This is a genomic window from Planococcus lenghuensis (genome assembly GCF_001999905.1).
GTDB classification, from domain to species: domain Bacteria; phylum Bacillota; class Bacilli; order Bacillales_A; family Planococcaceae; genus Indiicoccus; species Indiicoccus lenghuensis.
On record NZ_CP019640.1, the window covers coordinates 152,501 to 208,586 of the forward strand.

Sequence of the window (56,086 nt, forward strand, 5' to 3'; positions counted from 1 at the left end):
AGAAGGACGGCACTAACACCGATATGCTTCGGGGAGCTGTACGTAAGCGACGATCCGGAGATTTCCGAATGGGGAAACCCCCCGCCTGTAATGGGGCGGGATCCATGCGTGAATTCATAGCGCATGAGAAGGCAGACCCGGGGAACTGAAACATCTAAGTACCCGGAGGAAGAGAAAGCAAATGCGATTCCCCAAGTAGCGGCGAGCGAAACGGGAACAGCCCAAACCAAGAGGCTTGCCTCTTGGGGTTGTAGGACACTCAACAGTGGAGTGATAAAAGAAGCGCATAGCTGAAGCGGCCTGGAACGGCCCGCGATACGCGGTAACAGCCCCGTAGGCGAAATGCGCTTCTCTCCCGAGTGGATCCTGAGTACGGCGGAACACGTGGAATTCCGTCGGAATCCGGGAGGACCATCTCCCAAGGCTAAATACTCCCTAGTGACCGATAGTGTACCAGTACCGTGAGGGAAAGGTGAAAAGCACCCCGGAAGGGGAGTGAAACAGATCCTGAAACCGTGTGCCTACAAGTAGTCAGAGCCCGTTAATGGGTGATGGCGTGCCTTTTGTAGAATGAACCGGCGAGTTGCGATTCCTTGCAAGGTTAAGCCGAGAAGGCGGAGCCGCAGCGAAAGCGAGTCTGAATAGGGCGAATGAGTAAGGGGTCGCAGACCCGAAACCAGGTGATCTACCCATGTCCAGGGTGAAGGTGAGGTAACACTCACTGGAGGCCCGAACCCACGCACGTTGAAAAGTGCGGGGATGAGGTGTGGGTAGCGGAGAAATTCCAATCGAACCTGGAGATAGCTGGTTCTCTCCGAAATAGCTTTAGGGCTAGCCTCAAGCGAAAGAGTCCTGGAGGTAGAGCACTGTTTGGATGAGGGGCCCATCCCGGGTTACCGAGTTCAGACAAACTCCGAATGCCAGTGACTTGTGCTTGGGAGTCAGACGGCGAGTGATAAGATCCGTCGTCAAGAGGGAAACAGCCCAGACCGCCAGCTAAGGTCCCCAAATATCCGTTAAGTGGAAAAGGATGTGGCGTTGCTTAGACAACCAGGATGTTGGCTTAGAAGCAGCCATCATTTAAAGAGTGCGTAATAGCTCACTGGTCGAGTGACACTGCGCCGAAAATGTACCGGGGCTAAACGGATTACCGAAGCTGCGGACTGTTCGTATGAACAGTGGTAGGAGAGCGTTCTAAGCCGCGTTGAAGCCGGACCGGAAGGACCGGTGGAGTGCTTAGAAGTGAGAATGCCGGTATGAGTAGCGAAAGAAGGGTGAGAATCCCTTCCACCGAATGCCTAAGGTTTCCTGAGGAAGGCTCGTCCGCTCAGGGTTAGTCGGGACCTAAGTCGAGGCCGAACGGCGTAGACGATGGACAACAGGTTGATATTCCTGTACCACCTCCCCGCCATTTGAGCAATGGGGGGACGCAGGAGGATAGGGTGAGCGTGCCGTTGGTTGCGCACGTCCAAGCAGTGAGGTGGGGAACGAGGCAAATCCCGTTCCCACAACCACCAGGCTGTGATGGCGAGGGGAAGTATTCCCCGGAGTCCCTGATTTCACACTGCCAAGAAAAGCCTCTAGCGAGGCGGGAGGTGCCCGTACCGCAAACCGACACAGGTAGGCGAGGAGAGAATCCTAAGGTGTGCGAGAGAACTCTCGTTAAGGAACTCGGCAAAATGACCCCGTAACTTCGGGAGAAGGGGTGCTCTTTTGGGTGAACAGCCCGAGAGAGCCGCAGTGAATAGGCCCAGGCGACTGTTTAGCAAAAACACAGGTCTCTGCAAAACCGTAAGGTGACGTATAGGGGCTGACGCCTGCCCGGTGCTGGAAGGTTAAGGGGAGCGCTTAGCGCAAGCGAAGGTGCGAACCGAAGCCCCAGTAAACGGCGGCCGTAACTATAACGGTCCTAAGGTAGCGAAATTCCTTGTCGGGTAAGTTCCGACCCGCACGAAAGGCGTAACGATCTGGGCACTGTCTCAACGAGAGACTCGGTGAAATTATAGTACCTGTGAAGATGCAGGTTACCCGCGACAGGACGGAAAGACCCCGTGGAGCTTTACTGCAGCCTGCTATTGAAGTTGGATACAGCCTGTACAGGATAGGTAGGAGCCGAAGAAGCGTGAGCGCCAGCTTACGCAGAGGCAATGGTGGGATACTACCCTGGCTGTATTGGACTTCTAACCCGCCGGCCTTATCGGCCGGGGAGACAGTGGCAGGCAGGCAGTTTGACTGGGGCGGTCGCCTCCTAAAGAGTAACGGAGGCGCCCAACGGTTCCCTCAGAATGGTTGGAAATCATTCGTAGAGTGCAAAGGCAGAAGGGAGCTTGACTGCGAGACAGACACGTCGAGCAGGGTCGAAAGACGGGCTTAGTGATCCGGTGGTTCCGCATGGAAGGGCCATCGCTCAACGGATAAAAGCTACCCCGGGGATAACAGGCTTATCTCCCCCAAGAGTTCACATCGACGGGGAGGTTTGGCACCTCGATGTCGGCTCATCGCATCCTGGGGCTGTAGTCGGTCCCAAGGGTTGGGCTGTTCGCCCATTAAAGCGGTACGCGAGCTGGGTTCAGAACGTCGTGAGACAGTTCGGTCCCTATCCGTCGCGGGCGCAGGAAATTTGAGAGGCGCTGTCCTTAGTACGAGAGGACCGGGATGGACACACCGCTGGTGTACCAGTTGTCTTGCCAAAGGCATCGCTGGGTAGCTATGTGTGGCCGGGATAAGTGCTGAAAGCATCTAAGCATGAAGCCCCCCTCAAGATGAGATTTCCCATTACGTTTACGTAAGTAAGATCCCTCAAAGACGATGAGGTGGATAGGTTCGGGGTGGACGCATGGCGACATGTGGAGCTGACGAATACTAATCGATCGAGGACTTAACCAAAGAAAAGCGCAGGTGGCCACGCAAGGCCCGACCGGCGTAGAGACGGCCCATGGCGGAAATCCTGATTTCCAGAATGGGACGGCTTACGACCCGAGGGCCTGGCCACCGAGCTAGACACCACAGCATTTCAATGTCGGTTATCCAGTTTTGAGTGAACAAGCACTCAACCAAATAAGTCCAGTGATGATGGCAGAGAGGCCACACCCGTTCCCATCCCGAACACGGCAGTTAAGCTCTCTTGCGCCGATGGTAGTTGGGGGCTTCCCCCTGTGAGAGTAGGACGTCGCTGGGCAATTTTCTATTATTGTATTTGTTTTCACTTTTACCTTGCTTCCATAGCTCAGCAGGTAGAGCACTTCCATGGTAAGGAAGAGGTCATCGGTTCGAATCCGATTGGGAGCTCTGCTGTTTTTTGAGGAAATTTGCATGAAGTATGTTTTGTTTATAGAGATTGGCCCCTTGGTCAAGCGGTTAAGACACCGCCCTTTCACGGCGGTAACACGGGTTCGAATCCCGTAGGGGTCACCATTTTGGAGGATTAGCTCAGCTGGGAGAGCATCTGCCTTACAAGCAGAGGGTCGGCGGTTCGATCCCGTCATCCTCCACCATTTATATTCTATGCGGAGGGGTAGCGAAGTGGCTAAACGCGGCGGACTGTAAATCCGCTCCTTCGGGTTCGGCAGTTCGAATCTGCCCCCCTCCACCAGTTTTATAGAAGCGTTGGGGCATAGCCAAGCGGTAAGGCAACGGGTTTTGGTCTCGTGATGCCTAGGTTCGAATCCTAGTGCCCCAGCTTTTTTTAATTGGAGCCATTAGCTCAGTTGGTAGAGCATCTGACTTTTAATCAGAGGGTCGAAGGTTCGAATCCTTCATGGCTCACCATTTATGTTTGCGGATGTGGCGGAATTGGCAGACGCGCTAGAATCAGGCTCTAGTGTCCTTTACCGGACGTGGGGGTTCGACTCCCTTCATCCGCATCATTGTATCATTGCTATTTATCAAGGGGCCTTAGCTCAGCTGGGAGAGCGCGTCGCTGGCAGCGACGAGGTCAGGGGTTCGAGCCCCCTAGGCTCCATACAAATACGAAGATGCAAAACTAGAACGGCAGCGATGCCGTTTTTTTGTTTGTCCAAAAATTGTATCCGTGACTGCTCTGGAATTACCTGTTGAGAGCAGGAAAGATATGGTACATTAATGAAAAGAAAATTCTGCTGTCAAAAGGATGTCCTATGTATACTTATAGCTTGCTTGAAAAAATTTTGTTTTTGCCTGCAGCTTTAAATACAAACCGTCTTCAAAAATCTTTATGCAATAAGACCATATTGATCACCGGCGCCAGTTCAGGCATTGGAAAATCGATTGCTTACCGACTGAGTGAAACCGGTGCACATTTGATTTTAGTGGCGAGGAGGGAACACCTCCTCCAAGCTATCCGGAAAGATCTTGAAAAAAGCAATGTAGAGGTGAGCATCGTTCAGGCTGATTTGCGCAAACCGGACGAGCTGCAGCGTTTACTGACATTTATTCATCAGCTTCCGAATGGGCTGGACATCGTTGTCAGTAACGCCGGGCTTTCTATCAGGCGGCCTATCCGTCAGTCATTGGACCGGGTTCATGACTTCACCAGAACAATGGCCATCAATTATGAAGCACCTGTTCAACTGCTACTGTCTGTCATTCCGCTTCTTGCTAAAAAGCAAGGTCATATTGTTAATATTTCAACGATCAATGCGTTGTTACTGCCTGTCCCTTACTGGACGGCTTATCAGGCTTCCAAAACTGCATTCGATGTGTGGCTTCGTTCTGCAGAGGCAGAATTGCGGATGATGGGTATTACTGTGACTTCCGTATATTTGCCGTTAGTGCGCACACCGATGATTCTGCCGACGGCGGCTTACCGGAAGATGCCTGCAATGGACCCGGATCACACAGCAGTGATTGTCTGCCGGTCGATGTATACAAAAAAACGCGTATATCGGCCATGGTGGTTGATTTATGGTCAAGTGGCTTCTGTGTTATTCAGGAGAATAGGGGAGACGATTATGGCAGGTGCAGTCAAGCGAAAGGAAGACAAGTAATGAAACTGCTGAAACTTGTCATTGTACTATATCGAATGCAATTGCTTTCCTTCCGCGGATTGACGGCAGTTCTTTCTACTGTCCAAAAACACGGTGTTAACCTTATGACACTCCTCGAGATCAGAGAGAAGTATAATGGACAAGACACAGCACTAGTCGATGACAATGGAAGTGTCAGTTACAGCGAGCTTCTTGCACAATCTAGCTGCTGGGCAACAAGTCTTCGGGAGACATACGGCCTCAGAGCTGGACAAAAGGCAGGTGTTCTTTGCCGAAATCATATTCCACTGGTCGGTTCACTGATTGCTGTTTCCCGGCTGGGAGCAGATTGTTACTTACTGAATCCGGAAATTGGCCGCGAACAATTCAGCAGCCTGACAAGCATTCATGATTTTGATCTTCTGATATGCGATGCTGATTTAACAGGCTTGGTAGAAGGAAGTGAAAGTGGATTAAGAAAGGTATGCATACTCCACCCGGACAAGCCGGTCACCAGCCGGCAAAAAGCGACGTCGCTAGGGAAAGAATGGCAAGTGTCCCGGTCTTCTGCCGGCAGGCTTATCCTGCTGACAGGCGGGACTACCGGAGCGCCAAAAGAAGCCCCGCATAAACCTTCTCTTTTCAAATTTTTGAATCCTTTTCTTGCGGTGCTTATCCGTCTTAATTTCTTGAATCTGAAGACCATCCATATCGCGACACCGCTTTATCATGGCTACGGATTAGCGATTCTGCTCGTATGTCTGGCATTGGGGAAAAAGGCGGTTCTGAGCAGCAGATTCGATGCCCACCGGACCTGTTCTCTTATTCGGAAACACCACGTTGAGGCTGTAACGGTGGTCCCGCTCATGCTGCAAAAGATGCTGCGGGCAAACACGGATGATCTGCAATCTCTATGCTGCATCGCTTCCGGAGGTGCAGCACTCAGTCCGCAGCTGGTTCTTGAAACTGAACACGCATTGGGTCCGGTGCTTTATAATTTATACGGCACTTCTGAAGCAGGACTGAACCTGATTGCAACACCGGAAGATTTAAAGGCAGCACCTGCGACCAATGGCAGGCAGATAACCGGCATGCAGCTGAAAATTATTGATGCTAACAAGAAACCTGTGCCTGATGGAATGATCGGTCATATTTGTGTGAAGAGTGGCTGGTCGATGAATAACCGGAAGCGGGATTGGATTGAAACTGGAGATCTTGGCTACCGGAGTAAAGAAGGATACTATTTTCTGTGCGGCCGGATCGATGACATGATTGTTTCAGGCGGTGAAAACGTCTATCCTGTTGAAGTGGAAAGGGTATTGTCTCAGCATCCACTAATTGAAGACGTGGCTGTTATCGGTGTAGATGACGATAGATTCGGTCAGCGGCTGAGGGCTTTTGTGCAGACTGCTGAAGGAACTGAATTGACTGAAGAGGTGTTGGCCGATTGGCTGGGCGAGCGGATAGCCCGCTACCAGATGCCCCGGGAAATCCGGTTTGTGAAGAGATTGCCATATACATCTTTAGGCAAACTGAATAAAAAGCGCCTCCAATCTTAATATACAGCTCCTGGTCAATTCGACAGGAGCTTTTATTCTGCTGTTTTGTAACCCTTTAGCCGGGTATAACACACTATATGAATAAATAAACGAATCAGCAGGAGACAGAAAGGGGGATCGAATCATGTGGAATTGGTTCTTGTCATTGTCACCGGTATTGCAGGCGTTATTAGCAGGACTCTTTACTTGGGGACTGACGGCACTCGGAGCAGCTGCTGTGTTTGCAGTCAAGGAAGTAAAAGTGAAGCTGATGGATTTTATGCTGGGATTTGCAGGCGGGGTAATGATTGCTGCGAGTTTCTGGTCCTTGCTGTCACCGGCGATTGACATGGCGCAGGATAGCAGTTTTCTGCCGCCATGGGCAGTAGCGGCAATTGGCTTCCTTTTGGGCGGTTTATTCATCTTTCTTATCAATCGTTATGTTCCTCACCGACATGCCTCCGATAAATCACAACAAAAAGTAAGCAATCGAAACTTTTTGCTGCTTATGGCTATAACTCTCCATAATATTCCAGAAGGCTTGGCAGTAGGTGTAGCATTCGGTGCTGTCGCTGCCGGCTATGAATCTGCATCGCTTGCTGGCGCAGTGGCCCTTGCACTTGGAATCGGACTGCAGAATTTTCCTGAAGGCGTTGCTGTAGCGATGCCATTGAGAAGAGAAGGTGTAACGAGAACGAAAAGTTTTTTATACGGCCAAGGCTCTGCAATTGTAGAACCGATCGCAGCAGTTATTGGTGCATTGGCAGTCGGTCTTATTCAACCGATCCTTCCTTATGCATTGAGTTTTGCCGCGGGCGCGATGATTTTTGTGGTTGCAGAGGAAGTCATCCCTGAATCACAGGAAAATGGCAATAAATCACTGGCTGCCAATAGTTTGCTGGTCGGCTTTGCTGTTATGATGGTACTTGACGTGGCTCTCGGTTAAAAGCAAACCAGAGAATAGAATGGACAAAACACTGGCAGCACAATCTATAGGATATGCGTGTGGTATTTTACCACATCGTATATCCTTTTTTGTTCCTGTAATTAATATAGATAGCAGTATTTGCAGCAGGGAATACTGGATCTGTCCAAGCAATTTTAACGTAATTTATACTTCTATATTTAATAGCAGAACGAGGAGTCAGCTTTTGCATGCTTTCTACATAACTCTCTGACAGCAATTGATCAGTAGTTGAATACATAGTTGTAAATTGCAGGTCTTGTAACGCCGATAAAAGGATCGTGAGAATAGAGATCATGCAATAACAATGAAATCGATAGCCAAGTTATTAATATTATTGTGAAATCGCTTTTTTTTATTTTTTTAACTGTATAATAGTTAAAAGCATAATTAATAATAAATTGGATAAATTTTCTTGAAAAAATCAAGAAAAAGTGTAAATACCGCTTTTTATATTAGATTATTACTAATAATGAGTTTCTTTTGCATGGAATTAGTCTTGTTCCTCAAAAAAAGAGACAACTTTATTTTATTTTTAATTGACAGAAAAGTACAAAATATAAAAAACTCTTGTATTAAATTGACTTGCCTAGTATACTCGAAAAGAGATTTTTCTGAAACTTACTTTTTAAAATAATCACTCAATAAAATAAAAAGGGGATTGACATATGGTACAGCAAAGGGAGACTCTCCTGGAAGTCAAGAATCTCCATAGCGGTTTTACGATCGATGGGGACTTTTATAATGCAGTCCAAGATGTCTCGTTTGATATTAAAGAAAAAGAAGTGGTGTGTGTGGTCGGGGAGTCCGGATGCGGTAAAAGTGTCATGTCCCTTTCACTGATGCAGCTTCTACCGAAAGAAAATGCCAAAATCGCGTCTGGTGAAGTCCTGTTAAACGGCATGGATATTGTACCCAAAAGCCAGGCTGAAATGAATAAAATACGCGGGAAAGATATGGCGATGATTTTCCAAGAGCCAATGACTGCCCTGAATCCTGTACTGACAATTGGTTTTCAACTGAATGAAGTACTGTATAACCATACCGGTATCAAAAAGCGGGAAGCGACACAAAAGTCCGTCGAACTTCTGAAGCAGGTCGGTATTTCACGGCCTGAGAGTATCATGGACGAGTACCCGCACCAGCTGTCCGGCGGTATGCGCCAGCGAATCATGATTGCGATGGCGATTGCAATGGAACCGAAACTGCTCATTGCTGATGAGCCGACAACTGCGCTGGATGTTACCATCCAAGCACAGATCCTTGAACTGCTGAAGGACATCCAGGAACGGAAAAATATGTCGATTCTGTTGATTACCCACGACTTGGGGGTGGTCGCCGAACTGGCGGACCGAGTGGTTGTCATGTATGCCGGTGAAGTGATCGAGCAATCAGATGTAGATAGTCTGTTTTATGATCCGAAGCATCCTTACACGGAAGCGCTGTTATCCAGCATTCCGCGCCTTGAAGAAAAAGTCGAAACTCTGAATACGATTGGCGGCGTGGTGCCCTCACTTAAGAATATGCCGGAAGTCGGCTGCCGTTTTGCGGACAGGTGCCCGAAAGCGTCCGACCACTGTACAGAAATCACACCGAAACTCGCCGATGTGGGCGGCGGACATTATGCGAAATGTCTGCTCTATGAGGAATGCTACCCGACAGAGAGTGAGGGAGTGAGAAGATGACGGCGAAACACACAGAAGAACGGGAAATCCTATTGGAAGTCAAAAACTTAAAAAAATACTATCCGGTCCATGCCGGGTTCTTTAGACGGAAAATCGCAGATGTTAAAGCGGTGGACGATATTTCCTTTACATTGAGAAGAGGAGAGACATTCGGACTGGTCGGTGAATCGGGCTGCGGCAAGTCAACTGCTGGCCGGACGATTACCCGGCTGACCGATGCCACTGATGGTGTCGTCAATTTCAACGGCGAAAATCTGGCGAACGTCAACAGCAAAAAGCTATGGGAAATCCGGAAAGATTTGCAGATGGTGTTTCAGGATCCTTATGCTTCCCTTAACCCCAAGATGATGGTCGGACACTTGGTGGATGAACCGCTCCGCAATTACACTCGGAAATCCCATAAAAAACTGCAGGCTGAAGTGATGAATCTGCTGACGAAAGTCGGGCTCCGAGAAGAGGATTATTACAGATACCCACATGAATTTTCAGGCGGCCAGCGCCAACGGATCGGGATTGCCCGGGCATTGGCATTGCAGCCGAAGCTGATCATCGCCGATGAGCCGGTGAGTGCGCTTGATGTATCCATCCAGTCACAAGTGCTGAACCTATTAAAAGAATTGCAGGATGAGTTCCACTTAACTTATTTGTTCATCGCACATGATTTAAGTGTCGTCAAACATATGAGCGACCGGATTGGTGTCATGTATCTCGGCAATATGATGGAAATCGGCGGAAGCGATTCCTTATACGAAGAACCGCTGCATCCGTACACCCAATCGTTGATCTCTGCAATTCCTCAGCCGGATCCGAGAAGAAAACGCGAACGGATCGTGCTCCAGGGAGATGTGCCGAATCCTCAGAACCCGCCGAGCGGCTGTGTATTCCATACGCGCTGTCCATTTGCAATGGATGCCTGCAAAGTCATTGTCCCGGAACTTAAGGAGGTGAGGCCAGACCATCGAGTGGCTTGTTTGCTTTACGACGAAGAAGTAATGAAAGATAAAAAATAAGGGGGAAACATTTTGAAGCAAAACAAATCATGGCTGTTACTGATGCTGATGGTGCTGGCGGTAGGATTATTTTTGGCAGCCTGCAGTTCAGACGGCGAAGAAGCAGTAGAACCGGAAGAAGGCGGAGTCGAAGGTGAAACAGAAGAAGCAGTGGCAGTTGGAGACCCGGTAGCGGGCGGAACAGTCACTTACGGTTATACAGCGCCTTTCCAAGGTCTGCTGGAACGCGGGTTTTATGAAGGCGAAGATGATGACCTGATCCTGAACTTCATGATGGATCCACTTGTTGCAACAGGAGACGATCTCCTGCCGGTGCCGGAAATGGCCGAGTATGAAATTGATGAAGAAGCAAAAACAATCACATTCTCTATTAAAGATGGCATTGAATGGCATGATGGCGAGCCACTGACGGCTGAAGATATGGCGTTCGCTTACGAAGTTATCGCACATCCTGATTACACAGGTCCGCGCTACGCGAACGTGGAAATGATCGAAGGTGCCGCGGAAAAGCATGACGGCACAGCAGAAACAATTTCCGGTCTGGAAGTTGTCAGCGATCAGATTCTGAAAGTGAAACTGACTGAACTCCAGCCGAATACTATGTCCAACCTCTGGGTATACCCGATGCCGAAGCATTATTATGAAGGCATTCCGGTAGCTGAACTTGCAGAATCTGATGCGGTCCGTAAAGCACCGATCGGAACAGGTCCATTTAAAGTGGCAAATATCGTTCCTGGCGAACTCGTTGAGCTGGAGCGTTTTGAAGATTACTGGCAGGGAACTCCTTACCTTGAAGGCGTAAACTACCAAGTAGTGGATGCTTCACTTGCTACAGGATTGCTTGAAAATGGCGAAATCGATATCATGGCGATTCCTGCCAGCCAGTACGAAGAAATCAAAGAACTTGAAAATGTACAGCTGTTTGAAGAAGCTTCATTGGGCTACAGCTATATTGGCTTTAAATTGGGCCATTGGGACGCTGAAAACGAAGTGAACGTAATGGATAACCCGAAATTCCAGGATAAGCAGCTCCGCCAGGCAATGGCTTACGCACTTGACCGTCAAGGCATGCTCGATGCATTCTCAAGCGGTTTGGGTGAATTGATCGAAGCGCCAATGCCGCCAGTAAGCTGGGCAAAAGCAGACGACGCTGAACTGACACAGTATACGTATGACCCGGAAAAAGCGAAAGCACTTCTCGATGAAGCCGGTTATGTCGATGTAGATGGTGATGGTTTCCGTGAAGATCCGAATGGCGATCCGTTCACAATCAATTTTGATGCAATGTCTGGTTCTGAGATCGCTGAGCCACGTGCCCAGTACATCATCCAGAACTGGCAGGATGTCGGTCTGAACGTTTCTCTGAACGGCGGATCGCTGAAAGAATTCAATTTGTTCTATGACATGGTCGAATCTGATGATCCATCTGTTGAAGTATTCATGGGTGCATGGGGCTTGGCAAGTGACCCGGATCCGACTGGTCTCTGGAAATCAGATGACTTCTGGAACTTCCCGCGCTGGGTGAATGAAGAGTCGGATGCATTGATCGAAGAAGGCCTCAGTGCTGAAGCATTCGATCAGGAATACCGGAAAGAAGTTTATGTTGAATGGCAGAAACTTGTGAATGAAGAATTGCCGAACATCTTCCTAAACGCACCGGTTGATGTCTATGCAGCGAACGAACGTCTGCAGAACGTGCACACAAATTCCTTCACTTCACAGGTTGATCCACATCTCTGGTGGGTAACTGACGCTGCTGAAGCAGAATAAAACAGATATAAAAACGTAAGATGAGGGAGAATGACATGCTCGTATACACATTGCGAAGAATTGCTATGGCGATCCCGATTCTCTTCCTAGTTTCCGTAGTGGTATTCTTCCTGGCAACGCTTATGCCAGGAGATGCCCTCTCCGGAAAGATTGATCCGCTGAACTCAGATCCTGAATATATCGCAGAGATGAGAGCTGAGCTCGGGCTGGATGATCCGGTCCATGTGCAGTACCTCCGCTGGGCAGGTGGAATTCTCCAAGGAGACTTTGGTGATTCTTTCGTCCATAAAATGCCTGTATCAGAGCTGATTTTTTCTAAATTGCTCAATACGGTTGTACTTGCGCTCAGTGCGATGCTCATCACCTATTCTGTATCATTTCTTATGGGAAGATATGCGGGACGCCATCCATACACAATAGGGGATTACACGGTGCAGGTTTTCAACTACATTATGCTTGCAATGCCGAGCTTCGTTGCGGCGCTGCTCCTGATTTATCTTTTCGCATTCCAGCTTAATTGGCTGCCGGCAAGTGGCAGTATCAGCGCTGGAGTAGAGACAGGCACATTTGCGTACTACATCAGTAAAATCGAACATGCCATTTTACCGGCAGTTTGTCTGGGTCTGTTGCCGATTGCCAGCTATACGCAATTCTTGCGGAATGATTCCATTGAGAACGGACGGAAAGATTTTGTGCGTACAGCAAGAGCGAAAGGTACTGCAGAAAAAACGATTTACAACAAACATATTTTAAGAAATTCGATCATCCCGATTGTCACATTGTTGGGCTTTGATATTGCCGGAATTCTTGGCGGTTCGGTAATTATTGAAACGATTTTCACGTATCCGGGGATCGGCCAGCTGTTCATCGATTCGATTTCCAACCGTGACTTTTCAGTAGTGATGGGAATCGCATTACTGCTAGCTGCGTTCACGCTGATCGGCAACCTCATTGCTGACTTACTGTATGCCGCGGTAGATCCGCGCATCCGGCTACATTAAAAGGAGGGGAAAGAGTTGAGCGCCATTAATAACGAAACTGCCGTACCCTCCGCTCACTTGAAAAAAGTGAAGAAGAACAGCCTGTCACAATGGGGGATTGCACGCCGGCGATTTTTGAGAAACATTCCAGCAATGATCAGTATGGTCTTCCTGTTTATCATGGTGGTCCTATCGTTCCTGGCGCCAGTACTGACGGATATTGACCCATCCCGGGTTAATCCGATGCTGATCGAAGCAGAACCTTCTGCAGAACATTGGCTCGGAGCAGACTCTGCCGGTCGAGATGTGTTAACGATGCTGCTGTACGGCGGCCGGACATCCTTGCTGATCGGATTCTCGGCTACCGCTATCATCATTACAATCGCAACGGTCCTCGGGCTGATCGCAGGTTTCTATGGCGGGATTGTCGACAGCATCCTGATGCGCTTTGTTGATTTTATGATGAATTTTCCGTTCATCATCTTCGTTATCGTCTTATCAACCATTTTCCAGGATACCGGCGTCTTCGCCTTGATTCTGGCACTCGGCTTGCTTGGCTGGCAGGGAGCGACCCGTGTTGTTCGCAGTAAAGTCATGTCCGAGCGGGAAAATGAATATATCTTAAGTGCCATTTCAATCGGCACAAGACCGATTACCGTAATGCTGAAGCATTTGCTGCCAAATGTGCTGTCCACGGTTATTGTACAAGCCTCGTTGTTATTGGCTGTCATGATTGTGGCGGAAACCGGTCTAAGTTTCATCGGCTTTGGTGTGCCGCTCGGAACACCAAGCTGGGGGAATTTGCTCCAGGCAGCACGGGATCCGGGCATTTTGAGCGATAAACCATGGATTTGGGTGCCGGCCGGCCTGGCCATCACTTTTACTATCCTGGCGATTAATTTTATTGGTGAAGGATTGAAAGATGCATTTAATCCAAAATCACTGAGATAACAGAAAGTCTGTCATAATTTTATGACAGACTTTCCGTTTTTCAGTTTGAAAAGGAGTAGATCAAAATGAAATCGTATGAAAAAACGTGGGACTTAGATTCGATTTTCGAAGGTGGAAGCAAGTCAGCGGAATTGCGTACATATATTGCTCAATTTGAGCAAAACCTGACAGAGCTGGAAAAGCGGACGGATGAATATGAGCCGGCTGGTTCTAATGACGCTGAGGCATTATCCGCCGTGCTGGCACTGCTGGACAGGACATTCAAGCAAGTGCGGGAAATTGGCGCATTTGTAAGCTGTTTGACCGCCCAGGACGTCAGCGATCAGGAAGCGAAAGGGCTGGGAAGCAAACGGAACGAATTAGGTGCCCGGCATGCTTCCGTACTGGCAAAACTTGACCAGAAACTGGCCAGAATTGATGACGGCAGATGGAGCGGATTGCTGGAACAACCCGCTTTCGCCCAGCTCGCTTTTGTGCTGAGTGAGCGCCGCACCCAGGCGAAAGAAAAACTCTCCCTGGAACAGGAAGTGTTGATCAATGATTTGGCGATCGATGGTTATCAGGCGTGGGGAGAGATTTACAACACCATTGTTGGAAAGATAAGTATTGAAGTTACAGAAGACGGCGAACCGAAACAATTATCAGTAGGGCAAGCCGCGAACAGAATGAGCAAACCCGACCGCAGCATCCGTCAGGAAGTGTTCGGAAAACTGAGCGAAGCCTGGACAGAGCAGTCTGACCTGTTTGGAGAAACGCTTAACCATCTGGCTGGTTTCCGCCTGCAAACTTATAAGCACCGAGGGTGGAAGAGTCCGCTGAAAGAGCCGTTGGAATTGAACCGCATGAGCGAAGAAACTCTGAATGCCATGTGGGGCGCCATTACGAAGCATAAAGCGCCGTTCGTTTCGTTCCTGCAACGCAAAGCCCAGCTGCTTGGACTGGAAAAGCTCGACTGGTTTGATTTGTCTGCACCGATTGCGGATGCCGATCAGTCGGTCAGTTACGATGAGGGAGCGGCATTTATCCTGGAACAGTTCAGCCGCTTCAGCCCAAAAATGGCTGATTTCGCTCAGCATGCCTTTGAGAGCCGGTGGATTGAAGCGGAAGACCGGGCAGGCAAGCGGCCGGGTGGCTTCTGTACAAGCTTTCCGGACAGTGAACAGACCCGGATTTTTATGACGTATTCCGGCTCGGCCAGCAATGTTTCTACGTTGGCGCATGAATTGGGTCATGCTTACCACCAGCACGTGATGAATGATATCGAATCCCTGAACCAGCGCTATGCGATGAATGTGGCGGAAACAGCCTCTACCTTTGCAGAAATGATTGTTGCGGATGCGGCTGTCAAAAATGCGGCATCCGATGAAGAGAAAATTGCGCTTCTGGAAGATAAGATCAAGCGCAGTGTGGCATTCTTCATGAACATCCATGCCCGGTTCCTGTTCGAAACCCGATTCTACGAGGAACGGAAACAGGGAGTGGTTTCCGTTGAACGGCTGAACGAGCTAATGACAGATGCACAGAAAGAAGCATACGGCAATGAACTGGCCGGCTATAACCCCACCTTCTGGGCATCCACGCTGCATTTCCACATCACCGGCGTGCCGTTCTATAATTTTCCGTATACATTCGGTTACCTGTTCAGCCTCGGGATTTACGCAAAAGCGCTGGAATCAGGCGGGGATTTTGAAGAATCTTATAATGCGCTCCTTCGCGATACCGGCCGCATGACAGCCGAACAACTGGCAGAAAAGCACTTGAACGTGGATCTGACGCAAGAAAGTTTCTGGGAAAGTGCCATCGCCCTCTGTGAACAAGATGTTGAGGAATTCCTGTCTTTAACGGAATCAAAAGTGGCGGCCCGCTGATATGATTAACGGGACACTTCCTGTGTCAGCTGGAAATTATACAAAAAGCAGCTATGCAATCAAGATTGCGTAGCTGCTTTTTCAATTGTTCAGGAACCGATGTATTCGGACTGCGGCCGGAAGATGACGTTATCTTCCAGCTGCTCCAATGCATGAGCACACCAGCCGACCGACCGGGCAGCACTGAATACCGGCGTGAACAGTTCCGGCGGCAGCTGAATCGCCCGCATAACTGCAGCTGCATAGAACTCTACATTCGTGTGAAGCTGGCGTCCGGGCTTATGTTCAGCAAGTAATTCCGTTATTTCTTCCTCAGCCTGCACTGCTAAATCCAGCCAGGGATCATGCGCTTGGAGTTCCAGGCATTTTTCCCGAAGCAGAACCGAGCGGGGATCGGCAGTGCGGTAAATCCGGTGACCGAAGCCCATGATTTTTGCACCCTGCTGCAGTTTATTCAGTACAACGGACCGGATATGATCTGGTACTGCAATTTCCTCCAGTAGATCGATAACACCTGAAGGCGCCCCGCCATGGAGAGGCCCTTTCATCGTGCCCAATGCAGAAGTGACGGCAGCGGTAAGATCGGACTCGGTTGAAATGGTCACTCGGGCAGCGAACGTTGACGCATTCATGCCATGTTCCATGGTCAGCTTCAAATATGTTCCCAAAGCATCAATATGCACCTGTTTTGGCAGGATTCCCGTAAGGAGCCAGAGAAAATTCGCCGTGTGTCCGAGATCGGTATTGGAGGGAATAGGCCTCAGCCCATGCTTTTGCCGGTACAGCGAAGCGATTATGGCCGGCATGGCTGCTGTCAGTGCGATCGCTTGTTCACGGCCCGGCAATCGGTTAAATATGTCGGTCGAGTATGCGGAAATGGTTGTCCGCAACCCATCCATCAGGGGAAGTTCCGCCGGAAGCAAACGAATGAGCTGCTGAATATGTTCCGGCAATTCCCGGTGATAATTAAATTGACCGGTAAACTGCTCAAGTTCATCGCGTGCAAGAAATCGCCCTTCCCACATGAAAAACGCTAATTCTTCAAACGATCGGCTATGGATTGCCTGGGCAACAGGAACGCCGCGATACTGTAGGGTGCCACTGTCTCCATCCACTGAAGCGATATGAGTCTGTACAGCTACAATATTTTTCAAACCTTTCTGGAACATCTTGAATTCCTCCTTTTCTTTACTGTACCTCCATTCATTGATTATAAAAATTAATTATTTATAATAAAATTGATAAATAAAATTAATCGAAGAGGTGCAACCATGGAATTGAGTTGGCTCCGAACCTTTACTGATGCCGCTGAAACGCTGAATTTCCGTAAAACATCTGAACGGCTGCTGATGTCTCAGCCGAATGTAACCGTCCATATCCGGCTACTTGAAGAACATCTCGGTGTGAAGTTGTTCCGCCGGGAGAAAAACCGGGTACTGTTAACGGAAGAAGGCCGGCTCTTTCAACAGGAAGCGCAAGCCATTCTCGATCGATTCGATGCAGGGATCACACGTCTCCGGTCTTACGCACAAGGCTATCGTCGGAAATGGACCTTGGCCATTACACCGCTGATGGCGGAAACTGTTCTTCCTTATCTACTGCGTTCGTTCATGACTGACCATGCCGATGTGGAACTCGCCATTCGGGTGGAAGAATCCATTCGGATTGAAGAGTTAGTGGTGAAAGGGGAAGTGTCAGCCGGCATTTCCGCACGACCAGCGGTGTCCCGGCAAATCGAAACCCGTCTTCTTTATACCGATCCGCTCCTCTTCATCGTACCGAGAGATGCATACGATGACGAGAGCGGCCCGCCGATCCAAGCACACGAAATGTTCAATAAATATTCTCTGTTCACAGGTCACCATCCGACATTCTGGGAAGAATTGCTGCTGCAATTGCGGAACCGGCTGCCGAACGTCCGGACAATGGAAGTCACACAGGCACATATTGCCAAGCGATTCATCCAGGAAGGGCTGGGTGTATCGTTTCTGCCAAAATCCACTGTTCGGCGAGAGTTGATCGAGGGACGAATAATCGAAGGGGATTTTGAGTTGTTTCCATTGCCGACTGTTGGCACTTATTTACTGACAGGCAAGGTGGATACGTTGGAATTGGAGCTTGCAGAGCGGATTCAGGCGATTTATTTCGGGTGAAGGGGAAAGAAATGGAAATGGAAATGGAATTAGCGACAGTCCGAATCCGGCACTTGTGCGCAGCGGGATTTTTGCAAGCTTTGGCAGTTGGTGTCACCGGCTGTGTTCGAGCGAACGCAGCCGTTCCACCGGAAGCCGCGGAATGCGTTTTTGTTTTCCATCACCAGCCCGGAATGGCCAACGATCCAGTTCCGATCGCACTTGCTTTTGAATAATTATACTAATTTATGTTGAGTTGAGCCATCTGACAGCACGCGATACAATAAATTCAAATGGAAGGAGAGGTATAAAATTATGAATAAATTAAATATCTCGATTATTGGTGTACCAATGGATTTGGGGCAGAACCGACGGGGAGTCGATATGGGACCAAGCGCCATCCGGTATGCCGGCGTAACAGAGCGACTTGAAAGTATTGGGCACACGGTTACGGACGAAGGGGACATCCAGGTCAGCAAGCGTACAGGAGAAACCTCTGAAGGTACAAATCTCCGGAACTTGAAAGCGGTTACGGAAGCGAGCACTGCACTTGGTGATAAAGTAAGCAGTGTAGCGGAAGCCGGCAGTTTCCCGCTTGTACTGGGCGGCGACCACAGCATCGCAATCGGCACATTGGCAGGAATCGGGAATCGACATAAGAATCTTGGTGTTATTTGGTATGATGCACATGCAGACATGAACACAAGTGATACATCGCCATCCGGAAACATTCATGGAATGCCGCTTGCGGTCAGTATGGGAATCGGCCATGAAGAGCTGGTAAACCTGCGCGGCTATGCCCCGAAAATAGATCCGAAGAATGTCGTCATTATCGGTGCCCGGTCAATCGATCCAGGCGAACGCAAACTGATCAAAGAAAAAGGTGTCCGGGTGTACACGATGCATGAAATCGATAAGCTCGGCATGAATGCGGTAATGGAAGAAGCCATTCAGTACCTGACGGAGGAGCGGAAGACGGATGCCGTCCATCTGTCACTTGATCTGGATGGGATCGATCCGATTTATACACCAGGCGTCGGCACACCGGTTCCAGGTGGGATCAGCTACCGGGAAAGCCACCTGGCTATGGAAATGCTGTATGACGCCGGAGTCATCACCTCCGTGGAATTTGTGGAAGTGAATCCGATTCTAGATGAAAAGAGTCGGACTGCCGATGTGGCCGTAGCGCTGATCGGTTCACTATTTGGCGAAAAATTGTTATAAAGAAAAGCGGACATAAGAGTCCGCTTCTTTTTTTTTTTTTGCACCAATTTTTGCTAAATTATCAAGAATTGAATAGTTTCCCGACCCGCTCTTTTGTTACGATAAGAAAAGAAAAAGTGAAACTTCTGATCTTTTGGACCGTATATAAATGATAGCCGCATAGGCGGAGGGAAATGAGCGCATGGATGCATTAGTCAAAAAAAGGGTGGAGAAAGTCAGAAAAGGGGATCGGAATGCATTTGGCGATCTGGTCGAAATTTATCAGCACCAGCTGTATCAGATTTGTTTTCGCATGCTCGGCAATCGGCAGGAGGCGGAAGATGCAGCGCAAGAGGCATTTACACGGGCCTATGTGAACATCCACACGTTTGATGTGAACCGGAAATTCTCTACCTGGCTATTCCGCATTGCGACCAATCTGTGCATTGACCGGATCCGAAAGAAGAAACCGGATTACCATTTGGATGCAGAGGTCAAAGGGACGGAAGGATTGACGCTGTATTCACAGATTCCAAACAAGGACAAATTGCCGGAAGAGGAAGTCCTCACGATGGAAGTGCAGGACCGTGTACAATATGAAATCAGCCGCTTACCCGACAAGTACCGGGCAGCGATCGTATTAAAATACATGGAGGAGCTTTCTCTGGCGGAGATCAGTGAAATTCTGGATTTACCGATCGCCACTGTAAAAACCCGGATTCACCGGGGAAGAGAAGCACTTCGACAGCAATTGAGCAATTTGTAGGAGGCGAGCCGCATGGCTGTATGTCCCGATCGGATTATAGACCTGATGCACGATTATTTGGATGGCGATATTAATTCACGAGAGGAACAAACGTTAAAACAACATTTGCAGACATGCGAAAAGTGTCAGCAGCATTACCATGAGTTAACGAAGACAGCGGCGTTGATTCAAAGTACTTCTCATCTTCAAGCGCCTCCGGATTTTGTCGCCCGGACACTCAGCGGACTGCCGAAGGAAAAAACCCGGGTGAAATCAAGACGCTGGCTGCAGGCTCACCCATTTCTGGTTTCAGCTGCTGTGTTCCTGCTGCTGATGAGTACGCTCTTATTCTCGAATTTCAATAACGAGCAACATTTCTCGTTCACAAAACAGCCGAACGTAATCGTTGAAGGCGAGATGGTCATCGTGCCGGAAGGGGAAGTGGTCACTGGCAATCTGACTGTACGTAATGGTGATCTGCGGATTGAAGGGGAAGTGCAGGGGGATGTGACGGTGATAAACGGTTCTGCTTATATGGCTTCTACAGGCATAATCACCGGCAGCAGTGAAGAAATCGATCAGGCATTTGAGTGGCTCTGGTACACGATTAAGACCGAAATCCGGGGTATGATGTCAATTTTTGAAGAAGAAGGTATACCGGCGGGCGAATAAGCCGTTCCCATTGGGGGAATCGGCTTTTTTGCTGCCGCAATAACCCTGATAGTATGCTATACTGAAAAGCAAGTGAGGGAAAAAGCGAGGGTTGTCAGATGCCGCTTCTGGAAGACTTAGCAAATCAGACGCCACTCGAGCTTGTCATCAACGTAGCTGATGTGCTGCTTGTGTGGTTTGTCATATATAAATTAATTGCAATTGTAAAAGGAACGAAAGCCGTCCAATTATTAAAAGGTATTTTCGTCATCATTATTGCCCAGTTCATCACGCAGGCACTCGGCCTCGATACGCTGCAATGGCTCATTCAGCAAGTGCTTGAATGGGGTGTCCTGGCGATCATCATCATTTTCCAGCCGGAACTTCGCCGGGCACTTGAACAGATCGGCCGGGGCAAGCTGTTCGCGAGCAGCACACTGCAGGAAGAGTCAGAGCGCAACCGCCTGATTGAAGCGATGAATAAATCTGTCAGCTATATGGCGAAGCGGCGAATCGGGGCATTGATTTCCATAGAACGGGAAACGGGTTTAAGCGATTATATTGAAACCGGAATTCCGATGAATTCTGATTTGACGTCAGAGCTGATGATCAATATCTTTATTCCAAATACACCGCTGCATGATGGAGCCGTTGTAGTTCAGAAAAACCGGGTAGCCGCGGCAGCATGTTATTTGCCGCTGTCAGAAAGCCCATTCATTTCAAAAGAACTCGGAACGCGCCACCGTGCCGCTCTGGGAATCAGTGAAGTGACTGACGCCATTACGATTGTGGTTTCTGAAGAAACGGGTGCTATCAGCCTGACGGCAAATGGCGATCTCCATCGGAACCTGTCAATCGAGGACTTTGAAGTGAAACTGCGCCAGCTTTGGTTTGGTGAAGGCGAGGAGCAGCAAAATTCATCCTGGTGGTCCCGGGGAGGGAAGCGCAATGGATAAAATGATGGATAATCCTTGGTTTCTGCGCATTGTTGCACTTCTGCTGGCCATCCTCATGTTCTTCACGGTGAAGAATGCCGAGGAAGCGGCCGGGCTAAATGCGCGGGTGACGGAAGTGCTGACGGATGTGCCGATTGAAGTCTATTATGATAATGAAAGTGCGGTCGTTACAGGCGTGCCGCCTGTTGCAGACGTGCAGATCGCAGGACCGGCGAATCTTGTCCAGACGACAGAGAAATTAATGGATTTTACATTATTCGTTGATTTACGCGAGTTATCGTATGGCGAGCACCAAGTGATGATTCAGACCGAAAACCTGCCGGAAGAACTTCAGGTCCGGGTGAATCCGGTAGTACTGGATATAATAATTGAAGAGCGGGTCACAAAAGAATTCCCGATTGATCCCGAGATCAATGAACAGATTCTGGCTGAGGGCTACTACATCGAAAGCACAGCGACAGAGCCGGATACAGTGCTTGTAACAGGTGCGGAAAGTGCAGTGGAATCGATTGATGTCGTAAAAGCTATTTTAAGCACCGAAGCGGAAGATATTGATGAGTCGTTTACTGCAAAAGCGCAGATTCGGGTGTTGGATGCTGCGCTGAAACAGCCGGCAGTATCCATTGAGCCTGAGACCACTGAAGTGAGAGTGAATGTGGCGGAGTACAGCCGCGAAGTACCGGTCACCATCCGGGAGTCGGGTGAGGCACCTGAGGGACTTATCGTGCAGGAGCTCCTTCCTTCACAGGAAACAGTTCAGATTTTCGGACCCAAAAGTACAGTGGATGCCATCAAGGAATATATCGTCAGCGTGAATACCGGCGTGCTGACTGCTTCAGACCGGACGATAGAAGTAGCCCTGTCTCCGCCGCAGGGAACACGGTCGGTTGCTCCGACAGAATTGACTGTCAGTGCGAACATTGCAGCAGAATCCGGTACAGCTGCAGGTGATTTAGGACTCCAGGCTACTGAAGTGCTGATGACTGATACCGGCGAGAGCCGGCGGATTTTCGCGAATGTACCGGTTGAAGTAAAAGGGCTCGGCAAGGGATATACTGTTTCATTTCCCGAACCGGAGAATGGCCGCCTTTCACTGGCAGTCACCGGTGACCCGGCAGCACTGGCCGCGCTGACGGCGGCTGATTTTTCGATATACGTGGAAGCGGAAGAACGCAGCGGCAGGCAGCGGCTATCCGTGAAATTCAAAGGCCCGGGAGCGATTGCCTCATGGCTTGTAGCTCCGGGACATGTGACGGTTGAAATTGTGAAGAAAGTGTAGCTGGCATAGCGGATGACAAGGGTTGAAGGAGAGAAAAGTATGGGTAAATATTTTGGGACGGATGGCGTACGCGGAGTAGCGAATACCGAATTGACGCCGGAACTTGCATTCAGACTGGGCCGGATCGGCGGACATGTCCTGACAAAAGAAGCAAAAGACAAACCGAAAGTGCTGATCGGTCTGGATACACGAATTTCGGGGCAAATGCTCGAAAGTGCACTGATGGCAGGTCTGCTGTCAGTAGGAGCTGAAGTAATGCGGCTTGGTGTAATCAGCACCCCGGGCGTTGCTTACCTGACTCGTGCTGTCGGTGCGGATGCAGGTGTTATGATCTCTGCTTCGCATAATCCGGTGGCGGACAATGGTATTAAGTTCTTTGGACCAGACGGTTTTAAGTTATCAGATACACAGGAAGCGGAGATTGAAGAACTGCTGGATGCCGAAACGGATAATCTTCCGCGGCCGATTGCAGGCGATCTTGGAAATATCACACAATATTTTGAGGGCGGTCAGAAATATCTTCAGTATTTGAAACAGACGGTAGATGAAGAGTTTGATGGAATTCATGTGGCACTTGACTGTGCACATGGAGCAACTTCACAGCTCGCTACGCATGTGTTCGCTGATCTTGATGCGGATATCACTTCCATGGGCGCTTCACCGAATGGCCTGAATATTAATAATGGAGTCGGTTCGACACATCCTGAAGCATTGGCATCCCTTGTAACAGAAAAAGGCGCGGATATCGGCCTTGCATTTGATGGAGACGGGGATCGGCTGATTGCAGTGGACGAACAGGGCCGTATCATTGATGGGGACCGGATTCTGTACATATGCGGAAAATACCTGAACCTGGAAGGCCGGCTGAAAAACCGGACAGTTGTGACGACCGTCATGAGCAATATGGGGTTGTATAAAGCACTGGAAGACAATGGAATACAAAGTGTCCAGACAGCAGTAGGTGACCGCTACGTTGTGGAAGAAATGAGAACGAACGGTTATAGCCTTGGAGGCGAACAATCCGGTCATATTGTCTTTCTCGATTACAATACAACTGGCGATGGTCTCCTGACCGGTATGCAGCTTGTGAATATCATGAAAAGCACAGGTAAGAAACTGTCTGAACTGGCGAATGAAGTTGAAATCTTCCCGCAGCAACTTGTCAATATCCGAGTTACGAACAAGCATGCAGTGACCGATAATGCAAAAGTCGCTGCGGTCATAAAAGAAGTGGAAAAGGAAATGGCCGGAAATGGCCGTGTTCTCGTCCGTCCTTCCGGCACTGAGCCGCTCGTTCGGGTCATGGTGGAAGCGGCATCAGCTGACGACTGCGAACGGTATGTTGAACAAATCGCAGCAGTGGTCCGTGAAGAAATGGGATTAAAAGAATAGCAGACAGCTGGTTAATAAATATACGATATAGCTGCAGACAGCCCGTAGTATTCAAGGGATTGTCTGCAGCTTTTTTCATGATGTATGCCTGTTTCGAGCTTAATGATACTTCCTGCTCCATACTATAAGAATAAACACGTATACCAAAAATGGAAATGCTGGCATAAAACGTATCCTGGAGTTTTTTGGATATAAAACAGCCGCGGCAGCAACTCAGACAGCTCCGATTGATGGTTTGGTTCAAAAGTGATTTTGTTGTTGTTGAATTGACGGGATAAAAAGAAACAGGTTATGATGAACTGGTAGTTTGTACACCGTTAAAGGAGGGAAAAGTATACAGGTAAATCGGAAAACAATCACAAGCGCCTGTGCTGGGGAAATCGGACGGAATCAGCTTCCCAGCAGACGAGGAGGAGGAGTATCGAATTTTCGGCGGATACCTCCCGGCCGTGGCCCGGTCGTTATGGTCAGCTGTAAAACAGCAGAGCAATCTGCTGCACAAAACGGCGGATCAGGTCCATGAGTGATACGAAAGCGGCTGTATAACAACAGCGCTTCTTTCACATACCTATTTTATATATTGGAGGAACATCTACATGTGCGGAATTGTTGGCTACATTGGCGAAAGCGATGCAAAAGAAATTTTATTGAAGGGGCTTGAACGCCTTGAATACCGCGGTTATGATTCAGCGGGAATTGCTGTGCGCAACACTGACGGTGTGACAGTATTTAAAGAAAAAGGGCGGATAGCGGACCTGCGGGCAGAAGTGGATCTGAACGTGGAAGCGGTCACCGGAATCGGCCATACTCGCTGGGCCACACACGGTGTGCCGAATCACGTGAACGCTCACCCGCATCAGAGCACGACCGAACGTTTCACTCTCGTGCATAACGGCGTCATTGAAAATTATCATCATCTGCAACGCGACTACCTGGAAGGCGTGGAAATGCAGTCGGATACAGATACGGAAATCATTGTGCAGCTGATTGAGAGATTCTCGAAACAGGGGCTGTCGACGAGAGAAGCATTCACGAAAACACTGGAGCTGTTGAAGGGTTCTTATGCGCTGGCATTGCTTGACGCAGAAGAAGCACAGACGATCTATGTAGCAAAAAACAAAAGCCCGCTGCTTGTTGGTCTTGGCGAAGAGTTCAATGTCGTGGCATCGGATGCCATGGCTATGCTGCAAGTGACGGATCAGTTTGTTGAATTGATGGACAAGGAAATCGTCATTGTGAATAAAGAAAGTGTGGAGATCTATACACTGGAAGGTGAACGCATCCATCGTCAGCCATTTACTGCAGAAATTGATATGAATGATATTGAAAAAGGCACATACCCGCATTATATGCTGAAAGAGATCGATGAACAGCCGGCAGTTGTGCGCCGCATCATTCAGAACTACCAGGATGAAAACGATGAACTGACAATTGAGCAGGACGTTCTGGAGGCACTCAAGCAAGCTGACCGCCTGTATATCATTGCAGCCGGTACAAGCTACCATGCGGGATTGATCGGGAAAGAATACATTGAAAAAATGGCTCAGATTCCGGTTGAAGTTCATATTGCGAGCGAATTCGGTTATAATATGCCACTTCTGTCCGAGAAACCGTTGTTCATCTTCATTTCACAGTCAGGTGAAACTGCCGACAGCCGCCAAGTGCTCGTGAAAGTGAAAGAACTCGGCCATCCGGCTCTGACCATTACGAACGTTGCAGGATCTACACTGTCGCGTGAAGCGGATTATACGCTCCTGCTGCATGCCGGACCGGAAATCGCTGTTGCGTCTACAAAGGCCTATACAGCACAACTCGCTGTCATGGCGATCCTTTCGTCGGTTACTGCAAAAGCGAAGGGAATCGACATCGGATTCGATCTTGAGCAGGAGCTGAGCATCGCTGCAAACGCGATCCAGACACAGGTGGATGACAAAGAGAACATGGAAGACATTGCCCGCGAGTACTTGGCAGTGACCCGCAATTGCTTCTTCATCGGCCGCAATGTGGATTATTATGTAGGTCTTGAAGGCGCATTGAAACTGAAAGAGATCTCTTATATCCAGGCAGAAGGCTTTGCCGGCGGTGAATTAAAGCATGGTACGATTGCCCTCATCGAAGAAGGAACACCGGTGATAGCGCTGGCAACACAGGAAGCTGTTAACTTGAACATCCGCGGAAATGTGAAAGAAGTTGCCGCGCGAGGCGCCTATCCATGCATCATTTCCATGGAGGGCCTTGCAGAAGAAGGCGACCGCTTAGTGCTGCCGCGTGTCCATGAGCTGCTGACACCGATCGTGTCCGTTATCCCGCTTCAGCTGATCAGCTATTATGCGGCCTTGCATCGTGATTGTGATGTGGATAAGCCGCGTAACCTCGCGAAATCAGTAACAGTGGAATAAGTACGTCATTTTGAATCGTAAGCTTTTTACAGAAAAAATATAGTGAGAGATTCGCATTTTATCCGCTTGCTTAAGTACTTAGGCAGGCGGATTTTTCTGTGAAAAAAGAAGGGAGTTCTTCCAGTAAGTAGTGAAAAATCGGTGACTCGATTTTATATAATTAGGCTCTGTTAAAGAACAATGTTGTCTTTCACTGCACAGAATATGGAGCAAACAGCGGAAACTCCTGGAAAGTGGAGCTGGTTTGCGGAGTATCAACAGAGACATTTAACATGACTTATAACTAAAAGAAAAGCACCCGGACAGGGTGCTTTACTCTACTACATATTCTGTTTCGACTTCATACGCTGGTCCGTCTTCCGGTGTCAGCCATGCTTTGATCGTGTAGGTGTCCGGTTCAAGATCAAGCTGTGGCAGATCAAATTCATAGCTGAGTTCTTCACCTGGAGCAATCGTTTCTTCACTGAGTGCCTGGATGTATGTGCTGACTGAAGAAAGAAGATAGAGCTGTTCGCCGGCTTTGTTGAGGAGAGCGAAATCAAAACGCTGTCCACTTGTAAAGTTAAAGGTCACAGCTTCTTCTTTCTGATTTTTGAGGATATAGCGGTACGTGTCATCATCCACGGGTTCGATCATCGGTTCCACCTCACCTGCAACAATTCCACCAGTCGTCTCTCCATCGTTTTCTGTTTCCTCCTCTAAGACTTCTTCTTGAACTTCTTCTTCTGTTACTTCTTCTGTCACTTCAGGGGCAACTTCTTCTGTACCGCAAGCTGCTAAAACCAGTATAAACAACAGCGCCAGAAGAGGCCCGGCCCAATTTCTTTTCTCCATCATGAAGCCCTCCTTTTACCGATTAGACCGTTTCACCCGGCTCCTCGTTTCACTTATTTTTCAATTCTTCAGAAAGTGTTTGAAGAAGCGGATGAATTTACTTTAAATAGAGGTATAATATAAAAGGTCTGGGGAGGGATTTTTATCATGCGAAAAAATGCGTTACTGTACGGTGGAATTGTATTGATCATCGTGGCATTCGCCGGCCTGTACTTCGGGTATAGCCTGCAAGGCACGACGGCAAAAGGGGAAGGGCCGGACTTGAAATGGCTTTGGACGACATTTGCTCTTCAATTGCTGGCTGGAATCTGTTTCGTTTGGCAGCATGCCGTGCAAAATCGTGATAAAAAAAGTGGAAGTAAATGAATTACTCATCAAATAAAATAACAAGATAGAACGCCATGGTGACCAGTTGGTCACCATGGCGTTCTGTCTTTTAAAGTTCATAAAAAGCAGCGATTTGTTTAACGAACGGCTGAAACTCCGGAATGGAAGTGAAGTTTGATAGCATCCCCTGAATAACGGGCATGCGGGGGTTATCCCGTTCTGATTCTTCTTCAAGCACATCCAGGGAGATGGCCAGTTCCTCATGACGGTCAAGTCCTTCACTGACCCGCCGCATTTCCTTCAAGACTTTCTTTATATCCACTTCGTTCAGTAAATATTCCGATTTGGCAAGGACTTTCTCCAGCTGTTCCCTGTCCAGAAATGGTTCGTCTGCACGGAAGCCGGTGCCTTAACTTCCTTTCGGAACAGGGGGTACCGGTTTTTTTGTGTCGAAATTGGGAACCCGGGCAAGAATTTGAAGTCCTGTACTAAAGAAATCCGATTAACCCTTACTTTCTCAGGGAAAAGCGATTATGATGGAATTTGGGTGTTGGAAAATCTATATAGTATAGGAGTTATTTAATAAATGAGTATTTGGGAGTTTTTTGTTGCACTGATTTTGGGTGCTGTGGAAGGATTAACGGAGTTTGCACCTGTTTCCTCCACAGGCCATATGATTATCGTGGATGACCTATGGCTGCAATCTAAGGAGTTTTTAAATCCTTACGTAGCGAACACATTTAAAATTATGATTCAGCTCGGTTCGATTCTGGCGGTTGTTGTCGTATTCTGGAGACGGTTTGTGGACCTTCTTGGGCTTGATAAGCTGTTCGGTAAGGAAACGATCCGTACAGAGGGACAGTCACACCTCAAGCTATCACAGGTTATTGTCGGACTTCTGCCGGCCGGCGTACTCGGCGTGCTGTTCGAAGATTACGTTGATGAATACTTATTTTCAGTAGAAACAGTGATGATCGGTCTGGCAGCGGGAGCCGTTCTTATGCTCATAGCTGACTGGGTCAGCAAAAAATATGGAGAGCCGACTGTGAAAACAGTGGACCAGATTACATACAAGCAGGCGCTGATTGTCGGCCTGTTCCAGTGTATTGCCCTCTGGCCGGGATTTTCCCGATCCGGTTCCACCATATCGGGCGGGGTCATTCTCGGCATGAGTCACCGGACAGCCGCTGATTTCACATTCATTATGGCTGTACCGATTATGTTTGGAGCAAGCGCCTTATCGCTCGTCAAGAACCTGGAGTTCTTCACGCTAGATGCAGTGCCGTTTTTCCTTGTCGGGTTCATCTTCGCATTTTTATTTGCCCTTGTTACCATCCGTTTCTTCCTGAAGCTGATTGATAAAATCAAACTCGTGCCATTCGCCATTTACCGGCTTGTGTTGGTAGCTATCATTTACGTTCTGTATTTCTGAATTAGTGGAGTGTGAATTGCCATGATACTGGAGACGGATAAAGCGACAATCAGTTATGAAGTGATCGGTGAGGGTATGCCTGTCCTGATTCTTCATGGTCTCGGGCTGGACCGAATGGTTATGAAGCAATTCATGGAACCGGTCTTTGAGCCGTTGGCAGGATTTAGACGCGTTTATGCGGATTTACCGGGAATGGGAGAGTCCATGGTCAAGTCCGGCTTAAAGGGGACGGACGAGATGCTTGAAGCCATACTTGCGTTGGTCAGTTTTGTAATACCAGGAGAGCAATTTCTCGTAGCCGGCCATTCCTATGGCGGTTATCTGGCGCGCGGGATTGCAGCCCGTCTTCCGGGCAGCGTGAATGGCCTGTTCCAGCTATGTCCGATGATTTTTCCGTATACACATGAGCGGCAATTGGAGGCACGGATGATCTGCGAACAGGATGAGCGCTTCATTGCCGATCTGTCGGAAGCTGATAAACAAGAATTCATGACAGATATGGTCATTCAGATACCAGCCATTTACGAGCGGTATACCCGGGAAGTGACACCTGGGCGTCTGGCTCGGGACCGGCACTTTCTGGAAGGACCGTTCAGGACGACTCACTACGGGTTCTCATTTGATCCCGACGAGCATGCAGCGCGTTTCGATGCACCTGTACTGATAATCACGGGCCGCCAGGATGCTGTTGTCGGTTATAGGGATGCCCAGCGGCTGGCCAATCGCTACTTACACGCGACATTCGCCGTACTGGATGAAGCCGGACATTATGCGCAGATTGAACAGGCGTCTGTAACAGAGATGCTGACAGCGGAATGGCTGCGTCGCTGCAAAAGTAATCGGCGTAATTAAGGGAAAGGCTGCAGGGAAATTAATCCTGCAGCCTTTTTTGTGTTTATTTTTCTCTATGATCGCCAGAAGAAGGCTGGTGAAAGAAATTCGGTGTTTTGATGGCGTTATCATAGCGCTTATGGAAAATGGAAGTGGCAGCAGGAGACACAGGCGGAATGAGCCATACCCAGTTACCGGTGACATCCCGGTGTGCTGCTGCTTCGTTTTGTTCAAAGGTCTGAAACTGTTTCGCTGCTGTATGATGATCGACGATCGTCACGCCGGCTTTTTTAAAGGAGTACAAAACAGCTGCATTCAGCTCGATGAGTGCTCGGTCTTTCCAAAGGGACGAGAGCCGGCGTGTATCGAGACCCATGTATTGAGCCACAGCAGGCAACAGATTATACCGATCTTCATCCGCTAAGTTCCGTGCACCGATTTCCGTGCCCATATACCAGCCATTGAACGGTGCAGCTTCGTACGCAATGCCGCCGATTTCGAGTTTCATATCTGAAATGACCGGAACAGCATACCACTTCAGATTCAAATCGTTGAACTCTGCATACTCCGGATGTTCAATGGTCACTTCAGGGCGGGCATGTTCAGGCACTTCCTGCCAGGCAGGCGGTTGATCACCGATCTGCACGACCCACGGCAGCAGATCGAAGTCTGTGCCGGCGCCTTTCCAGCCAAGGCGCTGACAGTAGGCGGTAAAACTTTTTGAATGCGCATCACCAGCTGTCTCGTACCCTGCATACCGGAGGAGCTGGTGATTCCGGATCCGGATGCCGGATGGTCGGAAGACGGTGATCAGCGGACGGATTTTGCCATTATTATAGGCGGAAACCACATGACGTTCCAGTGCTGCAAACACATCTTCGGCGGACTGCGCTTCCCGTTCATCGCTGACTTGCAGCGTTTGCCAAAAGAGCCGGCCGATGCACCGGTTACTGTTTCGCCAGGCGACTCGTGCTCCGTATGTCAGTTCTTCTGCTGTGTGCCGGTAGGTTCCGGTCCGCTGAATTTCTTCTTTCACTGTATCAAGCCGAACCGTCATTCGGTCTGCGGGCAAGTCATTTTCGTGGTAATAAAGTTCGATGAATGTCTGTGCATGCTGCCATAAATTCGTATCCATGATGACCTCCTCGATTGTACTGTCAGTATATCAGCCAATGAGGCATCGAATGTTGACGATTTCTTGTCAGAACCGAATGGTGCCTGATAATGCCATTGAATTCCCCGTCAAATTCGTACGTATGGTGTTCTGAGATATCAGCTGTCCCATCTTCATTCACGTTACTTCCGTGATTGAAAAATCTTCTGCAGATGCCATGGAAGGGACTGCAACTAACCCGGTCGGCAGTAATATGGAAATGATTTTTTTCCAATCCATCACGATCACCTCTTCCTTTACTTTGCGCAGCGGCAGTCAGAAAGTTCCGCCGGATCACTGAATAATTGATCTCCATCAAGTTTTTAGCAGCCGCCGAATGGTAGTATGGCATTAACAGCTGAAAGACATGGCTGATACCGGGAGAAGGCAGCAAGGGGAAGCTTTCACTCTGCTATGCGGTTCAGCCGGCCGTTCAGTGACGCACTGATGATTGTTCCGGTATGAGACTGCAGAAAAGAGCCGATGGACCACTATAACCGGAGAGGAGTCGATCGAAATGACAAAGCGGTTGGTTGAAGTATTTTCCGCCGGATGCTATGCCTGTGAAGATGCGGTGAAACAAGTGAAGGATTTGACTTGTGAATGTGAGGTGGCCATCTATGATTTATCCGACAAAGCCCGGAAAGGCGAATACGAAACGAAGGCGAAAGCGTATGGCATTCAGTCAGTCCCGTCAGTAGTGATAAATGGTAAACTGCTCGATTGCTGCAACAGCAAGGGATTTACGATCGGTATGCTACAGACCGAGGGGATCTGACGGCGGGAGGCCTCAATATATCTGATTTCGCATTAAAAAAGGGCCAATATCGGCTCTTTTTTACTGTTTTCTGCAGATCCGGCCCTACTTCCTTCTTCATGAAAATCGCAGTAGACTTAATGCCTATTACTGCTAAAATGAGAAAAAGGAAAAAGAAGCAGGAGTTGTAAGGGTGGATCCGGTGTTTATATTTTTCTGGGGGAATATGGCGCTTATTATCGCATTGATGTATTTAGCATTGAAGAGCAGGGAGTATTTGCTGGTTAAACGGGTTGTAATCGGTGAAGCCGATGCCGCATTGTATCTGTCCAAAAAACGGGGCAGGAACCAGGCATCTGTTCATGAAACGGAACCGGCTGCCGGACTCCAGGTAAAATGAACGGAAAATGGAAGATCAGAGGCAGCTTAACTGCCTCTGATCTTCTTTCATTATAAAGCGTGGAAAGGGCTGGCAGAAAGATAGTGAAAGGATTAAGGGACCGCCATGGCATGTGCGTGTTATCATGGTGAAATACTGGAACTTTCTGTATGACGCTCTATATGAAGAGGTTCGGTAAGGAGGGGACATTTGAAAGAAAAACTTCTGTTTGCGGTGCTCATCGTTACGACGACGAGTTTAATGGGCTCTTCATTTGCTGTTGGAAAAATCGGACTGCTGTATGTGTCACCGCTGCTGCTCGTCGGACTGCGCTTCACATTGGCTGGCGCAGTCATGGCAATCGCCGTAAAGCTGTTGAAAAAGCCGCATCCGGATCAGCCGGCCGGTTGGCTGCGCATCCTCGTAATCGGTTTTTTCCAGACGGCAGCAGTCATGGGATGTATCTTTTTAAGCCTGCGGACAATTTCAGCAGGGGAATCAGCTATTCTGACATTTACCAATCCGCTTTTGGTCGTCATTTTCGGTGCATTAACACTTAGCATGAAATTTCGGTTTATCCAGTGGATGGGCGTGATTGTAGGATTTACCGGCGTCGTCATCACGCTCGGTGGTCAGCTGCAGCTGGAGATCGGAACCGTTCTCGGCTTCGCCAGTGCTGTTGCGTGGGCTACTGCGACACTCCTGGTGAAACGTTGGGGTCAAGGGTTGGATACGTGGGTATTGACGGCTTATCAGATGCTTTTTGGCGGTTTGCTGCTCCTTGCAGGCAGTGCACTGCTGGAGAATCCGCATTTTTCGGTGACCGCTGTGTCTGTTGGGATTGTTCTCTGGTTGGCGATCATGGCTTCAATCGTTCAGTTTGCTGTATGGTTCTACCTGCTTCAGAAAGGAAACCCGGGCAAAGTCAGTGCGTTTTTGTTTCTGGCTCCATTCTTTGGTGTGCTGACGGGCTGGCTGTTGCTGGATGAGCAGCTTGGCTTTTCACTTCTTATTGGCGGCGCACTCATTTTTACGGGGATTTTTCTTGTGAACTGGCCAGGCAAGCCGGCTCCGCAATAAGCTGGCTGTGAAAGAAATTATACGTTGGACAGGTAGCCGGATCGGCTAGGAGAGAAGGTATGGGTGCCTATTAATCCACTTTGCCTTATGGTATGATGAACCAATTACACCAGACAGGCAGCAGCATTGCAGATGACTGAAACGGACATCCATGGATCGAACAACGCAATCCGCTGAGCGGAACACTGGATTACCGATAGAGAGGCTGATGAAATGATTGCAGTCGGAATGGAACAAACGACGCTGATGACAATTGATATTTTGGACGAGCGCGGAATCGCAGAAGCCCGCAGGATGGGAAGGGAGTTTTTAAAACAGCTCGCTTTCCGGCTGATCGACCAGTCGCGGATCATTACGGCGATTTCGGAGCTCGCACGCAATATCTTTAATTATGCATTACCCGGAAAAATTTTTCTGGAAGTGATCAGCAGAGGCCGGAAAACCGGTTTAAAACTGACCGCAGCCGATGAAGGACCGGGCATTGAAGATGTATCGAAGGCGCTGGAGTGCGGATTTACAACATCGGGCGGATTAGGGGCCGGTCTTCCGGGCGTCCGGAGCCTGATGGATGAATTCTCCTGTACTTCCCGAGCCGGCATCGGCACGACAATCACTGCAATAAAATGGCTGAAATAAGCTGATGATCTCCTGCCGGGTGCAGGAGATTTTTATTTGGGCAGCTGACTGCTGAAGCACGGATCCTGTTCTAAAATGTGGTAAAATAATTAAAGATGGGATTGTATATTTCAGGTGAAAGAGAGTGGAAATAGATGGGGCGCAAATGGAATAATATCAAAGAGAAAAAAGCGGCAAAAGATAAAAATACAAGTCGGATCTATGCGAAATTCGGCCGGGAGATTTATGTCGCTGCCAAGCAAGGAGAACCGGATCCGGAATCGAACCAGGCTTTGAAGATGGTGTTGGAGCGAGCCAAGACGTACAATGTGCCAAAAGCGATTGTAGACCGGGCCATTGAAAAAGCGAAGGGCGGCAGTGAAGAAAATTATGATGAACTCCGCTACGAAGGCTTCGGCCCGAACGGCTCCATGGTGATTGTGGATGCATTGACGAATAATGTGAACCGGACCGCTTCAGATGTCCGGGCGGCGTTCGGTAAAAATGGCGGCAATATGGGTGTCAGCGGTTCAGTTGCTTACATGTTCGATTCAACGGCTGTTTTCGGTGTGGAAGGCAAGACGGAAGAGGATGTACTTGAGCTGTTGCTGGAAGCTGACGTGGATGTCCGGGATATCCAAGGGGAAGAAGACGGCGTAATCGTCTATGCCGAGCCTGATCAATTCCATGCAGTACAGGAAGCGTTCCGGGCAGCAGGCGTGGAGGATTTCACTGTAGCTGAACTGACCATGCTCGCCCAGAATGATATCGAGCTTCCCGAGGATGCTCAGGAGCAGTTCGAAAAGATGATTGATGCCATTGAAGATCTCGAAGATGTCCAGCAGGTTTATCACAATGTGGAGTTTGGCTGAAAAATTATCCAATAAGGTAAGGCGCTGGCCCTGAAAAGGAGCCGGCGTTTTTACTGCAGTGAAGAAAATAGGGAAATCCTGTTTAAGAAGAGGACTATTTGAATCTTTTCCGGACTTTCAGCGTATAGATATAGCAGAGTGTACATTTTTCACTAACAGGAGGACTGAAAAAGTTGGAAGCACATTATTCAGCAGTAAAAAGTGCAGGGGCAGGCGGGAGCCTGCGGAAAGTGCTATCGTTTTTAACCATTCTATGGACAATTTCAGGCATCGGTGTCATTGTGGGGCAGTTCGTGCCTCCGGCTTTCATCCTGCCGCTGATCGTCGTTGAACTCGGTCTGATTGTGGCAATGCTTTTTGCCCGCAGAGCAGAAAAGATGGGACGCTTGCTGGCACTGTCATTTGCGCTCATTTCAGGCGTTACGCTGTATCCGGTTTTGTATAATTATGTGGGTCTTCTCGGCGGTGAAGTAGTGCTTGGCGTGTTCGTCTCCACTGCAGCGGTTTTCGCCATTTACGGCACGGTCGGATATAGCCTGACGAAAAATTTATCCGCGATGGGCAAATACTTATTCATTGCGCTGATTGCGATTGTGGTCGTTTCCCTGTTTGGCTTCTTTGTGCCATTCTCAAGCGGCCTGTCCCTGCTTATCTCGGCGGCGGGCGTACTGCTGTTTTCGCTGTATACCATTTATGACTTCAATCAGATCCGCCATCAGCACATTACGGATGCAATGATTCCGCTGATTGCAGTCAATCTCTATTTGGATTTCATCAACCTGTTCCTTCACCTGCTGCGGATCGTCGCTGCCTTTACACGGGACTGATTCAAAAAAGGGGCAATGACGGGGGCTGTATCCCTTGCCTGGTGTTTGTAAAATGACAGGCAGGAGGCTACCATAGATGTAATCGTATTTCTGTCAGGCTGAATGGCAGCCTGACAGAAGGAGAGAGCAGAAAGGAGCAGAAATGAATGGAACCATTTATCAGGAATGACCAGTATAATTTTATCCGGCGACAGGTTCAGCGGCTGGTCAATGGTCACTCGACAGTTGCGGATCAGTCAGTGCTCCAGGCACTTGAGTCACTTGTAGAGGAAAAAGTGCTGGGGCGGTTCGGGCAACTGACAGATGAACAGCGGTGGCTGCTTGACCCTCTCTCGCACATTCAGGATAAAGAAGAGGCCGAGCGCTTTCTGGCGCACTTGAAGCCTTACTTGATTCCGTTTAATGACGTCAATGAACAGACCGTGAAAAAACTGTTTCCGAAAGCGAAAAAACTGAAGGTGCCGGCGCTGGTGAAAACCGATTTACGGGAATTCTCCTATGTCGGCTGGGATGACATCGGGTCACAGCGGCGGTATTTGATCCTGCAGCAGGACGGCAAGCTTGTCGGTGTATCAGGCAGTTTCAACAGCAGCATGAAAAAAGGCATTTGCGCATTCTGCAATAATCACACGGAGACCGGTCTGTTCCTGTCTGAAACAAAGGGATCGACGCAGGATACCTTTGTGAAAAAAGGAAATTATATTTGCCGCGACAGCCGTACATGTAACCGGAATCTGACTTCACTGGAGCGCATCGAAGAATTCGTTGACCGGCTCCAGAGCTGAGGAGGCATCAGCACAATGGCGAAAATCACCACATTTTTTATGTTCAACGGACAGGCGGAGGAAGCCATCCGCTTCTATGTCTCGCTTTTTGATGACTCGGAAATTTTGGATATCATGTACAATGAAGACGGCTCTGTGCTGCAGGCCGTTTTTGCGATCCAGGGCCAGACATTCATGGCGATTGATAGTACAGTCGAACATGATTTTGCATTCACTCCATCAGTTTCACTGTACGTTACGTGCGAATCAGATGGAGAAATTGACCAGGCATATAATAAGCTGAAAAGCGGAGGAGCGATCCTCATGCCGCTGGATACCTATCCGTTCAGCAAGAAGTTCGGCTGGGTACAGGACCGGTTTGGCGTTTCCTGGCAGCTCAATCTGCCGGAACCTGAGCAGCCGCTTAATTGAACAATTACTAAAAACCCCCCTTGCCGTTTTAAAACGGCAAGGGGGGTTTTTGGTCAGCGCAGATATTGCTCATAGCGCCGCTCCAAGTGATTCTGCAACACTGTCATAATAGAACAAATGCCCCAGTAAATAAGTGAAGCAACGATCAACAGTGTCAGCAGATCATATTCACGTGCACCGACAATCCGGGCTTTGTTGAAGATTTCCGGCACGGTGATCATCGCAGCGAGTGATGAAGCCTTGATCAGATCGAGCAGGACATTCGACAGCGGCGGGATTGCAATGCGGATGGATTGCGGCAGGATAATGCGCCGCATGATCTGCCAGTACGACAGGCCAAGCGCCTGAGCGGATTCCCATTGGCCTTTATCGACCGACGCAAGCGCTGCCCGGAGGATTTCCGCCATATAGGCGGCGCTGTTGACGCTGAAGCCGATCAACGCAGCCTGCAATGCCGTAAATTCCACACCAATGACCGGAAATCCGAAATAGAGCAGAAACAGGATGACGAGAATCGGCACACCCCGCATAAAAGAAATATAGGACCGGGCAAACCATTGCAGCGGAGCGATCCGTGAAGTGCGCGCAAGCGCCAGGAAAAAACCGATGATCAGTCCGATGACCATACTCACGACTGAAATCAACAGCGTATACCAGATACCGCTCAGCACATAAGGAAAGGATTCAATTGCCAGCTGCGGATCAAACAGAAGGCCCCATTCAATATCGTTCATTTGAAGACCTCCCTAGCCTCATCTACTCGACATCAGGTTCTTGTGAAACATCTTCGCCACCAAAGAATGCTTTGGAGAGTTCCGTGATTGTTCCGTCTTCAAGCATTTCAGCCAGGACGCGATTTACATTTTCGACAAGCTCCGTATTCTCTTCATTCATAACCAATCCAACTGAAGAAGGATTGAATTTGATATCCGGATGGATAGTAATATTCAAATCCGGAAATGCAGAGACGCCAAAGAGCGACAGGTAGTAATCATTTAAGATAACATCTGTACGTCCAATGGAAACATCACGCAGATATACTTCGTTTGATGCATTATCGTAAGTGACCGGTTCTGCTCCCAATTCCCGGGCAATATCCATATAGATGGAAGTAGCCGCTCCAGCTGCTTTCTTTCCTTCCACATCTTCCAAGGTTTCAATGCCGGATAAATCATCCTCACGAACAACAGCGACGCCGTAAGAATATTTTATTGGAGTTGAAAAAGCGAACTCTTCCTGTCGTTCCTCTGTAATTTCGATGTCATTAGCTGCCATGTCAAGTTGGCCCGTATTAACACTCGTCAGCATTTCATCAAAACCAAGCTCTGTGAATTCAGCTTCTAATCCGAGCCGGTCAGCAACTTCACGTGCGACTTCAACTTCAAAGCCTGTTAGTTCATCTGTTTCTTCATCATGGAATGAAGTGGCAAGAAGAGTACCGGATGTTCCAATTTCCAATACGCCTTCCTCCTGGATTTCATCCCAAGCGGATGTGGTTTCTTCTGCAGCTTCCTCGGTATCACTGCAACCGGTTAAAAGCGAAAAGGATAAGACCCCTGTCAGCAGGGCCCAGCCTTGTTTTTTATCTAAAGCCATCATTATAAAACCCCCTATAACTTCTTTAGTACTTTAACAAGATAGCACTTCATAGCAGGCAGGGCAACAGCTTGCGCTTTACCTGTATTTTTACGAAAAATTCTATTAATTTAATATTGACCACATTGGTCAGGGAGCGTATATTGGAATTGACCAGGCTGGTCAAAAGGAGATGGGTAAAATTCTTGATAAATTTGAGAGTCTGGAACCGGATAAGCAACAACGAATATTGGCAGCGGCACTTGCGGAATTTGCAGAGAATGGATTTGCGCAGGCATCGACCAATCGGATTGTAAAAGCCGCGGAAGTTGGAAAGGGTATTCTCTTCTACTACTTCCAGAGCAAAAAAGGACTGTATGAGTACTTGGTGAACTACAGTCTGGATGTCATGCTCGAGCATTATTTAAAGCGGATTGATGAAACAGAACCTGACTTTATTGAACGGCTCAGGCAGGCGGCTCAGGCAAAAATGGAGACATACATTAAATATCGGCATGTATTCAGCTTTATGGCAACTGTCATGCTGCAGAAGGATTCAGCATTGCCGGCTCATCTTGAAACCCGGCTTGGGGAAATGACCGCGCTGGCATACGAGAAACTCTATAGCGGAATCGACCGGAACCGTTTCCGTGCCGGCATCGATGTTGAGAAAGCGTTTCAGCTGATCCGCTGGTCGATCGAGGGTTATCAAAATGATTTAACAAAGCAGCTGGAAGGAAAAAAACTGTCTGAGATTGATTTGAACCCGTACTGGGAAGAGTTCTATGGCTACCTGGATGTCCTGAAAGAAAGCTTTTATGAAAAAGGGGATAGAACGTAATGGAAGTTCTCCAGACACAAAACCTGACTAAAAAGTTCGGCAGTGTTACCGCATTGAACAACGTGAGCATTCAGATGAATGAAGGGGAAGTGTACGGATTTATCGGTCCAAACGGTGCAGGGAAATCGACGACCATCCGGATTCTGCTGGGCATGCTGAGAGCGACGGATGGAAACGCAAAAATTTTCGGCAAGGATGTCTGGAAAGACGCGGTGAATATTCATAAACGGATCGCTTATGTGCCGGGCGATGTGAATCTGTGGCCGAATCTGACGGGTGGAGAAGTCATTGACTTATTTCTGAAACTGCGTGGAGCGAGCGGTGCCGGTCGACAGGAAGAACTGATTCAGCGGTTTAACCTGGATCCGACGAAGAAATGCGGAACGTATTCAAAAGGGAACCGGCAAAAGATTGCACTGATCGCCGCTTTCTCATCCGATGCGGATTTGTTCATCCTGGATGAACCGACTTCCGGCTTGGATCCGCTCATGGAACGGATTTTCCAGGAGTATATAGTAGAAGCAAGGGACAGAGGCAAGAGTGTGCTGCTCTCCAGTCACATTCTATCTGAAGTCGAGAAATTATGTGACCGGATCGGCATCATCCGGCAAGGTGAAATCATCGAAACCGGTTCACTGAAAGAATTACGTCACTTGACCAGAACCAATTTGCTCATTGAGACGAAGAAAGCCATCCCTTCCTTGGGGAGTATCAAGGGAATCCATGCTTTGAAGCGGAACGGCCAATCGGTATCCTTCCAGGTGGATATGGAAGAACTGGATGAAGTGCTGCTATACGTGAGCCGATACGGGATTACGAAACTGGAGAGTGCACCTCCGACGCTTGAAGACTTGTTCATGCGGCATTATGACAACACGGGAGAACCGGTGCGGGTTGGAGGTGGCTTCTGATGAACCAGTTAACAGCGGGAACAGGCAGACTTACAGGCATGGCGCTCCGCCGGGTCCGGCTGCCGGTCTGGCTTATCGCCATCGCTGGTTTTACGTGGATGATTGTGTGGGCATTGACGGGACTCTATGGAGATGATGCGGAGCGGCAGGCAATAGCGGCGACGATGCATAACCCGGCCATGGTTGCGATGGTCGGACCGGGATATGGACTTGATAATTACACGCTTGGCGCATTAGTGGCCCATCAGCTTTTGTTATTTACCGCCATCGCTGTCGGTATTATGGCGATTCTGCTGACAGCAAGCCACACGCGGGCCGAAGAAGAGGATGGCCGTACTGAGCTGGTCCGTGCACTTCCCGTGGGTCGGCTGTCGAGTCTGGCAGCAACTGCAATAGTGCTGACAGCAGCCAATGTCCTTCTGGCCCTGCTGGTGGGGCTGAGTCTGTATGCGCTGGGAATTGTAAGCATCGATTTAGAAGGTTCATTGCTCTATGGTGCAGCTTTAGGTGTGACCGGACTTTTTTTTACCGCGCTCACTGCACTGTTCGCTCAGCTGGCCGAAAGTGCGCGCGGCACAGTCGGGCTGTCTCTTACTGTTCTGATTTTTGCATACCTGATTCGGGCAGTTGGTGACGTGAGCAACGAGACCTTGTCATACCTGTCGCCATTCGGTTGGGTGTTGCGGACGGAAGTATATGTGAACAATTACTGGTTGCCGGTTTTCATTGTAACGCTAGCAGCAGCGGCCCTGTTTTTACTGGCATTCTTTCTGGATGGCATCCGGGACTTAGAAGCCGGTTTTCTGCCATCGCGCAGAGGTAAAAAGAAAGCTTCCCTCTTTCTGCAGGGACCGTTCGGCTTAGCTGTCCGGCTGCAGCGCACGGCGCTCATCGCCTGGGCGGTCGGCATGTTCATTCTGGGGCTCTCCTATGGTTCCGTGCTTGGTGATCTGGAATCATATTTTGCGAACAATGAAATGCTGGAAACGCTCCTGCCACCGGACAGCGATTTTTCGCTTGCAGAGCAGTTCGTATCACTCCTGCTGGTCGTGATGGCAATGATCTGCACGACGCCTGTCCTGCTGGTGTTTCTAAAGTTAAAGGGAGAAGAAAAAAAGGGGCGGGTCAGTCATGTGTTCAGCCGGGCAGTTTCCCGTGGCCGGCAACTCGGCAGCTATTTGGGGTTGGCAGTTGCAGTCAGTGTTCTTGTTCAGCTGTTAACCGTGTTTGGTCTGTGGCTGGCCGGAAAAGCGGTACTCACCGGAACTTTCGAATTGGGATCTCTAGTGGAAGCGGCAGTGGTTTATTTGCCTGCCATGTGGGTGATGACAGCCGTGGGTGCATTGCTGTTAGGCATTGCACCAAAATGGACAGGGCTGGCTTACCTGTACTTGGCGTATTCGTTTTTTGTTGTTTACCTCGGTGATTTGCTGCAGCTGCCGGACTGGCTCGCCGGTCTCTCGCCGTTCGACTATGTATCCCGGCTGCCGATCGAGGAATTGGATATCACGAATTCATTTTTTCTGCTGCTGATAGCAACGGTCTTAACGGGTATTGGTTTTTACGGCTATAGCCGACGGGACCTTATGGAATGAAAATAACGCGGACGGATAACAAACGTTATCTGTCCGTGCTTTTTGTCTGCTGGCAGATTTCCGGTTTGTCCGGTAATCTGTTTAATGAAGAGAAAAGAACGGAGAGGGGTGAGCAGATGGCTGAATTCTTACAGCCGGCTGTCGATTTTCGGGATGTCCATTACTCGATTGGGGATACCCCCATCCTAAAAGGTGTTACGGGTTCATTTCCGGATGGGAAAATTACGACAGTGGTCGGGCCTTCGGGAGCGGGAAAATCCACGTTGCTGAAACTTTGCAATGGATTGATTTCACCAGACCGGGGAACAATTTTCATCCAGGAGACACCGATCGACCGGATCAGCCCAATCCGTTTACGCCAGATTGTCGGTATTGCCCTGCAGGATGCACCAATGATAGAAGGAACAGTGGCGGATAATCTTGCTGTACCCCGAAAACTCAAAGGAGAAGACCTGACAGCGGAAGAAGCAGAAACGGCACTTGCGGATGTTGGTCTTCTCCGCGACTTTCTGAATCGGAACAGTCAGGAACTGTCGGGCGGACAGCGGCAGAAAGTATCGATTGCCCGCACGTTGGTCAATCGTCCGGATATCCTGCTGCTGGATGAGATTACTTCCTCATTGGACCGGACCTCCCAGCGGGAAATCGAAGAATTGATCCGGGCCATCAACCGGAAATTTGGTGTGACGATCATCTGGATTACGCATAATCTGGATCAAGCGCTGCGAATTGGTGATTATACATGGGTCATGATGGATGGCGAAGTGGCGGAAAGCGGTGAACATGTACTGGAGTATCCGGCGGCACAGCGCGTACAGCAATTTTTGAAAGGGGGCAGAGCATGACATACGGAACACTTGCCCTCACCTTAATTTTTGTTCTGATTCCCATCGTTTTATCTAAAACGCTGAATCTCGGACTCGAGCGGGATGCAATCATTGCGACAGTCCGGTCCATCGTTCAGCTGCTGGCTGTCGGATACTTGCTGGAATTCGTTTTTGAGGCAGAAAACCCGATCTTTATTTTACTGATGATCACCTTAATGATTGCGGCAGCGACGCATAATGTCCAGCGTAAAGGAATGGTGATTCCGGGCATCACGGCCAAGGTGGCGTTGACTTTCATCGTCGTGGAAGTGTTGACGCAGGGGATTTTGCTCGGCTTTGATATTATTCCGGCCACTCCACAATACATCATTCCGATCAGCGGTATGGTGATCGGTAACTCGATGGTGCTGGCGATCCTGTTCCTCAACCGGTTTTCTTCGGAAGTCGAGGGCCGCCGGGACGAGATTGAATTGTTGTTGTCGCTGGGCGGCACGCCTCGTCAGGCGATTCACAGACGGCTGCTGCAAGCCATTAAAGCAAGCATGATTCCAACGCTGGAAAGTCAGAAAACGATGGGGCTCGTCCAGCTGCCGGGTATGATGAGTGGGCAGATCATTGCGGGCGCTGATCCGATTGAAGCCGTCCAGTTTCAGTTGCTGATCATTTTCCTGATCATGACGAATGCGGCAGTGACGAGTGCGATGCTCGGGTTTCTGTCTTATCCGGCGCTATTCAATTCGCGCATGCAGCTGACCAAAGAGCAGAGCAAATAGCCCGAATCGGCTGCAGGTTTTATCTGCGGCTGATTTTTTTATTTCCCTTACAGGAATTGGTCGGATGCAGTACGAATAATAGAGAAGTGAACGTGATTTTATAGTGAGAGGGATAATGAACGATGGATGGAATCAGGGATGTCTTATGGGCATTTCAGATGGGGGTTCTGCTGCTCGCCCCCCTTTTGCTGCCGTTGCTGTTCAAAAAGTGGGTGTGGGCACGAACAGTTGCCGCCGGCTATGCGTTATACGGGCTGTGGGGTGTGTATTTACATTTCACTGCGGATATCACCACGTATGGCACCGGATACGGGTTATTCATTGTGCCGTATCTGATTCTTATGACGATTGTGGGAGCTTTAGTGGAAAGAAAGCATCAGATGCAGAAGCGATAAGTGATCACATGCAATTGCAGAAGGAGCGGGGAAATGAAAAAATTATTCTTTTTCGGCTACCTCATCAGTGCCGGACTGACGGTTCTGCTTTTCTATTCCATCAACGGGTTGACCGAACCGCTTGGATCAGCCGATGGGACATGGGGCGGCGGAAACGGCAATCCAGGGATATTCCCGCTTGTCTTTCTTTGGCCGTTTCTGTGTCTGTTCCTGTATGGGACGACAGCCTACAGTATGCGCCTCATGAAAAGAGCATGGCCGGCAGCAAAGATCAGGGTAAGTGCAGCCGTGTTTGCGCTGCTGGCAATCGGAATTGCCGTCTATCAAGTGGCGGCTGCCCAAGCGGTGCGGAAAGAACTGATCCGGCTTCATCCGTCTTTTAACGAAGATCATCTCCCTTCATTGCTGAACACGTATACGAATTCAATCTTTTTTAATCTGCTGACGTTTATCATGATCGTGCTGTTCTGTCTGCTGGCCGGTTGCTTATGGGCACTTGTAAGGATGCAGGAACCCGGAGGCCGGCAGATCAGTCCGCGTTATAAGCGGCAATGAAAGGAAATGGCTGCCCGCGTGTATACCGCAAATATGGTCATGGCGTATTTTCAAGTATCACTTTTAGTTTTAGGACCGCTTTTAGTACCGGTGTTTCTTAAAAAATGGCTGTGGTTCGGCATCGTCGGAATGGGCTATCTGTTCTATGCAGGAATCGGGCTGCTGCTGTTTATGTATGAAGACGTCGAGAGTTTCGGAACATTGTATGGAATTGCCATTCCGCTGTTCATCGGGTTCATAAGCATCGTAGGTCTGATCAGTCAGCTGATTGCGGACCGCCTGAAGAGACAGGCATAATAGGGGGGATTAATCTATCTTTTCCGGGTTATTGCCCCCCTGTCCATAGGGGTGTTTTATCAGTTCCCTCAGACCGATTCGGGAAGATGCGAGCTGTCTGGAACTGCGGAGAGCGGGGACGGGAAGGATGCGATATGGCTGTAAGCCGCCAGTGTGCCCTGCTGGACGAGCCGAAGACCGGGCGCACCGGCCAATTCTTCAGGTTTCAGAAGGCAGGAAGGCTTTGCTGTCGGGGAGAGCCCGCCTGCCTTCAGCACTTTCGCTACGAATTGCACACAAAAGAACCGGTTTTGCCGGTGGAACTGTTTTTGAAATAGAACACCGAATAAACCGAGGAAATTATAGCCGTATAAATGCTGGGCTGATTCAATTGCCTGAATCAGCTGCCGCATTTTCCGGGACTGCTCATTGGAAACAGGACAGCTGTAGATTTCGCATTCCGCCTGCTGAAAGAATGGATCAGTGAAATCCTCTTTGACAAATCCGCCGATGAATGGATTCGCCGGGCGTTTTCGCCCAAAGCTGTAGACTTCCTGCAATCCGGCGTCAAAAGCGAGAGACGTATGGCGGTAGGGGTAATCGATAAACCGCTGAATGCTCCGGGACAGCAATATGTTGGTGTTTAAAAATACAATAAAGATGTCCATTTGTGCCGCCTCCTTTTCTTTTTGCTATCTGACACTTTAAAGGTACATTGGATTTCAAATAAGGGATTCAGGCACAGGACCAGTTTTACCCTCAGACTTTTGGCGTAGCCTGCGAAACTTACCGGCGGGTCTGTACGTATGAATAAGGGCAGGCAAGGAACCAAATCAGGATATTGAAAGGGGACGAACAAGATGGGCAAATATACAATCGAAGAATTTGTAAAGCAGACAAAGCAGGATGAGCGGGAAAATGAGTTTTTTGAACTTGAAACACCACGGGTGCTTGAAGTGAATCTGACTGATCAGGTATGGGCAAAGACAGGATCGATGATTTCCTATACCGGACAGATTAAATTCGAACGGGAACGGCTGCTGGATCACGGCGTGGGTCAGATGTTCAAAAAAGCGCTCACCGGTGAAGGGGCATCGCTCATGAAAGCACGTGGGCAGGGCCGCCTCTATTTAGCGGACCAAGGAAAGAAAATCACGATTTTCGAATTGAATGGTGAATCCATTACCGTCAATGGGAACGATTTACTGGCATTCGAGCCAGGCATTGAATGGGATATCCGGCTGATGAAACGGGTTGCGGGCATGATGGCGGGCGGTCTGTTCAACGTGAAACTGAGCGGAACAGGGCGCGTGGCGATCACAAGTCATTACGAACCGCTGACACTCCTGGTGAAACCCGGCGAACCGGTCATCACAGATCCGAATGCAACCGTAGCCTGGTCAGAGAACCTGACACCGGATTTCCGGACAGATGTCAGCTTCCGGACATTCATCGGACGGGGAAGCGGCGAATCGATTCAGATGGAATTTAAAGGGGAGGGTTTTGTTATCGTGCAGCCATTCGAAGAAGTGGTGATGACCGGAAACAGCAGTTCCTAATACACACTTTCCTGTTGACCTTGACGCTGCATAAAGGGGTACAGTTTGCGTGACAGGAGGTGACAGGGATGGAATACACCATTCAAAAGCTCAGCAGTATCGCGGGAATCAGCACCCGGACACTCTGCTATTATGATGCAATCAGACTTTTGAAGCCGGCCAGGAAAAATTCGCCAGGTTACCGGATCTATGGCCTGGCCGAAGTGGACAGCCTTCAACAGATTCTCTTTTACCGGGAGTTAGGGATGGATCTGGAGACCATCGGCCGCTTGGCCCGTTTTTGACCGGCTCACAGCATTGAAAACCCATCATCTATCCGCCACTATACAAAGCAGTAAAAAACAAGGCTGATCCCATAAAAGGGATCAGCCTTGTTTCTATTGTTTATTGATCGCTTCAAGCGCCTGCCGGACGGTTGAAAAGCTCCGCCGGCTGGACATGCTGATGCCTTCATTGACCATTGCCTGTGCAATTTCAGGGCGGATGCCGCTGGTGACGACGCGGATTCCGAGCAAACCGAGTACGCGATAAATGTTGGTTAAATGCCGGGCGACCAGTTCATCGATGACCAGTATGCCGGAAAAATCGGCAATCAGGCATTCGATATGCAAGTCAGCAATCTTCGGCACAACATTCCGGAATAAATGTTCTACCCGGTCTTCATCGATCAGTCCGATCAACGGAATGACAGCAACGCCTTCCTGAATGGCAACGACAGGCGCGGACAATTCCATGATCCGGCTCTGGGAATTTCGGATGATGCGTTCGGACAGCCGTTCATAAGCCAAAATCGTTTCATTAATACTGATATCAAACATGTAATTCAGACGCCTGTTTACGAGAATAATGGCTTCCCGGGATAGCCCGAACTTGATTGCCAGTTCGTTCAATTCGTCAATGAATGCAAGGCGGGTATCAGGATAGCGGTCAATGACCACGGAAATCGGCTCTTGCTGGGCTGCCTGTGCTTCGCCGTTCCGTTTGCTCCATTCCAGCAATTCATCATGAATGCTTTCCTCCCCGCTTATGAGAGACGTCCCTAAAAAGCGGAGGAAGTCAGCGAATACTTCTTTTCCCTGCTGAACTTCTTCCTGTGAGACTTGGGCTTTGAACTTTAGCACAATGTCATTCACCATGTTTTCTGCTAATACGTTCGCTTTCTTATGTAAATAATCGGCGACTGCAGGAATGGACTCCATAATACTTCACGCTCCAGTTTCGAATAATTACAGTTGTTTTTATAAATACATTTGCATGCCTGGCGCATCGGCAGGGCGTGCTTCAAATCCATATTTGTGGTAAAACGCCATTTTTCCTTTTGCACAGGTGAGCTGAATCCATTTTATGCCATCCAGCCGGCACTGGTCCACGAGAGAGCCGAGAATGGATTTGCCAATGCCCTGTTGCTGATAATCCGGGTGCACAATCATATCACCGATGAAGGTTTGATAGATGCCATCGGAAATCACCCGGCCGAATCCGACCAATTGTTCCCCGTCATAGGCGCATGTCATAAAATAGCTATTGGAAATAGCGGTATGTAATTGTTCCTGTGAAAATCCGTATTTACTATTCCAGCCGGTTGTTTCATATAATTTGTAAAACGCTTCTTTACGAGGAAGATCGTGCTGATACGACAAGTGCATTATCGATTCTCCTTCCCTTTTCATTAGTAAGTATACCTGCTGCAGGCAAAATCGCCAATTCTTCCTATGCGTTTTCAACGAAATGAAAAAGGGGATGGTACTGGTAATAAGTGCCGGTCATTGCCGGCTCTCAGGAGGTGGCTGATGAAGAAACTGAAAGTGGGGATCGCGGGTCCTGGCGGTATCGCCAAAAATGCACATATACCGGGATACCAGCAGCACAGAGAGGCGGAAGTAACAGCTGTATTCAGCCGTTCTGTCGAGCGGGCTGCCGCAGCAGCCCGGAAATTCAGCATCCCACAGGCTTATAATGATTACAGCGATATGTTGAATCGGGCGGAACTTGATGCTGTCAGTATATGCGTACCGAATAAATTCCATGCAGAAATGACAATTCAAGCCTTGGAAGCAGGCTGTCATGTGTTTTGTGAAAAACCGCCGGCCATGTCGGCGGATGAAGTGCGCAAAATGCAGCAGGTTGCAGAACGAACAGGAAAAGTACTGACGTTCAATCTGCATAACCGGCACAGTCGGGAAGTTCAGGCTATTCGTTCATGTGGCGCGGCCGGTGAGCTCGGACATATCTATGCTGCTCGTGTTCATGCGTTGAGGCGGCGGGGAATCCCCGGCTGGGGCGTCTTTACCGATAAGGAGTTGCAGGGAGGCGGACCGCTGATCGATATCGGCGTACATATGCTGGACACTGCGCTCTATTTGATGGATTATCCGGAGCCTGATACAGTACTGGCCGTCTCGCATCAGCAAATCGGCCCCCGGACCGACGCCGGATTGATGGGACAATGGAATCCGGCGACTTTTTCTGTGGAAGATGCGCTGATGGGACTGATCCGGTTCAAGGACGGTCAGTCGCTCGTGATTGAAACTTCTTTCGCGCTCAATATGGAACAGGCAGAACAGACGCAAGTGGAATTATTCGGTGACCGGGGAGGAGCGGCGGTGTTCCCCCCGCGGCTGTTCCAGGATAAAGCCGGTCAGCCTTCAAATACGGAATTTCCGTTTCTGAAAAATGGCAATATGTCCGAGCGATCGGTTGCTGATTTTGTAGAAAGCTGTTTTGGCAGAAAGGAGCCGCTCGTTAAAGTGGAGGAAGCTGTCCGGCTGCAGCAGTTGATTGATGCGCTTTATCAATCAGCAGACTGTGGAAAGGCGATCAGTATTTGACGGAAGGCCGGAAAAATGAAGAAGAGGAGAGATGAATCTATGAATAATATTCATTTAATCCCGTACCGGGTGGAGGCGGTTACGGAAGAAATCGTCCGGATACCTGAGGGCGTGAAAATGATTCAGGCTCCTGAGGCATGGGATGAAGCAGATATGGGAGCAGGGAATGTAATCGCTATATTGGATACAGGCTGTCAGCGGGATCATCCTGATTTGGCAGACCGGATCATCGGCGGCCGGAACTTTACTGCTGATTTTGATGAGGATGAAACGAATTTTGAGGACAATAACGGTCACGGAACCCATGTTGCAGGCACAGCGGCTGCTTCTTATCTGGAAAGCGGAATTGCAGGTGTTGCTCCGCGAGCCAGCCTGCTGATTGTCAAAGTGCTGAACGGAGAAGGCAGCGGCGACTATGCCGGCATCATTGGCGGTATCCATTATGCCATTGACTGGGAGGGGCCAAACGGCGAGAAGACGAGTGTCATCTCCATGTCACTTGGTGGCCCGGAAGATGTGCCGGAACTTTATGCAGCTGTAAAACGGGCAGTCGATGCCGGGATTCCGGTGGTCTGTGCTGCAGGCAATGAAGGGGATGCCAGTCCTGCGACCGATGAATTCGCCTATCCAGGTGCTTACAATGAAGTGATTCAAGTGGGTGCGGTCGATTATAAACGCAGTATTGCTGAATTCAGCAATACGAACGATGCCATCGATCTTGTAGCACCTGGTGTCAAAATTTACTCCACTTACCCGGGTAGCCAATATGCCAGCCTATCTGGGACATCCATGGCGACTCCGCATATTTCGGGCGCACTTGCGCTGATTAAAAATATTGCAGAGTATGAATTTGGCCGACAGCTTTCAGAAGATGAGCTGTATGCGCAGCTTGTGCGCCGTACAGTGCCGCTTGGCTATCCGAAGTCAGCGGAAGGAAACGGACTGTTGGCGCTCGATATCCTCCGTAAATTCGAGCAATTATTCAAGTTGTTTAATTCATCATTCGGACCCGACACGGAAAGGGCGGGACGATAAGCCACATGACAATCGGCCCGAAAAATAACATTGATATTGCTGAAATTGGCATCGAAAAGTATTTAAAGAGCAAAGGATGCGAGTTGGAACAGATTGCAGTCGGAAAATCAATGGCAGCCCTGCGTGATTGATCTATTCTATAAGAGGAGTGATTGTATGTATCCGAATCTTGAAGGGAAAACCGCAATTGTGACAGGCTCATCAAAAGGAATCGGAAAAGGTATTGCCGAGCGCTTCGGCAACGAGAAGATGAATGTTGTTGTCGATTATCTGACAGATCCTGATGGAGCAAGCGATACGGCAGAAACGATCAGACAAAACGGCGGGCAGGCAGTGACAGTCCAGGCGGATGTCTCGAAAGAGGCGGATATCCGGAAACTGATCGATACGGCAGTCAGTGAATTTGGTTCACTCGATGTTCTTGTCAATAACGCTGGCTTCAGTGAAAGTGAACCATCCAAAGAACTGGACCTGGAAACATGGCAGCGGGTGCTGGATGTCAATTTGACCGGTGCATTTATCGCAAGCCGGGAAGCGCTGAAATACATGACGGAGCACGAGGTGAAAGGATCGATCATCAATATATCAAGTGTTCACCAAGTGATGCCGATGATTGAGAATGTCCATTACGGCGTGACGAAAGCAGGCATCAAAATGCTGACGGAAACACTTGCTATTGAGTATGCGGCACAAGGAATCCGGGTCAATGCTATTGCGCCGGGTGCCATCAATACACCCGGAAATCCGATTTTTGAAAAAAGTGAAGAACAGCAGCAAAAAATGCTTGATAAAATCCCCATGCGGGAGATCGGCCGGCCGGAACAAATGGCAGCGGTCGCAGCTTGGCTCGCTTCCTCAGAAGCGGATTATGTGACCGGTGCCACCTTATTCGCTGATGGCGGCATGACGCTGTATCCATCCCAATTAAAATGATGACTGAAGCGTTTCAGCTTAAAAGCTGAACGCTTTTTTAATTTTTCGGAGGATACGAACGATCATGCGGAAAAATGACAAAGCATGATACTCAGTAATGCGGTATAATCGAACCGAATATTTAGTTTTCAGAAAGGTCGGGTAATTCACTCCTGGCATGTATAACTGCATCTCCGCTCATTGCAGGTCCGGTTTATCCGATTATGTTTGCCGGCGGAATGACGGTCATCGGAATGCTGATGGATAGCTTAGAACAACGTTATGGATAGAAAGGAGGTTGTGCAATGTTCATTCAGCAGCCATTTGATGAGTTTCTGGGGTTTCAGTATGAACGGACCGAAACGGGGGAGGTGACGGTGACGCTTCCAGTAAAACCGCTGCACGTCAACAGTGCGGGGGTCGTGCATGGCGGTATCATTTCAACACTTGCAGATGTGGCGTTAAGCAATACGATGAAGCCGGACATGAACGGGAAGCAGACGTCCGTCACGCTCGATTTGAATGTCACTTTTTTAAAAGGGGCAAAAAGTGATCAGTTGATTGCCTATGCTGAAATTATTAAAGCCGGAAAAACGCTGACACACGCGGAATGCCGGATTACAGACGCGGCCGGTGTACTCGTAGCAAAAGCGAAAGGAATCTTTTTCAATACATAATGATCGAAGGGGAAACATAGCCAATGACGACAATACCAACAATTCCGAAAGAACTGGAGACAGAGCGACTTGTTCTTCGCATGCCGAAACCGGGTGACGGAGCCGTGGTAAATGCGGCGATCCGGGCATCGATCAATGAATTAAAATCATGGATGCCGTTTGCGCAAACAGTCCCGACCGTGGAAGAAACAGAAATCAATACGGTTGAAGCGCATCTGAATTTCCTGAAGAAAACTGTTCTCCGTTATCTGATTTTTGATAAAGAAACCGGCCAGTTCATCGGCTCTACCGGGTTCCATAATATCGATTGGGAAGTGCCGAAACTCGAAATCGGCTATTGGTTGGATACGCGTGCAAGTGGTCGGGGATATGTAACAGAAGCAGTGCAGCGGCTGACGCAATTGGCGCTTGACGGGTTTTGCTGTAAACGTGTGGAAATCCAGTGCGAAGTGGAGAACACTGCAAGCCGGAAAGTAGCGGAGAAAGCCGGTTTTCAGCTGGAGGGCATATTGCGGAACGATGAATTATCAGCGGATGGAGAACGAATTACAGATACATGCATCTATGCGGTCGTTGCAGACAGGAACTCATACTAGAGTTCCTGTTTTTACGTTGCTGCAAACCTGATAATATCTTGTCCTACGTTTGCTTGTGGCATTTTTAGGGAAAATCAGAAAAATAACAAAAATCGAAGGAGCTGAGCCGGATGACGCAAATGATCCCAAAATACAAGATGAGAGGCAGCACAACGGAAATTCTGCAGGAAGGCTATCGCTACATTCCTGATCATATGGAAAAGCTGGGGACCGATATTTTCCAGACACGGATCCTGGGTCAGAAATCGATTGTCATTACCGGGCCGGAAGCGACGGAACTTTTTTATAATGAACGCTATTTTGAGCGGAAGACAGCTATACCGCTGCGCATTAGAGACACGATATTCGGCAGGGGCGGCGTGCAGGTACTTGATGATGAAGAACACAGAAACCGGAAAGCAATGTTCATGTCCTTCATGACAATGCCAAGACTGAAGCTGATTTCGGATATTGCATCCGAACAATGGCGCCGGGCAGCACGCGAGTGGGAAAAGCAGGATGAGGTCGTGCTATTTAAAGAAGCGCAGAAAGTGATGCTGCGTACTGCATGCCGCTGGGCTGGCGTGCCGCTGAAAGAAAAAGACACTGAAAAACGGGCAAAACAATTAATCGCGCTGGTCGATTCGATCGGCGGTGTAGGACCGCGCCACTGGAAAGGCAATATGGCGCGTCATGCAACAAACGAATGGATGGAAGAAGTGATTGAACAGGAACGGAGCGGTGCATTGCAGGCGCCGTCAGACAGTCCGCTCCATGTCATTGCACGTCATCAGCAGCTTGATGGCAGCCTGCTGGATAAGCGCGTGGCAGCCGTAGAAATGGTCAATATCATCCGGCCGATTACGGCGATTACCTGGTATGTCACATTTGGTGCAATGGCCATGCATGCCAATCCGGAAACACGGGAACGGCTTGCGACAGGGGAAGCGACATACGCACATATGTTTACGCAGGAAGTGCGCCGTTTTTATCCGTTCGCCCCATTTCTGGGCGCGCGCGTCCGGCGGAGCTTCCTATGGCATGATATCCGGTTTTCAAAAGGAGAGCTGGTATTCCTTGATATCCACGGACTCAACCGTGATCCGCGCATTTGGCAGGATCCGGATCTCTTTATTCCGGAGCGGTTCCGCGAATGGACCGGGACGCCATTCGATTTCATTCCGCAGGGCGGCGGCGATCATTATCTTGGCCATCGCTGTGCGGGGGAATGGGTCACTATTGAAGTTATGCAGAAGAGCATGCAATTTCTCGCAGGTGAAATTGACTATGAGGTGCCACCACAGGATCTTCATATCGATGTAAACCGCATTCCAACGATGCCGGCCAGCGAATTTATCATGTCGGATATCCGGCTCAATCGCTGACGGCTTTGGTATACTTGGAGTAAAAACAGAAAAGTGTGGGGATTGGCATGATAGATTTTTTTAACCGTCCGGAACTGAAGGGGCTGTATGTCGGGAAGCCGAAACGGCTCCGGAATGCTGAAGGGCGGGAGTTGCACTCCGGTATATTCAAGCTGCCGACGGAAGAAGCGACACTGCGGCGGGAAGGCTTCGAAGGTGATGGGGTGGCGAATATGAAGAACCACGGTGGACTTGACAGAGCTGTCTGCATATATGGACTTGAGCATTACCGGCAGTGGAACCGTGAATACCGGACACAGCTCAGCGAAGCGAGTTTCGGAGAAAATTTGCTCGCGGAGAACATGGAAGAAGAAAACGTGCATATCGGAGACGTTTTCCAAGTCGGGGAAGCTGTCATTCAAATTACGATGGGCCGGATTCCCTGCGATACCATTAATAAACGCACCGGAATCCCGACGCTCATGAAGCGGTTCATGGAGACCAGCCATACCGGATTTCTTTGCCGGGTGCTGGAGGAAGGCGTGGTCAGACAAGATTCGGCCATCAAGAAAGTGGAGGAAGACCCACAGCGGATTTCAGTCTTTTATGCAAATTCCATTTACTTTAACAATCCTGAATTCATCGAAGGGATGGAAAATGTGGTTGCCGTCCCTGCACTCGCGGAAGACTGGCGCAGGCGGTTTGAAAAACGCATTGCAAAAGCCCGGCTGGCGGATTGAAGGCAAAAAACACAAGAAAACCGGAAGCGGCCGCTTCCGGTTTTGGTTTAGGTTGACTGCACAGCGGCGACTTGCTTATCGTGCTGTCCGCGCCGGCAAAGCCGAACGAGCAGGTAAACGATCGGTGTATCAACAGCGGCAGCGAACCACTTAAACACATATTGCGTCACGATCATGAGCAACAAGGCACTCAGCGGCATCGTGCCGTAGAAAGCGATCGTGATGAACAGCGTGGTATCGACCAGCTGGCTTACCATGGTTGATGCATTATTCCGGACCCATAACTTTGAATCGCCATGCCGGGCTTTCAGCTTGTGGAAAATGGTGATATCCAAGTTCTGACTGACGAAATACGACACAAGACTGGCGAGTGTTACCCGGAAGCCGGCAGAAAATACGGTTTCAAATGACTCTTGACTGCTGAAAAATGCAGCAGACGGCAGCTGGATAGCTGTGTAAATGAAAATAAGTGCACAAATTTGTGTAACAAATCCGGCAACGACCGTCTGCCGGGCTGCTTCCTTGCCGTATACTTCGGCAATGGTATCCGTAATCGGAAACGTAAAGACATAGACGATAACGGCAGCAGGCAAAACGAGCCATTCATTTAACGCAAACAGTTTGACCGCCAGTATGTTGGCCAGCACCAGAAAACCGACGAACGCGCCATTCAAGTAGAGCAGCATAAGTAATTTCCTCCTCAGCGGTTATCGACTTTTTCCGGATACATGTCATGATTCATCATCCGGTGCGACGCCATTTCTTCGTATTTTGTTCCAGGTTTGCCGTAATTCGTGTATGGATCAATGGACAGGCCGCCACGTGGCGTAAATTTCCCCCATACTTCGATGTAGCGGGGGTCTAACAGTTCAATCAGGTCATTCATGATGATGTTGACGCAGTCTTCGTGAAAATCCCCGTGATTTCGGAAGCTGAACAAGTACAATTTCAGCGACTTGCTTTCTACAAGTTTTTTGTCAGGGATAAATGAAATGTACATCGTCGCGAAATCCGGCTGTCCCGTCATCGGACAAAGTGATGTGAATTCCGGGCAATTGAACTTCACAAAGAAGTCGCGATTCACATGCAGATTGTCGACCGCCTCCAAAATCGATGGATCGTATTCAAATGTGTATTTTGTATGTTGATTGCCGAGCAATGATAAATGCCCGAGTGATTGATCTTGTCTTCCAGCCATTAAAAAAGCCTCCCTGAGTGTCAGCATTCAGGAGAGGCCATAAAAAAATGGAATAAGAAAAGCCGAATCGCATCTGGATTCGGCTGAGTTTCACTAATCCATAGTTTTTTATAGAGGGTGTGCGCTATGAACCTCTCCCGCTGCCGGATTATTTAATTTCCGTTCTTTATAGTATAGACAGAAACGCGGCATGTCAATAGAATGTTTGAATTCCCCTGTAACGGAAATATTAAGAGGAAGGAGTAAGTTAAGGAGGAGTAACCATGACAGATGCACAGCTGAAAGAATTCAAGGAGCGTTTGGAAAACAACTTGAAAGATCTTGAAGAACGGATTCAACATAGAGAAGAATTCAATACGAATGAGCTTTCTCAGTATGATAATCACCCAGGGGATAATGCTACTCAATTATTCGATAAGGAACGCGGCCTGGCGATTACTGAATTTAAACAAGAGGAAATTGACGATACACGTGCAGCACTTCAGGCGATTGAGGATGGGACATACGGAAAATGTGCTGTGTGTGGACGAGAAATTCAATATGACCGCTTGGATATCCTCCCGACCGCGTTAACTTGCATCGATCATGCGGATCAGCAGCCGGATATGAATACACGGCCAGGCGAGGAAGATATTATGGAGCCGATGACAGATCAGCCAGTTGAAAAAGAAGATGATCGGC

59 protein-coding genes, 8 tRNA genes, 2 rRNA genes, 1 pseudogene and 1 riboswitch (2 of these 71 cut by a window edge) are annotated in these 56,086 nt (G+C 49.0%); of the genes and pseudogenes, 58 read left to right on the top strand and 12 right to left on the bottom strand.

The features are described 5' to 3' along the window. From B0X71_RS00830 to B0X71_RS00920, 19 genes are all read left to right on the top strand, one after another. Positions 1-2,886, top strand: a 23S ribosomal RNA gene (locus B0X71_RS00830); it begins 49 nt to the left of the window's first position. A 176-nt stretch (positions 2,887-3,062) separates the two neighbouring features. Continuing rightward, a 5S ribosomal RNA gene (gene rrf / locus B0X71_RS00835) occupies positions 3,063-3,178 on the top strand. A gap of 37 nt (positions 3,179-3,215) precedes the next feature. Continuing rightward, positions 3,216-3,288 (top strand) — tRNA-Thr (locus B0X71_RS00840). Positions 3,289-3,339: 51 nt separating this feature from the next. Further along, positions 3,340-3,414: transfer RNA gene (locus B0X71_RS00845), tRNA-Glu, on the top strand. A gap of 4 nt (positions 3,415-3,418) precedes the next feature. Next, a tRNA-Val gene (locus B0X71_RS00850) sits at positions 3,419-3,494 on the top strand. Positions 3,495-3,508: 14 nt separating this feature from the next. Beyond that, positions 3,509-3,592 (top strand) — tRNA-Tyr (locus B0X71_RS00855). Between the two features lie 15 nt (positions 3,593-3,607). Next, positions 3,608-3,679, top strand: a tRNA-Gln gene (locus tag B0X71_RS00860). Between the two features lie 13 nt (positions 3,680-3,692). Next, positions 3,693-3,768 (top strand) — tRNA-Lys (locus B0X71_RS00865). Between the two features lie 9 nt (positions 3,769-3,777). Beyond that, positions 3,778-3,863, top strand: a tRNA-Leu gene (locus tag B0X71_RS00870). Between the two features lie 25 nt (positions 3,864-3,888). After that, positions 3,889-3,961: transfer RNA gene (locus B0X71_RS00875), tRNA-Ala, on the top strand. A 154-nt stretch (positions 3,962-4,115) separates the two neighbouring features. Then, on the top strand, positions 4,116-4,964 hold the full coding sequence (locus tag B0X71_RS00880) for an SDR family NAD(P)-dependent oxidoreductase (protein ID WP_077587682.1): 849 nt from the start codon (positions 4,116-4,118) through the stop codon (positions 4,962-4,964). Beyond that, entirely contained in the window at positions 4,964-6,502 is a 1,539-nt protein-coding gene (locus tag B0X71_RS00885) for an AMP-binding protein (RefSeq protein WP_198038662.1), read from the top strand. Before B0X71_RS00880 ends, B0X71_RS00885 begins: the two co-directional genes overlap by 1 nt. Positions 6,503-6,626: 124 nt before the next feature. Then, entirely contained in the window at positions 6,627-7,427 is an 801-nt protein-coding gene (locus B0X71_RS00890) for a ZIP family metal transporter (RefSeq protein WP_077587683.1), read from the top strand. 686 nt (positions 7,428-8,113) lie between these two features. Beyond that, positions 8,114-9,130, top strand: a complete 1,017-nt coding sequence (locus B0X71_RS00895; RefSeq protein WP_077587684.1) for an ABC transporter ATP-binding protein — start codon at positions 8,114-8,116, stop codon at positions 9,128-9,130. Continuing rightward, positions 9,127-10,140 (top strand): ABC transporter ATP-binding protein, encoded by a 1,014-nt coding sequence (locus B0X71_RS00900; RefSeq protein ID WP_077587685.1) that lies wholly within the window; start codon positions 9,127-9,129, stop codon positions 10,138-10,140. Before B0X71_RS00895 ends, B0X71_RS00900 begins: the two co-directional genes overlap by 4 nt. Positions 10,141-10,152: 12 nt before the next feature. Further along, positions 10,153-11,910 carry an oligopeptide ABC transporter substrate-binding protein gene (opp4A, locus tag B0X71_RS00905; protein ID WP_077587686.1) on the top strand — a complete coding sequence of 586 codons (1,758 nt, stop codon included), beginning with the start codon at positions 10,153-10,155 and terminating at the stop codon, positions 11,908-11,910. Between the two features lie 35 nt (positions 11,911-11,945). Next, positions 11,946-12,911, top strand: a complete 966-nt coding sequence (opp4B, locus tag B0X71_RS00910; RefSeq protein WP_077587687.1) for an oligopeptide ABC transporter permease — start codon at positions 11,946-11,948, stop codon at positions 12,909-12,911. A gap of 15 nt (positions 12,912-12,926) precedes the next feature. Further along, entirely contained in the window at positions 12,927-13,841 is a 915-nt protein-coding gene (opp4C, locus tag B0X71_RS00915) for an oligopeptide ABC transporter permease (protein ID WP_077587688.1), read from the top strand. 65 nt (positions 13,842-13,906) lie between these two features. After that, entirely contained in the window at positions 13,907-15,709 is a 1,803-nt protein-coding gene (locus B0X71_RS00920; protein WP_156889763.1) for a M3 family oligoendopeptidase, read from the top strand. Positions 15,710-15,798: 89 nt separating this feature from the next. On the opposite strand, the gene B0X71_RS00925 is transcribed toward B0X71_RS00920, so the two are convergent. Beyond that, entirely contained in the window at positions 15,799-16,878 is a 1,080-nt protein-coding gene (locus tag B0X71_RS00925) for a citrate/2-methylcitrate synthase (RefSeq protein ID WP_077587690.1), read from the bottom strand. A 102-nt stretch (positions 16,879-16,980) separates the two neighbouring features. On the opposite strand from B0X71_RS00925, the gene B0X71_RS00930 reads away from it, so the two are divergent. The 9 genes from B0X71_RS00930 (at position 16,981) to glmS (ending at position 26,466) form a co-directional block, all read left to right on the top strand. Next, entirely contained in the window at positions 16,981-17,862 is an 882-nt protein-coding gene (locus B0X71_RS00930; protein ID WP_077587691.1) for a LysR family transcriptional regulator, read from the top strand. Between the two features lie 11 nt (positions 17,863-17,873). Further along, positions 17,874-18,077, top strand: a complete 204-nt coding sequence (locus tag B0X71_RS00935) for a hypothetical protein (protein ID WP_077587692.1) — start codon at positions 17,874-17,876, stop codon at positions 18,075-18,077. Positions 18,078-18,156: 79 nt separating this feature from the next. Beyond that, positions 18,157-19,065 carry an arginase gene (gene rocF / locus B0X71_RS00940; RefSeq protein WP_077587693.1) on the top strand — a complete coding sequence of 303 codons (909 nt, stop codon included), beginning with the start codon at positions 18,157-18,159 and terminating at the stop codon, positions 19,063-19,065. A 181-nt stretch (positions 19,066-19,246) separates the two neighbouring features. After that, a complete protein-coding gene (gene sigW, locus B0X71_RS00945) occupies positions 19,247-19,810 on the top strand; it encodes an RNA polymerase sigma factor SigW (RefSeq protein WP_077587694.1) in 564 nt (187 codons plus the stop codon). Positions 19,811-19,822: 12 nt separating this feature from the next. Beyond that, on the top strand, positions 19,823-20,461 hold the full coding sequence (locus B0X71_RS00950) for an anti-sigma factor family protein (protein WP_077587695.1): 639 nt from the start codon (positions 19,823-19,825) through the stop codon (positions 20,459-20,461). A gap of 98 nt (positions 20,462-20,559) precedes the next feature. Then, a complete protein-coding gene (cdaA, locus tag B0X71_RS00955; protein ID WP_077587696.1) occupies positions 20,560-21,396 on the top strand; it encodes a diadenylate cyclase CdaA in 837 nt (278 codons plus the stop codon). After that, positions 21,389-22,675: a CdaR family protein gene (locus B0X71_RS00960; RefSeq protein ID WP_077587697.1), complete on the top strand. Its 1,287-nt coding sequence runs from the start codon at positions 21,389-21,391 to the stop codon at positions 22,673-22,675. Before cdaA ends, B0X71_RS00960 begins: the two co-directional genes overlap by 8 nt. Positions 22,676-22,714: 39 nt before the next feature. Then, entirely contained in the window at positions 22,715-24,067 is a 1,353-nt protein-coding gene (glmM, locus tag B0X71_RS00965; protein ID WP_077587698.1) for a phosphoglucosamine mutase, read from the top strand. Positions 24,068-24,663: 596 nt separating this feature from the next. Further along, a complete protein-coding gene (gene glmS / locus B0X71_RS00970) occupies positions 24,664-26,466 on the top strand; it encodes a glutamine--fructose-6-phosphate transaminase (isomerizing) (protein ID WP_077587699.1) in 1,803 nt (600 codons plus the stop codon). A 312-nt stretch (positions 26,467-26,778) separates the two neighbouring features. Here the strand turns inward: glmS and B0X71_RS00975 are convergent, their stop codons facing one another. Next, positions 26,779-27,300 (bottom strand): BsuPI-related putative proteinase inhibitor, encoded by a 522-nt coding sequence (locus B0X71_RS00975; RefSeq protein WP_077587700.1) that lies wholly within the window; start codon positions 27,298-27,300, stop codon positions 26,779-26,781. Between the two features lie 147 nt (positions 27,301-27,447). Here B0X71_RS00975 and B0X71_RS00980 point away from each other — a divergent pair, with 147 nt between their 5' ends. Continuing rightward, entirely contained in the window at positions 27,448-27,666 is a 219-nt protein-coding gene (locus tag B0X71_RS00980; RefSeq protein WP_077587701.1) for a hypothetical protein, read from the top strand. Positions 27,667-27,736: 70 nt separating this feature from the next. Here B0X71_RS00980 and B0X71_RS00985 read toward each other — a convergent pair whose 3' ends face one another. Further along, positions 27,737-27,931 carry a hypothetical protein gene (locus tag B0X71_RS00985; protein ID WP_156889764.1) on the bottom strand — a complete coding sequence of 65 codons (195 nt, stop codon included), beginning with the start codon at positions 27,929-27,931 and terminating at the stop codon, positions 27,737-27,739. 282 nt (positions 27,932-28,213) lie between these two features. Between B0X71_RS00985 and B0X71_RS00990 the strand changes: the two genes are divergently transcribed. Together B0X71_RS00990 and B0X71_RS00995 are read left to right on the top strand one after the other, a co-directional pair. Next, the gene (locus tag B0X71_RS00990) at positions 28,214-29,059 is read left to right on the top strand and encodes an undecaprenyl-diphosphate phosphatase (protein ID WP_077587703.1); all 846 of its coding nucleotides are present in this window, start codon (positions 28,214-28,216) and stop codon (positions 29,057-29,059) included. Positions 29,060-29,080: 21 nt separating this feature from the next. After that, complete coding sequence (locus B0X71_RS00995) at positions 29,081-29,911, top strand: alpha/beta fold hydrolase (RefSeq protein WP_077587704.1); 831 nt, start codon at positions 29,081-29,083, stop codon at positions 29,909-29,911. A gap of 43 nt (positions 29,912-29,954) precedes the next feature. Here the strand turns inward: B0X71_RS00995 and B0X71_RS01000 are convergent, their stop codons facing one another. Together B0X71_RS01000 and B0X71_RS21660 are read right to left on the bottom strand one after the other, a co-directional pair. Beyond that, entirely contained in the window at positions 29,955-31,025 is a 1,071-nt protein-coding gene (locus B0X71_RS01000) for a nitric oxide synthase oxygenase (RefSeq protein ID WP_077587705.1), read from the bottom strand. A gap of 22 nt (positions 31,026-31,047) precedes the next feature. After that, positions 31,048-31,185, bottom strand: coding sequence for a DUF2207 domain-containing protein (locus B0X71_RS21660; protein WP_332309458.1), 138 nt, complete (start codon positions 31,183-31,185; stop codon positions 31,048-31,050). 375 nt (positions 31,186-31,560) lie between these two features. On the opposite strand from B0X71_RS21660, the gene B0X71_RS01005 reads away from it, so the two are divergent. From B0X71_RS01005 to B0X71_RS01040, 8 genes are all read left to right on the top strand, one after another. After that, positions 31,561-31,821, top strand: coding sequence for a thioredoxin family protein (locus B0X71_RS01005; protein WP_077587706.1), 261 nt, complete (start codon positions 31,561-31,563; stop codon positions 31,819-31,821). A gap of 172 nt (positions 31,822-31,993) precedes the next feature. After that, entirely contained in the window at positions 31,994-32,200 is a 207-nt protein-coding gene (locus tag B0X71_RS01010; RefSeq protein ID WP_077587707.1) for a hypothetical protein, read from the top strand. Between the two features lie 189 nt (positions 32,201-32,389). Beyond that, entirely contained in the window at positions 32,390-33,259 is an 870-nt protein-coding gene (locus B0X71_RS01015; RefSeq protein WP_077587708.1) for a DMT family transporter, read from the top strand. 213 nt (positions 33,260-33,472) lie between these two features. Then, entirely contained in the window at positions 33,473-33,895 is a 423-nt protein-coding gene (locus tag B0X71_RS01020) for an anti-sigma regulatory factor (protein WP_269750091.1), read from the top strand. A 134-nt stretch (positions 33,896-34,029) separates the two neighbouring features. Continuing rightward, positions 34,030-34,746 (top strand): YebC/PmpR family DNA-binding transcriptional regulator, encoded by a 717-nt coding sequence (locus B0X71_RS01025; protein WP_077587709.1) that lies wholly within the window; start codon positions 34,030-34,032, stop codon positions 34,744-34,746. A 173-nt stretch (positions 34,747-34,919) separates the two neighbouring features. Further along, on the top strand, positions 34,920-35,573 hold the full coding sequence (locus tag B0X71_RS01030; RefSeq protein WP_198038663.1) for a Bax inhibitor-1/YccA family protein: 654 nt from the start codon (positions 34,920-34,922) through the stop codon (positions 35,571-35,573). Positions 35,574-35,719: 146 nt separating this feature from the next. Then, complete coding sequence (locus B0X71_RS01035; RefSeq protein ID WP_077587711.1) at positions 35,720-36,358, top strand: FusB/FusC family EF-G-binding protein; 639 nt, start codon at positions 35,720-35,722, stop codon at positions 36,356-36,358. A gap of 15 nt (positions 36,359-36,373) precedes the next feature. Beyond that, entirely contained in the window at positions 36,374-36,769 is a 396-nt protein-coding gene (locus tag B0X71_RS01040) for a VOC family protein (RefSeq protein WP_077587712.1), read from the top strand. A 53-nt stretch (positions 36,770-36,822) separates the two neighbouring features. On the opposite strand, the gene B0X71_RS01045 is transcribed toward B0X71_RS01040, so the two are convergent. Next, a complete protein-coding gene (locus B0X71_RS01045) occupies positions 36,823-37,503 on the bottom strand; it encodes an amino acid ABC transporter permease (protein WP_077587713.1) in 681 nt (226 codons plus the stop codon). Positions 37,504-37,525: 22 nt separating this feature from the next. Further along, entirely contained in the window at positions 37,526-38,365 is an 840-nt protein-coding gene (locus B0X71_RS01050; protein ID WP_408634129.1) for a transporter substrate-binding domain-containing protein, read from the bottom strand. A gap of 172 nt (positions 38,366-38,537) precedes the next feature. On the opposite strand from B0X71_RS01050, the gene B0X71_RS01055 reads away from it, so the two are divergent. The 8 genes from B0X71_RS01055 to B0X71_RS01090 all read left to right on the top strand — a co-directional run bounded on the left by B0X71_RS01055 (position 38,538) and on the right by B0X71_RS01090 (position 44,538). Next, entirely contained in the window at positions 38,538-39,185 is a 648-nt protein-coding gene (locus tag B0X71_RS01055; RefSeq protein WP_077587715.1) for a TetR/AcrR family transcriptional regulator, read from the top strand. Further along, a complete protein-coding gene (locus B0X71_RS01060) occupies positions 39,185-40,096 on the top strand; it encodes an ABC transporter ATP-binding protein (protein ID WP_077587716.1) in 912 nt (303 codons plus the stop codon). The genes B0X71_RS01055 and B0X71_RS01060 overlap by 1 nt, the downstream gene beginning before the upstream one ends. Continuing rightward, the gene (locus B0X71_RS01065) at positions 40,096-41,691 is read left to right on the top strand and encodes an ABC transporter permease (protein ID WP_077587717.1); all 1,596 of its coding nucleotides are present in this window, start codon (positions 40,096-40,098) and stop codon (positions 41,689-41,691) included. The genes B0X71_RS01060 and B0X71_RS01065 overlap by 1 nt, the downstream gene beginning before the upstream one ends. A 116-nt stretch (positions 41,692-41,807) precedes the next feature. Continuing rightward, positions 41,808-42,536, top strand: coding sequence for an ABC transporter ATP-binding protein (locus tag B0X71_RS01070; protein WP_077590848.1), 729 nt, complete (start codon positions 41,808-41,810; stop codon positions 42,534-42,536). Next, a complete protein-coding gene (locus B0X71_RS01075) occupies positions 42,533-43,291 on the top strand; it encodes an ABC transporter permease (protein ID WP_077587718.1) in 759 nt (252 codons plus the stop codon). Before B0X71_RS01070 ends, B0X71_RS01075 begins: the two co-directional genes overlap by 4 nt. Before the next feature lie 122 nt (positions 43,292-43,413). Continuing rightward, a complete protein-coding gene (locus B0X71_RS01080; protein WP_077587719.1) occupies positions 43,414-43,686 on the top strand; it encodes a hypothetical protein in 273 nt (90 codons plus the stop codon). A gap of 33 nt (positions 43,687-43,719) precedes the next feature. Then, positions 43,720-44,241 (top strand): hypothetical protein, encoded by a 522-nt coding sequence (locus B0X71_RS01085; RefSeq protein WP_077587720.1) that lies wholly within the window; start codon positions 43,720-43,722, stop codon positions 44,239-44,241. An 18-nt stretch (positions 44,242-44,259) separates the two neighbouring features. Next, on the top strand, positions 44,260-44,538 hold the full coding sequence (locus tag B0X71_RS01090; RefSeq protein ID WP_156889765.1) for a hypothetical protein: 279 nt from the start codon (positions 44,260-44,262) through the stop codon (positions 44,536-44,538). A gap of 68 nt (positions 44,539-44,606) precedes the next feature. Here B0X71_RS01090 and B0X71_RS01095 read toward each other — a convergent pair whose 3' ends face one another. Next, positions 44,607-45,185 (bottom strand): hypothetical protein, encoded by a 579-nt coding sequence (locus B0X71_RS01095; RefSeq protein ID WP_077587722.1) that lies wholly within the window; start codon positions 45,183-45,185, stop codon positions 44,607-44,609. Positions 45,186-45,377: 192 nt separating this feature from the next. Between B0X71_RS01095 and B0X71_RS01100 the strand changes: the two genes are divergently transcribed. Both B0X71_RS01100 and B0X71_RS01105 read left to right on the top strand, forming a co-directional pair. Then, positions 45,378-46,076, top strand: a complete 699-nt coding sequence (locus tag B0X71_RS01100) for an AIM24 family protein (protein WP_077587723.1) — start codon at positions 45,378-45,380, stop codon at positions 46,074-46,076. Between the two features lie 68 nt (positions 46,077-46,144). Continuing rightward, positions 46,145-46,339 (top strand): annotated as a pseudogene (locus tag B0X71_RS01105) (MerR family transcriptional regulator); the annotation flags it as partial. 114 nt (positions 46,340-46,453) lie between these two features. Here the strand turns inward: B0X71_RS01105 and B0X71_RS01110 are convergent. Further along, positions 46,454-47,275 (bottom strand): STAS domain-containing protein, encoded by an 822-nt coding sequence (locus tag B0X71_RS01110; RefSeq protein WP_077587724.1) that lies wholly within the window; start codon positions 47,273-47,275, stop codon positions 46,454-46,456. Between the two features lie 39 nt (positions 47,276-47,314). Beyond that, complete coding sequence (locus tag B0X71_RS01115) at positions 47,315-47,722, bottom strand: GNAT family N-acetyltransferase (protein ID WP_077587725.1); 408 nt, start codon at positions 47,720-47,722, stop codon at positions 47,315-47,317. Between the two features lie 144 nt (positions 47,723-47,866). Between B0X71_RS01115 and B0X71_RS01120 the strand changes: the two genes are divergently transcribed. From B0X71_RS01120 to B0X71_RS01150, 8 genes are all read left to right on the top strand, one after another. Further along, entirely contained in the window at positions 47,867-48,904 is a 1,038-nt protein-coding gene (locus tag B0X71_RS01120) for a Gfo/Idh/MocA family protein (protein ID WP_077587726.1), read from the top strand. A 39-nt stretch (positions 48,905-48,943) separates the two neighbouring features. Next, positions 48,944-49,939, top strand: coding sequence for a S8 family peptidase (locus B0X71_RS01125; RefSeq protein ID WP_077587727.1), 996 nt, complete (start codon positions 48,944-48,946; stop codon positions 49,937-49,939). Between the two features lie 5 nt (positions 49,940-49,944). After that, positions 49,945-50,070 carry a hypothetical protein gene (locus tag B0X71_RS21510; protein WP_269750092.1) on the top strand — a complete coding sequence of 42 codons (126 nt, stop codon included), beginning with the start codon at positions 49,945-49,947 and terminating at the stop codon, positions 50,068-50,070. A 25-nt stretch (positions 50,071-50,095) separates the two neighbouring features. Continuing rightward, a complete protein-coding gene (locus B0X71_RS01130) occupies positions 50,096-50,872 on the top strand; it encodes a glucose 1-dehydrogenase (protein WP_077587728.1) in 777 nt (258 codons plus the stop codon). Between the two features lie 284 nt (positions 50,873-51,156). Then, positions 51,157-51,528, top strand: a complete 372-nt coding sequence (locus B0X71_RS01135) for a PaaI family thioesterase (RefSeq protein ID WP_077587729.1) — start codon at positions 51,157-51,159, stop codon at positions 51,526-51,528. Between the two features lie 23 nt (positions 51,529-51,551). Beyond that, positions 51,552-52,124, top strand: a complete 573-nt coding sequence (locus B0X71_RS01140; protein WP_077587730.1) for a GNAT family N-acetyltransferase — start codon at positions 51,552-51,554, stop codon at positions 52,122-52,124. A 110-nt stretch (positions 52,125-52,234) separates the two neighbouring features. After that, entirely contained in the window at positions 52,235-53,488 is a 1,254-nt protein-coding gene (locus B0X71_RS01145; protein WP_232336749.1) for a CYP152 family fatty-acid peroxygenase CypC, read from the top strand. Between the two features lie 47 nt (positions 53,489-53,535). Then, the gene (locus B0X71_RS01150; RefSeq protein ID WP_077587731.1) at positions 53,536-54,207 is read left to right on the top strand and encodes an MOSC domain-containing protein; all 672 of its coding nucleotides are present in this window, start codon (positions 53,536-53,538) and stop codon (positions 54,205-54,207) included. A gap of 47 nt (positions 54,208-54,254) precedes the next feature. On the opposite strand, the gene B0X71_RS01155 is transcribed toward B0X71_RS01150, so the two are convergent. Then, complete coding sequence (locus B0X71_RS01155; RefSeq protein WP_077587732.1) at positions 54,255-54,893, bottom strand: queuosine precursor transporter; 639 nt, start codon at positions 54,891-54,893, stop codon at positions 54,255-54,257. A gap of 14 nt (positions 54,894-54,907) precedes the next feature. Beyond that, positions 54,908-55,405 carry a preQ(1) synthase gene (gene queF / locus B0X71_RS01160; protein WP_077587733.1) on the bottom strand — a complete coding sequence of 166 codons (498 nt, stop codon included), beginning with the start codon at positions 55,403-55,405 and terminating at the stop codon, positions 54,908-54,910. 94 nt (positions 55,406-55,499) lie between these two features. Further along, a riboswitch (PreQ1 riboswitch) is annotated at positions 55,500-55,546 on the bottom strand. A 122-nt stretch (positions 55,547-55,668) separates the two neighbouring features. On the opposite strand from queF, the gene B0X71_RS01165 reads away from it, so the two are divergent. Further along, a protein-coding gene (locus B0X71_RS01165) for a TraR/DksA C4-type zinc finger protein (protein ID WP_077587734.1) crosses the window boundary here: on the top strand, positions 55,669-56,086 show its 5' portion. The gene runs 125 nt beyond the window's last position; the window shows 418 of its 543 coding nt (coding positions 1-418); it begins with the start codon at positions 55,669-55,671; the stop codon falls past the right edge of the window.

Excerpts from the sequence above, each read along its gene's own strand:
- B0X71_RS01080 (WP_077587719.1), top strand. The coding sequence starts at position 43,414 with ATGGATGGAATCAGGGATGTCTTATGGGCATTTCAGATGGGGGTTCTG.
- opp4B (WP_077587687.1), top strand. The coding sequence starts at position 11,946 with ATGCTCGTATACACATTGCGAAGAATTGCTATGGCGATCCCGATTCTC.
- B0X71_RS01035 (WP_077587711.1), top strand. The coding sequence starts at position 35,720 with ATGGAACCATTTATCAGGAATGACCAGTATAATTTTATCCGGCGACAG.
- B0X71_RS01055 (WP_077587715.1), top strand. The coding sequence starts at position 38,538 with ATGGGTAAAATTCTTGATAAATTTGAGAGTCTGGAACCGGATAAGCAA.
- B0X71_RS00885 (WP_198038662.1), top strand. The coding sequence starts at position 4,964 with ATGAAACTGCTGAAACTTGTCATTGTACTATATCGAATGCAATTGCTT.
- B0X71_RS21510 (WP_269750092.1), top strand. The coding sequence starts at position 49,945 with ATGACAATCGGCCCGAAAAATAACATTGATATTGCTGAAATTGGCATC.
- B0X71_RS00920 (WP_156889763.1), top strand. The coding sequence starts at position 13,907 with ATGAAATCGTATGAAAAAACGTGGGACTTAGATTCGATTTTCGAAGGT.
- queF (WP_077587733.1), bottom strand. The coding sequence starts at position 55,405 with ATGGCTGGAAGACAAGATCAATCACTCGGGCATTTATCATTGCTCGGC.
- sigW (WP_077587694.1), top strand. The coding sequence starts at position 19,247 with ATGGATGCATTAGTCAAAAAAAGGGTGGAGAAAGTCAGAAAAGGGGAT.
- B0X71_RS00990 (WP_077587703.1), top strand. The coding sequence starts at position 28,214 with ATGAGTATTTGGGAGTTTTTTGTTGCACTGATTTTGGGTGCTGTGGAA.
- B0X71_RS00895 (WP_077587684.1), top strand. The coding sequence starts at position 8,114 with ATGGTACAGCAAAGGGAGACTCTCCTGGAAGTCAAGAATCTCCATAGC.
- B0X71_RS01095 (WP_077587722.1), bottom strand. The coding sequence starts at position 45,185 with ATGGACATCTTTATTGTATTTTTAAACACCAACATATTGCTGTCCCGG.
- B0X71_RS00980 (WP_077587701.1), top strand. The coding sequence starts at position 27,448 with ATGCGAAAAAATGCGTTACTGTACGGTGGAATTGTATTGATCATCGTG.
- B0X71_RS01065 (WP_077587717.1), top strand. The coding sequence starts at position 40,096 with ATGAACCAGTTAACAGCGGGAACAGGCAGACTTACAGGCATGGCGCTC.
- B0X71_RS01020 (WP_269750091.1), top strand. The coding sequence starts at position 33,473 with ATGATTGCAGTCGGAATGGAACAAACGACGCTGATGACAATTGATATT.
- B0X71_RS01115 (WP_077587725.1), bottom strand. The coding sequence starts at position 47,722 with ATGCACTTGTCGTATCAGCACGATCTTCCTCGTAAAGAAGCGTTTTAC.
- B0X71_RS01120 (WP_077587726.1), top strand. The coding sequence starts at position 47,867 with ATGAAGAAACTGAAAGTGGGGATCGCGGGTCCTGGCGGTATCGCCAAA.
- B0X71_RS01150 (WP_077587731.1), top strand. The coding sequence starts at position 53,536 with ATGATAGATTTTTTTAACCGTCCGGAACTGAAGGGGCTGTATGTCGGG.
- B0X71_RS00890 (WP_077587683.1), top strand. The coding sequence starts at position 6,627 with ATGTGGAATTGGTTCTTGTCATTGTCACCGGTATTGCAGGCGTTATTA.
- B0X71_RS00925 (WP_077587690.1), bottom strand. The coding sequence starts at position 16,878 with ATGTTCCAGAAAGGTTTGAAAAATATTGTAGCTGTACAGACTCATATC.
- B0X71_RS00960 (WP_077587697.1), top strand. The coding sequence starts at position 21,389 with ATGGATAAAATGATGGATAATCCTTGGTTTCTGCGCATTGTTGCACTT.
- B0X71_RS01000 (WP_077587705.1), bottom strand. The coding sequence starts at position 31,025 with ATGGATACGAATTTATGGCAGCATGCACAGACATTCATCGAACTTTAT.
- B0X71_RS00900 (WP_077587685.1), top strand. The coding sequence starts at position 9,127 with ATGACGGCGAAACACACAGAAGAACGGGAAATCCTATTGGAAGTCAAA.
- B0X71_RS00950 (WP_077587695.1), top strand. The coding sequence starts at position 19,823 with ATGGCTGTATGTCCCGATCGGATTATAGACCTGATGCACGATTATTTG.
- B0X71_RS01005 (WP_077587706.1), top strand. The coding sequence starts at position 31,561 with ATGACAAAGCGGTTGGTTGAAGTATTTTCCGCCGGATGCTATGCCTGT.
- B0X71_RS01050 (WP_408634129.1), bottom strand. The coding sequence starts at position 38,365 with ATGGCTTTAGATAAAAAACAAGGCTGGGCCCTGCTGACAGGGGTCTTA.
- B0X71_RS00935 (WP_077587692.1), top strand. The coding sequence starts at position 17,874 with ATGGAAATGGAAATGGAATTAGCGACAGTCCGAATCCGGCACTTGTGC.
- rocF (WP_077587693.1), top strand. The coding sequence starts at position 18,157 with ATGAATAAATTAAATATCTCGATTATTGGTGTACCAATGGATTTGGGG.
- B0X71_RS01130 (WP_077587728.1), top strand. The coding sequence starts at position 50,096 with ATGTATCCGAATCTTGAAGGGAAAACCGCAATTGTGACAGGCTCATCA.
- B0X71_RS01110 (WP_077587724.1), bottom strand. The coding sequence starts at position 47,275 with ATGGAGTCCATTCCTGCAGTCGCCGATTATTTACATAAGAAAGCGAAC.
- B0X71_RS01085 (WP_077587720.1), top strand. The coding sequence starts at position 43,720 with ATGAAAAAATTATTCTTTTTCGGCTACCTCATCAGTGCCGGACTGACG.
- B0X71_RS01135 (WP_077587729.1), top strand. The coding sequence starts at position 51,157 with ATGTTCATTCAGCAGCCATTTGATGAGTTTCTGGGGTTTCAGTATGAA.
- B0X71_RS00880 (WP_077587682.1), top strand. The coding sequence starts at position 4,116 with ATGTATACTTATAGCTTGCTTGAAAAAATTTTGTTTTTGCCTGCAGCT.
- B0X71_RS01070 (WP_077590848.1), top strand. The coding sequence starts at position 41,808 with ATGGCTGAATTCTTACAGCCGGCTGTCGATTTTCGGGATGTCCATTAC.
- B0X71_RS01025 (WP_077587709.1), top strand. The coding sequence starts at position 34,030 with ATGGGGCGCAAATGGAATAATATCAAAGAGAAAAAAGCGGCAAAAGAT.
- B0X71_RS01155 (WP_077587732.1), bottom strand. The coding sequence starts at position 54,893 with ATGCTGCTCTACTTGAATGGCGCGTTCGTCGGTTTTCTGGTGCTGGCC.
- B0X71_RS00930 (WP_077587691.1), top strand. The coding sequence starts at position 16,981 with ATGGAATTGAGTTGGCTCCGAACCTTTACTGATGCCGCTGAAACGCTG.
- B0X71_RS00995 (WP_077587704.1), top strand. The coding sequence starts at position 29,081 with ATGATACTGGAGACGGATAAAGCGACAATCAGTTATGAAGTGATCGGT.
- B0X71_RS00975 (WP_077587700.1), bottom strand. The coding sequence starts at position 27,300 with ATGGAGAAAAGAAATTGGGCCGGGCCTCTTCTGGCGCTGTTGTTTATA.
- B0X71_RS01125 (WP_077587727.1), top strand. The coding sequence starts at position 48,944 with ATGAATAATATTCATTTAATCCCGTACCGGGTGGAGGCGGTTACGGAA.
- glmS (WP_077587699.1), top strand. The coding sequence starts at position 24,664 with ATGTGCGGAATTGTTGGCTACATTGGCGAAAGCGATGCAAAAGAAATT.
- B0X71_RS01060 (WP_077587716.1), top strand. The coding sequence starts at position 39,185 with ATGGAAGTTCTCCAGACACAAAACCTGACTAAAAAGTTCGGCAGTGTT.
- B0X71_RS01100 (WP_077587723.1), top strand. The coding sequence starts at position 45,378 with ATGGGCAAATATACAATCGAAGAATTTGTAAAGCAGACAAAGCAGGAT.
- B0X71_RS01145 (WP_232336749.1), top strand. The coding sequence starts at position 52,235 with ATGACGCAAATGATCCCAAAATACAAGATGAGAGGCAGCACAACGGAA.
- B0X71_RS01140 (WP_077587730.1), top strand. The coding sequence starts at position 51,552 with ATGACGACAATACCAACAATTCCGAAAGAACTGGAGACAGAGCGACTT.
- B0X71_RS01045 (WP_077587713.1), bottom strand. The coding sequence starts at position 37,503 with ATGAACGATATTGAATGGGGCCTTCTGTTTGATCCGCAGCTGGCAATT.
- B0X71_RS01040 (WP_077587712.1), top strand. The coding sequence starts at position 36,374 with ATGGCGAAAATCACCACATTTTTTATGTTCAACGGACAGGCGGAGGAA.
- glmM (WP_077587698.1), top strand. The coding sequence starts at position 22,715 with ATGGGTAAATATTTTGGGACGGATGGCGTACGCGGAGTAGCGAATACC.
- B0X71_RS01075 (WP_077587718.1), top strand. The coding sequence starts at position 42,533 with ATGACATACGGAACACTTGCCCTCACCTTAATTTTTGTTCTGATTCCC.
- cdaA (WP_077587696.1), top strand. The coding sequence starts at position 20,560 with ATGCCGCTTCTGGAAGACTTAGCAAATCAGACGCCACTCGAGCTTGTC.